This window comes from Streptomyces inusitatus (assembly GCF_014651115.1).
GTDB classification, from domain to species: domain Bacteria; phylum Actinomycetota; class Actinomycetes; order Streptomycetales; family Streptomycetaceae; genus Streptomyces; species Streptomyces amakusaensis.
On the sequence record NZ_BMWG01000026.1, the window covers coordinates 1 to 46,193 of the forward strand.

At 71.9% G+C, this 46,193-nt stretch carries 40 protein-coding genes and 2 tRNA genes; 19 read left to right on the forward strand and 23 right to left on the reverse strand.

The features are described from left to right. From IE247_RS29015 to ehuB, 5 genes are all read right to left on the reverse strand, one after another. The coding region (locus IE247_RS29015) for an IclR family transcriptional regulator (protein WP_190126289.1) at positions 1–679 on the reverse strand (679 nt) is incomplete at its 3' end. Positions 680–837: 158 nt separating this feature from the next. Further along, positions 838–1,590 (reverse strand): ectoine/hydroxyectoine ABC transporter ATP-binding protein EhuA, encoded by a 753-nt coding sequence (gene ehuA, locus IE247_RS29020; RefSeq protein ID WP_229869426.1) that lies wholly within the window; start codon positions 1,588–1,590, stop codon positions 838–840. An 88-nt stretch (positions 1,591–1,678) separates the two neighbouring features. Next, positions 1,679–2,329: an ectoine/hydroxyectoine ABC transporter permease subunit EhuD gene (ehuD, locus tag IE247_RS29025; RefSeq protein WP_190126291.1), complete on the reverse strand. Its 651-nt coding sequence runs from the start codon at positions 2,327–2,329 to the stop codon at positions 1,679–1,681. Beyond that, positions 2,326–3,081 (reverse strand): ectoine/hydroxyectoine ABC transporter permease subunit EhuC, encoded by a 756-nt coding sequence (gene ehuC / locus IE247_RS29030; protein ID WP_190126292.1) that lies wholly within the window; start codon positions 3,079–3,081, stop codon positions 2,326–2,328. The genes ehuD and ehuC overlap by 4 nt, the downstream gene beginning before the upstream one ends. After that, positions 3,078–3,992 (reverse strand): ectoine/hydroxyectoine ABC transporter substrate-binding protein EhuB, encoded by a 915-nt coding sequence (ehuB, locus tag IE247_RS29035; RefSeq protein WP_190126293.1) that lies wholly within the window; start codon positions 3,990–3,992, stop codon positions 3,078–3,080. Before ehuB ends, ehuC begins: the two co-directional genes overlap by 4 nt. Positions 3,993–4,405: 413 nt before the next feature. On the opposite strand from ehuB, the gene IE247_RS29040 reads away from it, so the two are divergent. The 3 genes from IE247_RS29040 to IE247_RS29050 all read left to right on the forward strand — a co-directional run bounded on the left by IE247_RS29040 (position 4,406) and on the right by IE247_RS29050 (position 8,696). Then, on the forward strand, positions 4,406–5,479 hold the full coding sequence (locus IE247_RS29040; RefSeq protein ID WP_190126294.1) for a hypothetical protein: 1,074 nt from the start codon (positions 4,406–4,408) through the stop codon (positions 5,477–5,479). Between the two features lie 378 nt (positions 5,480–5,857). Next, a complete protein-coding gene (locus IE247_RS29045; protein WP_190126295.1) occupies positions 5,858–6,931 on the forward strand; it encodes a hypothetical protein in 1,074 nt (357 codons plus the stop codon). Between the two features lies 1 nt (position 6,932). After that, positions 6,933–8,696, forward strand: a complete 1,764-nt coding sequence (locus IE247_RS29050; RefSeq protein WP_190126296.1) for a S9 family peptidase — start codon at positions 6,933–6,935, stop codon at positions 8,694–8,696. Between the two features lie 118 nt (positions 8,697–8,814). Here the strand turns inward: IE247_RS29050 and IE247_RS29055 are convergent, their stop codons facing one another. From IE247_RS29055 to IE247_RS29065, 3 genes are read right to left on the reverse strand one after another with little or no spacing between them, the layout of a single operon-like run. Further along, positions 8,815–9,498, reverse strand: coding sequence for an RraA family protein (locus IE247_RS29055; RefSeq protein WP_190126297.1), 684 nt, complete (start codon positions 9,496–9,498; stop codon positions 8,815–8,817). Between the two features lie 14 nt (positions 9,499–9,512). After that, complete coding sequence (locus tag IE247_RS29060; protein ID WP_190126298.1) at positions 9,513–9,824, reverse strand: AzlD domain-containing protein; 312 nt, start codon at positions 9,822–9,824, stop codon at positions 9,513–9,515. Further along, a complete protein-coding gene (locus tag IE247_RS29065; protein ID WP_190126299.1) occupies positions 9,824–10,444 on the reverse strand; it encodes an AzlC family ABC transporter permease in 621 nt (206 codons plus the stop codon). The genes IE247_RS29060 and IE247_RS29065 overlap by 1 nt, the downstream gene beginning before the upstream one ends. A gap of 143 nt (positions 10,445–10,587) precedes the next feature. On the opposite strand from IE247_RS29065, the gene IE247_RS29070 reads away from it, so the two are divergent. Continuing rightward, positions 10,588–11,169 carry a CGNR zinc finger domain-containing protein gene (locus IE247_RS29070; protein WP_190126300.1) on the forward strand — a complete coding sequence of 194 codons (582 nt, stop codon included), beginning with the start codon at positions 10,588–10,590 and terminating at the stop codon, positions 11,167–11,169. A 23-nt stretch (positions 11,170–11,192) separates the two neighbouring features. Here the strand turns inward: IE247_RS29070 and IE247_RS29075 are convergent, their stop codons facing one another. Continuing rightward, complete coding sequence (locus tag IE247_RS29075) at positions 11,193–12,449, reverse strand: amidase family protein (protein WP_190126301.1); 1,257 nt, start codon at positions 12,447–12,449, stop codon at positions 11,193–11,195. Positions 12,450–12,550: 101 nt separating this feature from the next. On the opposite strand from IE247_RS29075, the gene IE247_RS29080 reads away from it, so the two are divergent. From IE247_RS29080 to IE247_RS29090, 3 genes are all read left to right on the forward strand, one after another. Then, complete coding sequence (locus IE247_RS29080; protein ID WP_190126302.1) at positions 12,551–13,264, forward strand: aspartate racemase/maleate isomerase family protein; 714 nt, start codon at positions 12,551–12,553, stop codon at positions 13,262–13,264. Positions 13,265–13,450: 186 nt separating this feature from the next. Beyond that, complete coding sequence (locus IE247_RS29085; protein ID WP_190126303.1) at positions 13,451–14,563, forward strand: LLM class flavin-dependent oxidoreductase; 1,113 nt, start codon at positions 13,451–13,453, stop codon at positions 14,561–14,563. A 228-nt stretch (positions 14,564–14,791) separates the two neighbouring features. Further along, positions 14,792–16,510 (forward strand): glycosyl hydrolase family 18 protein, encoded by a 1,719-nt coding sequence (locus IE247_RS29090; RefSeq protein ID WP_190126304.1) that lies wholly within the window; start codon positions 14,792–14,794, stop codon positions 16,508–16,510. A 173-nt stretch (positions 16,511–16,683) separates the two neighbouring features. Here IE247_RS29090 and IE247_RS29095 read toward each other — a convergent pair whose 3' ends face one another. Continuing rightward, positions 16,684–18,486, reverse strand: a complete 1,803-nt coding sequence (locus IE247_RS29095; protein WP_190126305.1) for a putative bifunctional diguanylate cyclase/phosphodiesterase — start codon at positions 18,484–18,486, stop codon at positions 16,684–16,686. Between the two features lie 567 nt (positions 18,487–19,053). Between IE247_RS29095 and IE247_RS29100 the strand changes: the two genes are divergently transcribed. Then, on the forward strand, positions 19,054–20,244 hold the full coding sequence (locus tag IE247_RS29100; RefSeq protein ID WP_229869427.1) for a M6 family metalloprotease domain-containing protein: 1,191 nt from the start codon (positions 19,054–19,056) through the stop codon (positions 20,242–20,244). Positions 20,245–20,304: 60 nt separating this feature from the next. Here the strand turns inward: IE247_RS29100 and IE247_RS29105 are convergent. From IE247_RS29105 to IE247_RS29120, 4 genes are all read right to left on the reverse strand, one after another. Continuing rightward, positions 20,305–20,378: transfer RNA gene (locus IE247_RS29105), tRNA-Lys, on the reverse strand. Then, positions 20,369–21,004, reverse strand: coding sequence for a bifunctional DNA primase/polymerase (locus IE247_RS29110; protein ID WP_190126306.1), 636 nt, complete (start codon positions 21,002–21,004; stop codon positions 20,369–20,371). Before IE247_RS29110 ends, IE247_RS29105 begins: the two co-directional genes overlap by 10 nt. Positions 21,005–21,208: 204 nt before the next feature. Next, complete coding sequence (locus IE247_RS29115) at positions 21,209–21,550, reverse strand: DUF8844 domain-containing protein (protein WP_190126307.1); 342 nt, start codon at positions 21,548–21,550, stop codon at positions 21,209–21,211. A 154-nt stretch (positions 21,551–21,704) separates the two neighbouring features. Beyond that, positions 21,705–22,304 carry a histidine phosphatase family protein gene (locus tag IE247_RS29120; RefSeq protein WP_190126308.1) on the reverse strand — a complete coding sequence of 200 codons (600 nt, stop codon included), beginning with the start codon at positions 22,302–22,304 and terminating at the stop codon, positions 21,705–21,707. Between the two features lie 221 nt (positions 22,305–22,525). Between IE247_RS29120 and IE247_RS29125 the strand changes: the two genes are divergently transcribed. Genes IE247_RS29125 through IE247_RS29140 form a run of 4 tightly spaced genes read left to right on the forward strand, consistent with a single transcriptional unit; the run spans position 22,526 to position 27,480 of the window. Beyond that, the gene (locus IE247_RS29125; RefSeq protein ID WP_190126309.1) at positions 22,526–23,464 is read left to right on the forward strand and encodes a phosphatase PAP2 family protein; all 939 of its coding nucleotides are present in this window, start codon (positions 22,526–22,528) and stop codon (positions 23,462–23,464) included. Beyond that, positions 23,394–24,557 (forward strand): hypothetical protein, encoded by a 1,164-nt coding sequence (locus tag IE247_RS29130; protein WP_190126310.1) that lies wholly within the window; start codon positions 23,394–23,396, stop codon positions 24,555–24,557. The genes IE247_RS29125 and IE247_RS29130 overlap by 71 nt, the downstream gene beginning before the upstream one ends. Next, positions 24,548–26,134 (forward strand): hypothetical protein, encoded by a 1,587-nt coding sequence (locus IE247_RS29135; RefSeq protein ID WP_190126311.1) that lies wholly within the window; start codon positions 24,548–24,550, stop codon positions 26,132–26,134. Before IE247_RS29130 ends, IE247_RS29135 begins: the two co-directional genes overlap by 10 nt. Continuing rightward, complete coding sequence (locus IE247_RS29140; protein ID WP_190126312.1) at positions 26,131–27,480, forward strand: AAA domain-containing protein; 1,350 nt, start codon at positions 26,131–26,133, stop codon at positions 27,478–27,480. Before IE247_RS29135 ends, IE247_RS29140 begins: the two co-directional genes overlap by 4 nt. A 25-nt stretch (positions 27,481–27,505) precedes the next feature. Here IE247_RS29140 and IE247_RS29145 read toward each other — a convergent pair whose 3' ends face one another. Further along, entirely contained in the window at positions 27,506–29,029 is a 1,524-nt protein-coding gene (locus IE247_RS29145) for an FG-GAP-like repeat-containing protein (RefSeq protein WP_190126313.1), read from the reverse strand. A 171-nt stretch (positions 29,030–29,200) separates the two neighbouring features. Next, a complete protein-coding gene (locus tag IE247_RS29150; protein ID WP_190126314.1) occupies positions 29,201–30,727 on the reverse strand; it encodes an NsdA family TPR-like regulatory protein in 1,527 nt (508 codons plus the stop codon). Positions 30,728–30,969: 242 nt separating this feature from the next. Between IE247_RS29150 and IE247_RS29155 the strand changes: the two genes are divergently transcribed. Next, on the forward strand, positions 30,970–31,428 hold the full coding sequence (locus IE247_RS29155; protein WP_190126315.1) for a hypothetical protein: 459 nt from the start codon (positions 30,970–30,972) through the stop codon (positions 31,426–31,428). A 92-nt stretch (positions 31,429–31,520) separates the two neighbouring features. Then, positions 31,521–32,393 carry a spermidine synthase gene (locus IE247_RS29160; protein ID WP_190126316.1) on the forward strand — a complete coding sequence of 291 codons (873 nt, stop codon included), beginning with the start codon at positions 31,521–31,523 and terminating at the stop codon, positions 32,391–32,393. Between the two features lie 8 nt (positions 32,394–32,401). Here the strand turns inward: IE247_RS29160 and IE247_RS35090 are convergent, their stop codons facing one another. After that, on the reverse strand, positions 32,402–32,998 hold the full coding sequence (locus IE247_RS35090; protein WP_190126317.1) for a hypothetical protein: 597 nt from the start codon (positions 32,996–32,998) through the stop codon (positions 32,402–32,404). 108 nt (positions 32,999–33,106) lie between these two features. On the opposite strand from IE247_RS35090, the gene IE247_RS29170 reads away from it, so the two are divergent. The 3 genes from IE247_RS29170 to IE247_RS29180 all read left to right on the forward strand — a co-directional run bounded on the left by IE247_RS29170 (position 33,107) and on the right by IE247_RS29180 (position 36,727). Further along, complete coding sequence (locus IE247_RS29170; RefSeq protein ID WP_190126318.1) at positions 33,107–33,832, forward strand: response regulator transcription factor; 726 nt, start codon at positions 33,107–33,109, stop codon at positions 33,830–33,832. Continuing rightward, positions 33,829–35,241, forward strand: coding sequence for a HAMP domain-containing sensor histidine kinase (locus IE247_RS29175; protein WP_190126319.1), 1,413 nt, complete (start codon positions 33,829–33,831; stop codon positions 35,239–35,241). The genes IE247_RS29170 and IE247_RS29175 overlap by 4 nt, the downstream gene beginning before the upstream one ends. Before the next feature lie 421 nt (positions 35,242–35,662). Continuing rightward, positions 35,663–36,727, forward strand: a complete 1,065-nt coding sequence (locus IE247_RS29180; RefSeq protein WP_190126320.1) for a LacI family DNA-binding transcriptional regulator — start codon at positions 35,663–35,665, stop codon at positions 36,725–36,727. Positions 36,728–36,833: 106 nt separating this feature from the next. Here the strand turns inward: IE247_RS29180 and IE247_RS29185 are convergent. From IE247_RS29185 to IE247_RS29195, 3 genes are all read right to left on the reverse strand, one after another. Beyond that, a tRNA-His gene (locus tag IE247_RS29185) sits at positions 36,834–36,906 on the reverse strand. A 160-nt stretch (positions 36,907–37,066) separates the two neighbouring features. After that, positions 37,067–37,669: an oligoribonuclease gene (gene orn / locus IE247_RS29190; protein ID WP_190126321.1), complete on the reverse strand. Its 603-nt coding sequence runs from the start codon at positions 37,667–37,669 to the stop codon at positions 37,067–37,069. Between the two features lie 9 nt (positions 37,670–37,678). After that, positions 37,679–38,881 carry a GlxA family transcriptional regulator gene (locus IE247_RS29195; RefSeq protein ID WP_190126322.1) on the reverse strand — a complete coding sequence of 401 codons (1,203 nt, stop codon included), beginning with the start codon at positions 38,879–38,881 and terminating at the stop codon, positions 37,679–37,681. 1,463 nt (positions 38,882–40,344) lie between these two features. Between IE247_RS29195 and IE247_RS29200 the strand changes: the two genes are divergently transcribed. After that, on the forward strand, positions 40,345–40,866 hold the full coding sequence (locus IE247_RS29200) for a universal stress protein (protein ID WP_190126323.1): 522 nt from the start codon (positions 40,345–40,347) through the stop codon (positions 40,864–40,866). A gap of 317 nt (positions 40,867–41,183) precedes the next feature. Here the strand turns inward: IE247_RS29200 and glmS are convergent, their stop codons facing one another. From glmS to IE247_RS29215, 3 genes are all read right to left on the reverse strand, one after another. After that, on the reverse strand, positions 41,184–43,001 hold the full coding sequence (gene glmS / locus IE247_RS29205; RefSeq protein WP_190126324.1) for a glutamine--fructose-6-phosphate transaminase (isomerizing): 1,818 nt from the start codon (positions 42,999–43,001) through the stop codon (positions 41,184–41,186). Between the two features lie 110 nt (positions 43,002–43,111). After that, the gene (locus IE247_RS29210; RefSeq protein WP_190126325.1) at positions 43,112–43,414 is read right to left on the reverse strand and encodes a hypothetical protein; all 303 of its coding nucleotides are present in this window, start codon (positions 43,412–43,414) and stop codon (positions 43,112–43,114) included. Positions 43,415–43,481: 67 nt separating this feature from the next. Continuing rightward, the gene (locus IE247_RS29215; protein ID WP_190126326.1) at positions 43,482–44,366 is read right to left on the reverse strand and encodes a DUF4429 domain-containing protein; all 885 of its coding nucleotides are present in this window, start codon (positions 44,364–44,366) and stop codon (positions 43,482–43,484) included. 57 nt (positions 44,367–44,423) lie between these two features. On the opposite strand from IE247_RS29215, the gene IE247_RS29220 reads away from it, so the two are divergent. Then, a complete protein-coding gene (locus tag IE247_RS29220) occupies positions 44,424–46,037 on the forward strand; it encodes a beta-N-acetylhexosaminidase (protein WP_190126327.1) in 1,614 nt (537 codons plus the stop codon). Positions 46,038–46,193 lie beyond the last annotated feature (156 nt).

Below are 46,193 nucleotides of genomic sequence, written 5' to 3' on the forward strand. Positions count from 1 at the left end.
CGATCGGCAGTGAGAGCGCCAGGCATCCCACCGCCGCCCCGGCGGTCAGCGGGACGGCCGCGCAGACGGTGCCCACCGCGTACTCCTGGAGATCGAGGACCGGGACCGTGGGCGGCTGGCTGTCCAGCTTGGAGAAGAGCAGCTTCTCGCTGGTGATCGTCCGCGAGGTGAATCGGGTGATCTTGTGCCGGGCCAGATGGTCGCGGCGGCCGTTGGGGTCGAGCTGGGTCAGCAGGCACTTGCCGAGCGCGCTGGCGTGGGCCGCGAAGCGGAAGTCGACGTACTCATTGACCTTGGGGGTGCGCGGGCCGTCCGCGTACTGCGTGATCCTGACCTCGCCGTCCACATACCGGCTGAGGTAGACGGCGGCGCCCACCGAGTCGCGGATCTCCGCGAGGGTGTCCTGAAGCTTGATCTCCAGCGCCTGCTGCCGGCTGGCCCCGGAGCCCAGCAGCACCAGAGAGTCGCCGATCACATAGGCGCCGTCCGAGATCTGCTCGACATAGCCCTCGCGCAGCAGCATCTCCAGCAGCGGGGACAGATGCGCGGCGGGCAGCCCGCTCTCGCGGCCGATCTGCGCGTCGGTGACCCCGCCGGAGTGCCGGGAGACCGTCTCCAGAACGCGCAGGACGTACCGCACCGAGTGGAACGGCGCGGTCGGCTCCGGCTTCAGCGCCACGGTCTCCCCCTAGCAGGTCGTCGCCGCACGGCATCCGTACCACGATAGCGGCCAAGAGCATCCAAAGGGGGAGCTGTTGGCGAGAATACGGGGTGCGTCCCCGCGCGCTGCACGAGCTTATCTGGAAGGCATATGCCCGCGACATCCTCCTGTGAACCTCAGAGCACCGCGCTCAGAAACTCCCGGGTCCGCTCCTGCTCAGGATCGCCGAACATCTTCTCCGGGTGGCCGAATTCAATGACCTTCCCCTCGTCGAACATCATGACGCAGTCGGAGATGTCCCGGGCGAAGCTCATCTCGTGCGTCACGCAGAGCATGGTGATGTCCGTGGTGCGCGCGATGTCCCGGAGCAGATCCAGGACCCCGGCCACCAGCTCCGGGTCGAGCGCGGACGTCACCTCGTCCAGCAGCAGGACCTTGGGCCGCATCGCCAGCGCCCGCGCGATCGCCACCCGCTGCTGCTGCCCGCCGGAGAGCCGGCCCGGGTAGGTGTCGCTGCGGTCTTTGAGACCCACCATGTCCAGGAGTTCCAGGGCCCGTTCGGCGGCCTCGTCCCGGGACATTCCCAGTACCTGGACCGGGGCCTCGGTGATATTCCGCAACACGCTCATGTGCGGGAAAAGATTGAACTGCTGGAAGACCATTCCCATGTTCTTCCGCACCTCCCGGACATGTTTCTCGCCCGCCGGGACCAGCTTTCCGTTTCTCTCCTCGTGGGAGAGCGGGGTCCCGTCGACCGTGATCGTGCCCTCGTCCGGTTTCAGCAGGGTCATCAGCAGCCGCAGAATCGTGGTCTTCCCCGAACCGGAGGGCCCGATCAGTGTCACGTGCTTCTTGGGGAAGACCCGGAAGTCCAGCGAGTCCAGGACCGTGTTGGAGCCGAAACGTTTGGTCACCCGGTCGAATCGGATGAGTTCGTCCGCGGTCGTGCCCGTGCCGACGGTGGCGCGCCCCTGGGCGCGGCCCCCGGCATCGGTGTCGGTGTAGGCGTTGGCGGTGTCAGCGGGCAAGACGACGCTCCAGTGTGCGCATGAGGAAGGATGCCGGACAGGAGAGGAGAATGAAGGCGATGCCGACGACCGTGACCGCCTCGACCGTCAGAAAGGTCTCGGACGAGAACTGCCGCGCCTCACCGAGCATTTCCATCACTCCGACGACGAACAGCATCGGCGTGTCCTTCAGCATCGCGATGACGTAGTTGCCGAGCGCCGGGGCCACCCGGCGGATCGCCTGCGGCAGGATCACCACACCCCAGGTCCGGCCGCGCGAGAGGCTGAGCGCGGTCGCCGCCTCCCACTGGCCCCGGGGGACGCCCTCGATCCCCGCGCGATACACCTCGGCGGTGTACGTCGAGTAGTGCAGACCGAGCCCCACCACGCCGGTCACCATCGCGGACAGGGTCAGACCCCACTCGGGCAGGACGTAGTAGAGGAAGAAGAGCTGCACCAGCAGCGGTGTGTTCCGGATGAACTCGGTGAACACCGCCACCGGCCCGCGCACCAGGGCGGGCCCCGAGCGCTGGGCCACCGCCCACACCAGGCCGAGGCCGAAGGCCAGCAGCGCGCTCAGCGCCAGCGCCTGCGCGGTGACCAGCAGACCGTCCGCGAGGCGCGGCAGGAAGGCGTCCACGGCGGACCAGTCCCAGTTCACCGGCGCTCACCCCCGCTGCTCGCGGCGGCTGCTGCCGCCGCCCGGCGGCGCGGTGCGAACAGCCGGCGCGGCGAGAGCGCCGCCCGCCGCGGCGGCCCCTCGCCCGCCCCGGCCCTCGCCCGGCGCTCCAGCACCCGCATCCCCCGGGTCATCGCGAAGGCGATCACGAAGTACACCAGCAGGATCACCGTGTACACGGGCGCGCTCTGACCTGTGGCGTTGCGCACCAGCGCCGCGCCGAACGCGAGGTCGGACACTCCCATGACGGAGACCAGCGCCGTCCCCTTCAACAGCTCGATCAGCAGATTGTTGAAGGGCGGGATCATCTCCGGCCACGCCTGCGGCAGGACGATCCGCCACAGCCGCTGCCCGGGGGGCAGATTCAGGGCGACGCCCGCTTCGTGCTGCCCCCGCGGCACTGCGGCGACCGCGCCCCGCACCACCTCGGAGCCGTACGCCCCGTAGCTGAGCCCCAGCGCCAGCACGGCGGCCCACATCGGCTCCAGCTGCCAGCCGAGGCCCAGCGGCAGCACGAAGAAGAGCCAGAACATCAGGATCAGCGCCGACGTGCCCCGGAAGACCTCGAAGTAGACCCCGGCGGCGAACCGGACGATCCGGAGCCGGTTCAGCCGCGCCAGACCGGTGACGAAGGCGACCGCCGCAGCGAGGGCGGCGCTGAGGAAGGTCAGCTGGAGGGTGATCCAGACGCCGTCCAGCAGGATTTCCCACAGACCCGGAGTGATTTCGCTCATGACCGGCACTTCTCCTCGGCGGTGAGATCCGTCATCTGGTCCGCCGTGAAACCGAAGGGCCGCATGATCTCCAGCAGCTCACCGCTCTTCTTCAGCTTGCGCAGCTCACGGTTGAACGCGTCGCGGAGTGTGGTCTCAGGGGTCCGGAAGGCGAATCCGCCGGCGCTGACGACCGGTTTCCCGTCGACATGGGGAGTGACCTCGTCGATGACCTCCGCACGGGTGCTCTCGGTCTCCCGCACCACATTGCGCGCGGTGACCGCGGTGCCGACGAAGACATCGATACGTCCCTGTTCCACGGCGAGCAGCCCGGCCAGCTGATCGGGGAGGGTCGTGACCTTCCCGACCCCGGCCTCTCTCGCGTACTCGATCTGGGCATAGCCGATCCCGGTCGCCATCCTCGCGCCGGACTCGGCGATGTCCCGGTAGGTGCGCAGCTCTTTCGGGTTTCCCCGCGCCACGATGAAGGCGTCGAGCATCTGATATTCGGGATCCGCGAAGACGACCTGTTCGCAGCGGGTCGGATTGATGTACATACCGGCCGCCACCACATCGAACTGGAGCGAATTCAGACCGGCGATCAGCGAGCCGAACTCGGTGGGGAAGGGCTGGACGTCGGGCACGCCCAGCTCCTTGAAGATCCGCCGGGCGACGGCGGGCGCGGAGCCGGTCATCCTCCCGTCCTTGCCGATGTAGCCGTAGGGCTGCTCACCCGCCAGCCCCAGCCGTACGGTCCCCGTCGCGCGCAGCTGCTCCAGCAGCCGGCCGCCGTCGCCGTCGTTTCCCGTCGCGACCCTGGCGCAGCCGGCGCTCGCGCCCGTCGCGCCCAGGGCCGCGGCTCCCGCCAGCAGCGAGCGCCGCCGCAGGGCGGGACGGGCGGTCTGTCGTGTTCTCTCCGGTGGTCGGGCCATGCTCGCCCGGCTACCCCGGCGCCCCGCCGTTATGCGGACCGCTTCGGCCCCGCCCGCCCCGGCGGTGACGGCCCCCCAAGGCGCTGAATGTGACATGCGTCACTCTCGACTGCCGGGCAAGCCGACTTACTTCGCATAGTGGGGCATATATCGGTTTAGTAGTGTTGATCATGGCGAAACTTCGCCGTTCTGGCTATACAAATGATGCGTACTTGACAAACTCCGGTCGTGTGAAAATCGCGAGATGGTCACGGTGCGGTCGCGGATTCAATTCCTCCGCTTTCTGTTTCTCGCCGTTTAAACATCTTCTGATTCAGGCCGTATTTCCAGGTGGCATTGCGTGTCCCGTGTCGAGTGATGTTGTATATGCCGTGCAGCGATCAACTAAGGACTGTTGAGGGGAAAGACTGGTTATGGCGACGATCAAGATCAATCCCGCTCGGTACAGTCAGTTCGGGTCGGCGGAGGGGAGTGTTTTCTGCCTGATCACGAACCGCGAGATCGAGAACGAGCTGGAGATCGTCAAGGAAGCGCCATATACGGAATACCGGACCATCCTCATCGGGCAGGGCGATGACTTTGAGGCGATGCTCGCCGCAGGAACGATTCCTCAGCAGTCGCATTCCTTGGTCATCTCGCCGTACCGGTTCTTTGAGTCCCCCTCGGAAGAGGCCCTCGGCCCGAATCGCAAGCTGATGGGGATGGCCTGCAACTCGACGCCGGCCGATCTCGACATCATCCGGCACTTCATCGGAGTCATCGAGAAGACCTCGGCCAAGGAGCAGGGCGAGTTCAGCGACCGCTTCTTCCAGCTCGCCGAGTCCACCGATCACCTGCTCTACGTCGACGAGCGCCACGGCACCCGCGCCGTACTCGACCACCTCGCCGACGGCCTGATCTGGAACCAGCAGGCCGGCCCCCTCGAATGGGGAGAGCAGCAGATCGTTCCCTCCGGAGAGATCAGCGTCCTGCCGATGCAGATCGTCGAATTCGACGAGAACCTGCACCTTCCACTCGAAGGAAGCATCGCGTTCCGCGGATTCCCCATCCTGCACAGCGGTACACCGTCGTTCATCCGCAAGGACCAGGCCCGCCTCTCCGGCAAGCTCGCCGGCCTGGAGCACGAGGCGGTGGTCTGCGACGTCACCAAGGGAACGATCACTTCACTGCGCCCCTTCCGCAAGGAGGGCGCGGCGGTCGCCAAGGTCTTCGAGACCATGTTCGAGATCGACTCGCGCTATGCGCTGGTCTGGGAGATCGGACATGCCCTCAATACCAGCCTGGACATTCTGCCGGGCAACCATGCCATGAACGAGGTGTACGGCGGTGAGCGGGGCTGCCTCCACTGGGGGCTGGGCCTCACTCCCTTCACTCAATACCACCTCGACATCATCTCGCCCGACACCACCGTCTACACCGAAAGCGGTGGCGTGGTCCTGGGCGACAAAGGCGGCGCTTCCAGCGTTCGCATGGCCGCTGTCGTCTGACCGGCCATGAGCGAATCGCGCGAGCGCGAATCCATGACGGAAGGGAGGTGTCGGCCATGAAGAAGACCATCAAGGTTCGCAAGAACAGCAACTACCTGGGCACCCTGCTGGGCTGAGCCCGGCAGCAGGACCGGATCTCAGGTCCTGCCGCCTGCCGGATCGAGTAACGGTGGGGAGGTGTTCGCCATGAAGAAGACCATCAAGGTTCGCAAGAACAGCAACTACCTCGGCACGCTCCTCGGCTGAGCCGGGTAATTGGCCGCCACGCGCGAAACGCTTGAGAAGAATCGCGCCGGGTGTGCCGTAAGTGAGGCGGGCCGAGGTGATAGCTCGGCCCGCCTCACTGACACATTGGCACAATGCTCTGGGAGCGTCACAGTGATTATCGTCAATCCTGAGGCCTACCGCCAGTACCCGGCAGGCCACAATCGGTTCGTACTCGTCCTGGAACAGCGATTCTCCGACTCTTTCCAGATCGAGCCCCCGAGCCGTTACGAAGCATGGGACACGGTCACGGCCGAGGAGGGGCAGTCCCTGACCGACGTACTGCGCTCCGGCGTCCCGCAGGACAGCGATGTCCTCGTCGTGGCCCATGACGACCGGCTGCTGACAGCTCCCGCAGTCGAGGTGGGGCCGCGCCGTACCGTCGCCGCCCTGCGCGCGGGCACCGGCCCTCTCGCCCTCGACCAACTGCGCGGCCTCCTGGCATCACTGGAGAAGGCCGAGCCCGAGGCCATCGGCCCGACCGGTACCGCGCTCGGCGACGCCCTGGCGGCGGCCGGCGGCCTGATCCTCGAAGACGCTCTGACCGAGTCCGTGGCCAAGGTGACCTTCGGCGCGCCGACATGGTCCCGGGCGGACACCGGCGCCTTCCTGCCCGGCGCCGTGCAGAGCGCGCCCACGGGCCTGCGGAGGCTGGACCTCACAGGCGCCGGCACCACCGTCACCGGGCAGATCGCCGTGAAGGGCTGGTCCGTCGTGCGCACCCGCGCCACGGGAACGGCCCACTGCCACGAGCTGTTCGAGAAGCTCTCCGGGCTTTCCCACTACCCGCTCGTGCTCACCGTCGAGGACGGGACGGTGACCGACATGAAGGCGACCGAGACGGGATCCGCGACCGCGGCCGCCGCCCTGACACAGCTCTTCACCGCCGACCCGGGCCATTCCCAGGTCGCCGGAGTCGAGTTCGGCATCAACCCGGCCGCCCCTCAGCTGCCCTTCAACTCCGAGTCCAACGCCGTCGCCACAGGCAGGGCCGCGGCCTCCGTTCATCTGCTGCTCGGCTCGCTGCCGCTGACCGAGTTCCAGATCGTTCTCGAATGCGCCACCAGCTCCCTCACCGCGCTCGGCGGCACCGAGCCCCTGGCGGGAGCGGGCACCACCGCCGCCACCGGGCCGAGCCCCCGCCGCCGGATGAACCGCGTCACCGCGGCCAGCTGCGGCTGCCACTGACATGACCGACCAGAACACACCGCTGTGGGAACAGCGCTTCCGCACCCCGCGCTACACGCTCCCGGCCTGGGCCAAAAGCTCCGCGGAGCGCTGCGTGTTCGTCAGCGACCGCTCCGGCAACGCACAGGTCTACTGCTGGGACCGCACGGCCGGCACACTGCGGCAGGTCACCGATCGCCCCTCCGGCGCCCAGCACTGCGCCATCGAGGCGTCCGGCGAGGCCGTGTGGTGGTTCGCCGACACGGACGGCGACGAGCGCGGCCAGTGGATGCGGCAGCCGTTCGGCGGAGGCCCCGACGAGCCGGCCGTACGCGACATGGATCCGTACTGGCCCGCGGGACTCGCCATCGGCCTGCGCGGACACGCCCTGCTCGGCCACACCACCGAGCAGGGCACCGACATCTCCCTCGTGCTGCCCGGCGGAGGGTCCCGCCGTCTCTACCGGCACGAGGAACCCGCGTACGCCGTCGATCTCTCCCGCGACCTCACCCTCGCCGTCATCGCGCACAGCGAGCGCGGCGACCTGTGGGAGCCGGGCGTACGCGTCCTGACCACGGACGGCGTCGCCGTCGCCGACCTCGACGGCGAGGCCGTCGGCTTCTCCCCGGTCCCCGGTGACAACCGGCTGCTCGTCCTGGAGCCGCGCGAGGACCGCTGGGAGCCCGTCATCCACGAGCCGCTCACGGGCGAGCGCGTCAGCCTCGACCTCAAGCTGCCCGGCGAGACCTCCGTCGAATGGTCCCAGGACGCCGCCTCCCTGCTGGTCGTCCACGACCATCAGGCGCGCTCCGAGGCATTCGGCTATGACCTGGCCACCCGTGAGCTGACCCGGCTGGAGATCCCCGACGGCACCGTCGAGCACGCCCGTACCCGGCCCGGCGGCGATGTGTGGTTCCAATGGTCCGACTCCGCGCACCCTCCCGTCTTCCGGGCCCTCAAGAGCGACCCGCGGTTCCCCGTCACCGGCGGCCCGCCGCAGACCGCGCTCGTCCGCGACGAGTGGGTCGACGGCCCCGGCGGCCGCGTCCACGCCCTGCTGAGCCTGCCCCGGACCGGTACCGGGCCGCACCCCGCGGTGTTCCTGCTCCACGGCGGGCCCGACGAACACGACCGGGACGCCTTCGACCCCGAGGCCGCGGCCTGGACGGACGAGGGATTCGCCGTCGTACGCGTCAACTACCGCGGCTCGACAGGCTATGGACGGGCCTGGACGGAAGCCCTGAGGCGCCGCGTCGGCCACACCGAGGTCGAGGACATCACCGCGGTACGCCAGTGGGCCGTCGACCACCGGATCGTCGACCCCGACCGCCTCGTCCTGGCCGGCTGGTCCTGGGGCGGCTATCTGACCCTGCTGGCCCTCGGCACCCGGCCGGACGACTGGACCGTCGGCCTGGCCGGTGCCCCGGTCGCCGACTGCGCCGCCGCCCACCGGCAGGCCATGGACGACATCAAGGCGCTCGACCGCAGTCTCTTCGGCGGCACACCCGAGGAAGTCCCCGAGGTCTACCGTGACGCCTCGCCCGCGACCTACGCCGACGCCGTCCGCGCACCGGTCTTCATCTGCGCAGGCGTCAACGACGCGCGCTGCCCCATCGACCAGGCCCGCACCTACGCCGACCATCTCGAAGCCCGCGGCCTGCCCGTCGAGTTCCACGCGGTGGACGCGGGCCACAGCCTGACGTCGGTGGAGGAACGCGTCACGGTCTTCCGCCGCCAGATCGAGTTCACCCGTACGCACATCCACGCCGCGAGGAGGCTCCCATGATCTGCCTGTGCGCCCCGGGGGACACACGCCGCCGACAGGAGATCGTCGTCCATCGCCCGCAGCGCCGCCGCGACCTCCTGCTGCGCTGGCACACTCCCGCCTGAAACGGGCCCGGTTCCTACTCCAGCGCCCCGCCCACCCGGGACAGATGCGCACGGAAGGTGTACGACGGGTCTTCCCGCCGGTGCTTCTTGAACTCCGCCCAGCGCAGCTGCTCGCGCAGGCTCACTCCGCCAAGCGCCTTCTCGGCCTGGAGCTGCTCGGCCTTCACGATGGCCCGGGCGACATCCACCACCTCCGAGTGCATCCCGGCGGGGACGACGACCAGGCCGTCGGAGTCGCCCACCGCGACATCGCCCGACTCGAACGGGAAGGGCCGCCCCGCGTCGACGCCGCCGACCGGGCGCGGCGTGGGCGACGACGGGCACGGCCCCAGGCTGAACACCGGCAGTCCGATGACGGCCAGCTCGTCGGTGTCCCGGTGACACCCCCACACCACCAGGCCCGCCATTCCCGCCAGCCGCGCCTCGATCGCGACCAGGTCGCCCACGCACGCCTCGTCCGTGCGCCCCTCGTTGTCGATGAACAGCACATCCCCCTCGCGCGCCTCGTCCAGGCCCTCCAGGATCGAGGCGACGCCCTCGGTGTGCCGGATCCGGAGCAGCGGGCCGGTGAGCCTCATCCCCGACGCCGCCGGTCGCAGGGGCAGTGGCGGCAGTACGAGCCGGTGGCCCAGCCGGATGCCCGCGTCCCACAATGCCGCCGTCGGCCAGATCTGCCCGCCGGCCGGATCCGCGCTCATATGTTCCGTTCCTCTCATCCCGTGATCAGCCGGGTGATCGCCGCCGCCGCGGTGCCCAGGACCACCACGAGCAAGGTGGGCCAGTTCCGCCAGACTCCGAACGCGCCCACGACCAGACCCACCACGCGGGCGTCCACCGTCAGCGACTGGCCGCTGGCGAATATCTGAGTCGAGATCAGCGCCGCCAGCAGCGTCGGCGCCATCAGGGCCACCACCCGCTGCATGCGGTCCGGCAGCTCCTGCCCGCCCAGCAGCACCGGTCCGGCGGCCTTCAGCGCCATCGACACGGCGCCCACGAGGAGCACCGCCAGCCATACTCCGCTCATCATTTCCTCAATCCCAGAAGGCAGACGACGGTGGACGCGATCAACGGGACGCCCGGTGAGGCGAACGGTGTCAGCGACAGCGCGACGGCGACGCCGAGGAGCGCGCACACGAGGGCGCGCCGATCGCTGATCTGCCCCTTGAGCAGGGCGAGGAAGAGGACGGGCGAGACCACGTCCAGCCCGAAGCGCAGCGGGTCGCCGACATACTGCGCCCCCAGCACGCCGACGGCCGTGCCGCCCACCCAGGCGCAGTAGACCACGACACCCGCGCCCAGCAGCCGCCCGCGCGAATAGCGGCCCCCGCCCAGATGCCCCACGGCCCAGGACTCGTCCACCACCAGCTGTGCGGAGAGGAAACGCTTGACGGCGTTGCCCGTCATGGCCGGAGCGACGCTGATCCCGATCGGCAGATAACGGGAGTTGAGCAGAACGGCGGCCACGATGGCCGCGGCGATGCCCCCGCCCGTGCCGACCACCGAAGCGGCCGCGAACTGGGCCGATCCGGCGAAGGTCGTCAAGGACATGGCTATGGGCGCGACGATTCCCATGTCGGCGGCCCTGGCCACCACGCCGAAGGAAACGGCGAACCCGAACACGGCGATCGCCAGCGGGATCGCCATGCGCATTCCGCGCAGCAGCTCTTCCCTGAAACCGACCGGGGGAGAATACCCTTCAGGCGTGGTGGCGGGAGGGGGTAAAGCCTCTTGGGAGTCCATCGACGCTCCATTTCGAGACGAACCATTGCGGCAGATGATACGGAGCCATGGTGAGATTTACTAGTTACTCCGAGGGTCCGGCGACATGGGCCGAGGACCTGGTCAACACCTACAACGTGGTCCGTGAGACGGAGAAGATGCCCGATCCGGCGGCGCTGGCGGAGCTGCTCGTCGCCCACGGGGTCCGGATCAGGGGCGTGCCCACCCGCAAGGACCTCGACCGGGCCCGCGCCCTGAGGACGGCCCTGCGCGAAGTCTTCGGCGCTCCCGACGAGGAGACCGCCATCGCGCTCCTCAACCGCATCCTCGCCGACCACCGCGCACTGCCGCATTACACCAACCACGACGGTGAACCCTGGCACCTCCATGTCGCCGACCCGCAGGCCCCACCCGTCGACCAGTACGCCGTGAACGCCGCCATGGGCCTCCTCGGAGTCATCACCACCACCGGAATGAGCCGCCTGCACATCTGTGACGGCAACCGCTGCGAAGAGGCGTTCGTCGACATCTCCCGCAACCAGTCACGCCGTTACTGCAGTCCGCAGATCTGCGGCAACCGGGCGAGCGCCGCGGCCCACCGCGCCCGGCGGAGAGGCGCCGCCGCCGACCGCCGCGGCTCGCCCCCGTGAACACCGCGCGACCCCGCCCCGTCTCAGCTCCGGGCCGGGGCCGCCGTCGCCCCCGCCTCGTACAGCGCGTGCGCCGCCCTCAGCACCAGCGCGTCCGCGTGCCGCGCGGCGATCAGCTGCACCCCGATCGGCAGCCCGTCCGCGTCCACCCCGCACGGCACGCTCGCGGCGGGCTGCCGGGTCATGTTGAAGGGGTACGCGAACGGCGGCCACCCGGCACGGCCGCGCGGGCCCGGGGCCGCCCCGGCGGCGGTGACCGGCACGGTGGGGGTGATCAGCAGGTCGTACGAGGTGTGGAAGAGGTCCATTCGCCGCTCCAGCCCGGCCCGCGCCTCCTCGGCGGCCAGATACTCCACCGCGCTGATCCGCGCCCCCGCCGCCGCGGTCTCCAGCAGCGCCGGGTCCAGCGAGCGCCGCCGCCCGGGGCCGAGCCGGTGCGCCAGCCGGGCCGCCGAGGCCGACCACAGTGTCCGGAACGCGTCCACCGGGTCGGCCATGTCCGGGTCCGCCTCCGTTATGTACGCGCCGAGGCCCGCGAGCGCGGTCACCGCCCCCCGTACCGCCGAGGCCACCGAGGGGTCCACCGCGACCTGGCCGCCGAAAGAGGGCGAGTAGGCGATCCGCAGCCCCTTGACGCCGTCCTCGACGCCGCCCTCCGCCTCTTGCCGTATCCGGTCCGGCCCGCTGATCACATCGAGCATCAGCGCCGCGTCGGCGGCGTCCCGCGCCGTCGGTCCGACATGCGCGAGCACCCCGAACGGGCCCGCGGGGAAGTGCGGCACCCGCCCGTAGGTGGGTTTGAGCCCGAAGACGCCGCTGAAGGAGGCCGCGACGCGGATCGCGCCGCCGCCGTCGGTCCCCAGCGAGAGCGGGCCCGCGCCCAGGGCCACGGCCGAGGTGCGGGCGGAGCCGGGCGGGCCGGGCTCCCGGGCCGGGGTCCGGCCCACGAGGACCGCGCCGTGCTCCCGCAGCAGCGCCGCCGAGGGGGCCTCCGTCCCGCCGGTCCCCTCGTACGGCGACAGCGACTCCTCCACGGTCACCGGGACCCCGTCGAGCAGTCCCCGGGGCTCGCCGCGCTCCCAGCGCGCCGCCGATGCCTCGGCCCGGGCGAGCGCGGCCGACGCGTCCGGCCGGGGTGACGCGCCGGGCTCCGGCCGCACGCTCCCGATCCGGTCCAGTCGGTCCAGTGCGGCGCGGACCGCGTCCACGGGGGTGAAGTCCCCGGCGGCGAAGCCGGAGAGGAGTCGGCGGGCGGTCAGCTCGGTCAGCGGGGCAGTCATGCCGGGGACGTACCCACGTTTCCCGCCGACCACGTTCGGGAACGGCTTTTCCGGCCACCCCGGGGACGCTCGGGACACCCCGACGAACAGGAAGGCTGGACATGACCACGGTCGGACTTCTCCACCCCGGGCACTGGGCCGAGGACGACTATCCGAGGCTGGAGGTGCTGCTGGACAGCGACATCAGGCTCGTCGTCGTCGACGCGGAGCCCCCCGACGGCTCCGAGGCCTCCGGGGCGGCCGGGGGCGACGGCCGGCTCGCGGCAGGCGTCGAGGAGCTGCGGCTCGCGGGGGCCGAGTCAGTGGTGTGGACCGGTGTCGGCGGCAGCCCGCTCCAGAGCCCGGAGGAGGCGCACCGGCAGATCAGAGGCCTGGCCCGGGCGGCCGGGCTGCCCGCTTCGAGCACCTCGTTCGGCTTCGTCCACGCGGTACGGAGGCTGGGCGCGGCCAGAGTCGCGGTGGCCGCCGCGCACTCGGGGGAGGCCACCGCCCACTTCACCGAGTTCCTCAGGGCCTCGGGCGTCGAGGTGGCCACCCCGCCCCCGAGCGGCGGCCCCCGGGCGGACGAGTACAGCTCCTGGGGCCGCGCGGAGCTCCTGGAGCTGGCGAGGGCGGCGGACCGCCCCGGCGCGGACGTCCTGCTGATCCCGGACCCGGCGCTGCACACGGTGGCCCATCTGCCGGAGCTGGAGGAAGCCGTCGGCAAACCGGTCCTCACCGCCCACCAGGTCACCGTCTGGGAGGGGCTCCGCCTCGCCGACCACCGCGCCTGGGCCCTGCGCCTCGGCGCGCTCTTCGCCAAACCGGAATCCTGACCCGCCGTGCAGCCGGAATCCCCATCCGGGGCCTGCCGCAAGGCCGTTCGCCGCGACGGCCCTTCCCGCCGGAACATCCGCCGGAACATCCGCCGGAACATCCGCCGGAATACCGGCCGGGAATAAACGGAGACTCCCTCCTGTCACTCCTGCTATACGTTGCCCATTCGCAGGAGGACAGAGCCCGTGCACCCGACAGCCCCCGGCGACACCCCCGACACCGTCGGCGGAGCGGCCCTCGGCACCGCCCCCACCCCCCTCTCCGTGCTCGACCTGGTCACCGTGGGCGCGGGCACCACCTCCACCGAGGCGCTGCGCACCAGCGTCCGCATCGCCCGCCTCGCCGAGTCGCGCGGCTTCCACCGCCACTGGGTGGCCGAGCACCACTCCATGCCGGGTGTCGCCTCCTCCTCGCCGGCCGTGATCCTGGCCCATCTCGCCGCCCACACCCGGCGCATCCGGCTGGGCTCCGGCGGGGTGATGCTCCCCAACCACGCGCCGCTGGCGATCGCCGAGCAGTTCGGCACCCTTCAGGCGCTGGCCCCGGGCCGGATCGACCTCGGGCTCGGCCGCGCCCCCGGCACCGACGGCGGGACCGCCGCCGCGCTGCGCCGGGGCGGCCAGGCGGACCCGGGCGCGGACGACTTCCCGCAGCAGCTCGCCGAGCTGACCCGCTTCCTGGACGACGACTTCCCCGACGGCCATCCGTACGCCCGTATCCACGCCGTCCCCGGGCCGGTGCAGGGCCCGGCCGCCCGGCCGCCGCTGTGGCTGCTCGGCTCCTCCGGCTACAGCGCCCGCCTCGCCGGGGTGCTGGGGCTGCCCTTCGCCTTCGCCCACCACTTCTCGGCGCGCAACACCGTGCCCGCGCTGGATCTGTACCGGCAGTCCTTCCGGCCCTCGGCCGCGCTCTCGGCCCCGTACGCCCTGATCGGCGTCTCCGCGCTGGCGGCCGAGGACGAGCGGTCGGCCCGGCGGCAGGTGCTCGCGTCCTCGCTGTCGATGCTGCGGCTGCGGTCCGGCAGGCCCAGTCTGATCCCCTCCCCGGAAGAGGCCGAGGCGTATCCCTTCACGGCGGCGGAGCGCGAGTTCTCCCAGAGCTGGATGGCCGATGTCGTCCACGGCACGCCGGACGCCGTGCGCGACGGGCTCGACCGTCTCCGGAAGCGCACGGGCGCGGACGAGCTGATGCTGACCGCCCCGGCGCACGGCGGGGAGGAGCGGCTGCGTTCCTACGAACTGATCGCCGATGCCTACGAGTTGCCCCGAGAGGCGGCTTCCGAGGTGATTCATTCCTGAACGGTTCCTATGGCTTGTTCAACACACCCTTAACCGGTCCTTAAGCCGCTTGTCATGGAGATGGCAAGCGGCTTTTCTTATGCCTGAACGGCGTTGACGAGCGATTTCTCGCCGAGATTGGTCTAGTCCTTCATTGGTCGAGACCAATCACGACGGCCATCCGGTCGCCGGCCGTCTCCCCCCAACTCCTGTTTCAGGAGCCCCGTTTCCCCCACACGGAGGCTGCTCGTGAGCTCCCGCAGACCCTTGATCGCGGCCCTGACGACGGCGGCACTCGCCGCCGGCACGCTGGCCGGGTTCGCCGCCACCAGCACGGCGAGCGAGTCCGCCACCGCGACCGCGGCGGCCACCGCCCCCGCGACCGGCGGCGTGAAGATCGCGTACTACGACCAGTGGAGCGTGTACGGCAACGCCTTCTACCCGAAGCACCTGGACACCCGCGGCATGGCGGGCAAGCTGGACATCATCAACTACTCGTTCGGCAATATCCACCCCACGGATCTGACCTGCTTCCAGGCGAACAAGGCCGCGGGCGACGACAACAACCCGAACGCCGGTGACGGCGCGGGCGACTCGTACGCCGACTACCAGCGCACCTTCTCCGCCGCCGACAGCGTCGACGGGGTCGCCGACCGCTGGGACCAGCCGATCGCGGGCGTCTTCAACCAGTTCAAGAAGCTGAAGGCCAAGCACCCCAAGCTGAAGATCAACATCTCGCTCGGCGGCTGGACCTTCTCCAAGTACTTCCACGACGCCGCGAAGACCGACGCCAGCCGCAAGAAGCTGGTGGCCTCCTGTATCAAGCAGTACCTCACCGGCGATCTGCCGGTCGCCGACGGCTACGGAGGCCCGGGCACCGCCGCCGGGATCTTCGACGGCATCGACATCGACTGGGAGTACCCGGGCTCGAACGGCGGCCACCTCGGCAACCACTACGGCCCCGAGGACAAGGCCAACTTCACCCTGCTGCTCGCCGAGTTCCGCAAGCAGCTCGACGCCTACGGCGCGGCCAACGGCGGTAAGAAGTACCTGCTGACGGCGGCCATGCCGGCCGGCCAGGACAAGATCAAGCACATCGAGACGGACAAGGTGGGCGCGTACCTCGACTACGCGAACATCATGACGTACGACATGCACGGATCCTGGCGCTCCCAGGGCCCGACGTACCACCAGTCGCCCCTGTACTCCCCGGCCTCCGACCCGACCGACCCGATCGCGCCGGGCAACGAGAAGTACTCGATCGACAACGCGATCGACGCCTGGATCGACGGCAAGCCCGCCTACGGCATCGCGGGCGGCTTCCCGGCGAAGAAGCTCACCCTCGGGTACGAGATGTACTACCGGGGCTGGAAGAACGTCCCGGCCGGGACCAAGAACGGCCTCGGCGGCTCCGCGAACGGCGGCAGCGCCCCGCGTCCGCTCAGCCAGCAGCCGGGCATCGCCAACTACAAGGAGCTCGGCGGCATCGTCGACAACCCGGCGACGACCTTCTGGGACGACGAGGCGAAGGCCGCGTACTTCTACAAGGACGGCGAGTTCTTCACCGGTCTGGACAAGCGGGCGATCCAGGCCCGCGCCGACTACGGTCACCAGCGCGGTCTGGGCGGAGCGATGCTCTACTCCCTGATCGGCCTGGACAACCAGACCACCCTGCTCAACGACATCGTCGCGGCGGTCGGCGCCTCCCCGGGCACCCCGGACCCGTCGCCGAGCAACCCCAACCCCTCGCCGAGCAACCCGAACCCGTCGCCCAGCAACCCCAATCCGTCTCCCTCGCAGCCGCTGCCCGGCTGCACGGCGCCGGCCTGGACCGCGAGCGGCACGTACAACACCAACGGGCTGGTCTCGCACAAGGGCCGCACCTGGAAGGCCGGCTGGTGGACGACGGGCGAAGAGCCCGGCACCACGGGCCAGTGGGGCGTCTGGCGCGACCAGGGTCCCTGCTGAGAATGAGCTGACACCCGGCCCGTGAAGGTCCCCGCCGGACGGCCCCACCCGGCCGGCGGGGACCGGGCCGCACCGGACTGCCGAGTCCCCCCACACTGCCGCCCCCGCCCGGAAGCCCACCACTTCCGGCCGGGGGCGGTATCCATTTCTCCCGCCCGTCCTCCGCGCGCGCCTCAGGCGGACAGGGGCGCACCGAGCAGCTCACCGATCCGGGCCGGGGGCACGGCCCGCGAGTACAGCCAGCCCTGTCCGGTGTCACAGCCGATCCGGCGCAGCCGGTCCGCCTGCCCGGCCGTCTCCACGCACTCGGCGGTGACGGTGAGCCCCAGCCGGTGGGCGAGCTGGACCATGGCCTCCACGATCGTCTCGTCGGCCGGGTTGGGATGCGCCTCGTCCTGGAAGCCCCGGACGAACGAGCCGTCCAGCTTCAGCACCGACACCGGAAGCCGGCTGAGGTAGGCCAGATTCGAATAACCGGTCCCGAAGTCGTCGATGGCGATCCGCACCCCCATGTCGCTGAGGGCCTGGAGCGCCTGGAGCGGCCGGCCCGCCGAGCCCATCACCGCCGACTCGGTCAGCTCCAGCTGGAGCAGCCCGGCCTCCAGTTCGGTCTCCGCCAGGATCTCGGCCACGTCCGCCACCAGGTCCGAGTCCCAGACCTGCCGTACGGCGACATTGACGCTCATGAACAGCGGCGGCGACTTCGGATGGTCCCGCTGCCACTGCCGCGCCTGCCGGCAGGCCGTGCGCAGCACCCACCGGCCGAGCTGGACGATCGAGCCGTCCTCCTCGGCGATCCCGACGAACCGATTCGGCGCGAGAGTCCCGAACTGCGGGTGCTCCCAGCGCACCAGGGCCTCCACGCCGAGCATCGTCCCGTCGGCGAGCCCCACCAGCGGCTGGTACTCCAGGGCGAACTCGCCGCGCTCCACGGCGGGCCGCAGGGTGGAGGCGAGCGCCTGGCGGGTCACCCGGTGGGCGTTGCGCTCCGGGTCGAAGAGGGTCCAGCGGGCCTTGCCGTCCTCCTTCGCCCAGTAGAGCGTGGTGTCCGCGGCCTGCATCAGCGCGGTGGCGGTGGTCCCGGCGACCGTGCGCTCGACCACGCCGATCGAGGCCGAGACCGAGAGCCGCTGCCCGTCGAGGTCGAAGGGCCGCTGGAGCGCCTCCAGCACGGACCGGGCGACATCGGCGAGCTGTTCCGTACCGGTGGAGTCCTCCACCAGCACCGCGAACTCGTCGCCGCCGAGCCGGGCCACCAGATGGCCGCCGTCGGCCTCGCGGTCGCCCCCGGCGCACTCCGAGAGCCGCCCGGCGACCGCGGCGAGCAGCCGGTCCCCGACCCGGTGGCCGAGGGTGTCGTTGATCGCCTTGAAGCCGTCCAGATCGAGGTAGCAGAGCCCGATCCGGCCGGTGGAGCCCTCGTCGTAGGCGGAGGACTCCAGCGCCGCTGTGAGCCGTTCGAAGAACAGCGTCCGATTGGGCAGCCGGGTCACCGCGTCGTGCATCTGGAGATGGCGCAGCCGGGCCCTCAGCGCGCGCCGGTCGCCGACGTCCGCGACACAGAGCAGCACACCGCCGCTCTCGGGCAGCGGGGCGAGGGTGACCTCGGCCCAGAGCGTGCGCCCGTCGGGGTGTTTGAGCCGGCGGGTACAGCGGAAGCGGGAGCGCCGGCCGCGCAGCACCTCGCGGTACGCGTGCCAGATGCGGCGGTCCGAGGCGAGATCGATCAGCTCGGCCGCCGGCCGGCCGCAGAGCACCGCCGGAGCGGTGCCCAGCAGCGCGCCGAGCGCCGGGTTGGCGCTGAGGATCTGGCCCTTGTTGTCGACCAGGGCCATGGCGACATGGGCCGCGGCGAACGCGGCACGGTAGTCGCGCAGTTCGGAGATGGAACAGCCGTTACGCTCCGTGATCCGCTGCCGGGTCCGGCCGGGGGCTGCGACTCCCGTGGGCCCTGTTCCTTCGGAGGTTGCGCTCACCGCTCACTCCCGTAGTGCAGTTGTGTCGTGCAGGGGCGTACAGATGTGGTCGGGAAAGGTCGGGTACTTGGGCAAAGAGGTCGGGAAAGTGTGCCGATCATAGGGGCTGCTCCCAGCGCCGTACCAGCTCCGCCACATGGGTGGTGCCCGCTCAGGGGCCCGGTCGATCGTTTCTGCGCGGGTCTTTATCGAGGTCGGTGTCAGAGCGACCGGATGTGACATTCCGTGACCTCTCGGAGTGTCGGTGTATCTCGGCCGGATGACGGACTGGTCTCGGGAAGGTCACTCGACTGGGGCACCGGAACAGGACGTACACCAGGAAAACACCACAAGGTGGTCGAGGTGTCTCCCATTCCGCAGCCGGAGGTCTACGTGGAGGGTCAGCAGTCACCCGCGGGAACACCCGAGGGAGTGGAGCCTGTGGCTCCGGATGCCGGCGACACGCCGGACCCGTACGCCCCGTACGACCCCGCCGACCCGCCCGGCGCTCCGGGCGCGCCGCCCCCACCGGGCGCTCCCGGCCCCGGCGCGTCAGGCGGGGACGGCGGCGGCGGCGAGCGCGGCCGGCTGCGCAGCGCGGCGGCGGCCCTGACCTCGCTGATGGCGATCGCCGCCACCTCCCTGGTCGCCGGACCGGCGGTGGCGAAGGCCTCCACCGCCCCCTGTCTGCTGTCGCGGACCGAGGCCCATCACTCCCTGGGCCTGGACACCTGGAACGCCGCCTATCCGCGCCCGCTCCGCGAGCTGGACGCGGTCATGATCTTCCTGTCCTTCCCGGACGCCGCCCCGAACCACTCCCCGGAGCTGCTGGCCGCCGACCACTTCCCCGCCACCAGCGAATTCTTCGAGCGCGCCTCCTACGGGAAGTTCCGGCTGCGCGCGCATCCGCAGCCCGACTGGGTGCGGATGCCGAAGGAGTCCACGGAGTACGGGATAAGCCGCGACTGGGAGCCCGGGCGGCGGGGCGCGTACCTCAGGGACGCGTTCGCCGCCGCCGACCGGCAGGTCGACTTCTCCCGTTACGACATCGTCTATCTGGTCGCCGACCCGGACGCGCCCGGAGTGGACTCCGACGCCACCAAGGTCGTCAACTTCGACCGGCCGCTGCGCGCGGACGGCGTCCCGATCAAGAGGGTGGTCACGGTCTTCGAGCGGCATCCGCCCGATCGCAATGTCCTCGCCCATGAGACCGGGCACGTCTTCGACCTGCCGGATCTCTATCACCGGCCGACGGACGGCAAGGGCGACTGGGACACCTATGTCGGCGACTGGGACGTGATGGGCAGCCAGTTCGGGATGGCCCCCGATCTCTTCGGCTGGCACAAGTGGAAGCTGGGCTGGCTGGACGGGCGGGCCGTGCGCTGTGTGACGGGACCGGAGCTGATCACCCTGGAGCCGATCTCCGCGCCCGCGCCGGGCGGCGGTCTCGGCACCCGGCTGGCGGTGGTGCGCACCGGGGAGGGGACCGCGATCGCCATCGAGGCGCGCGGCGCGTCGGGCAACGACGAGTCGCTCTGCACCGAGGGGGTGCTGCTGTACCGGGTGCAGTCGGACACCGCGTCCGGCGGCGGGCCCATCGAGGTGATCGACACCCATCCGGAGAGTGAGGCGTGCTGGGACCAGTCGGTCTATCCGGAGCTGGCGGACGCGCCGCTGGGGGTGGGGGAGACCTTCACCCTGCCCGAGGAGCGGACCCGGGTGGAGGTCTCCGAGCGCACCGGGTCGGGGTCCTGGACGGTCAAGATCACCACGGCGTAGCAGGGGCGCAAGGGGACACGAAAGAGCCCCTCGGCAATGCCGAGGGGCTCTTTCCGTCTGTGCGCCGCCAGGGACTCGAACCCCGGACCCGCTGATTAAGAGTCAGCTGCTCTAACCAACTGAGCTAGCGGCGCCTGCTGACGTCGTAGACCTTAGCACCCTGGTCGGGACGGTGAAAAATCGATATGCGCACATCCGGGGCGGCGAGGGCCCTGGCCGCCCGGACACAGGCCCAGAGCAGCACCTCGGGCCCCGGCAGCCAGGGGTGCCGGGCCCCCGGGGCCACCACCCAGCGCGAGCCGGACCCGGCCCCGCCGCTCTCCTCCAGGGGCGGCACGGTCACCGCGTCGCCGGTGCCGTGACAGAGCAGCGGCGGCACCGCGCCGCCCCACTCCTCCCAGCGCAGCAGCGCGGGCAGCCGGCCCGCCGAGCCCGGTGTGGCGAAGATCAGCATCCGCCCCCGGTGGGCGGCGACGGGGCCGGAGCCCGGGCCCTCCTCCCGGAGCCGGTCCAGCAGCTGCCGGCCGAAGACCGCCGGCACATTGACGACGTCGAAGACCGAGCCGCAGGGCAGCACGGCGGGCTCGGTCGGTCTGGCCTCCCAGAGGGCCAGCACCGAGCGCGGGTACGCCCCGGCCGAGGCGAGCCAGTCGGCCCCCGGGCCGCAGACCCGGGAGACCTCCCGCTCGATCGTGTCGTCGGCCGGGGTTCGGAGGTCGGTCCGGCGGTCCTCTTCGGTGTCGCGCAGCCATCCGCTCATGCCTCAGGTCTACCCGGAGTGACAGAGCGGTCGCCGAGTGTCGGCGAAAACGGGGACAGGGGCGAGTACGGGGGAGTATCGTGCGCCCCGCATATGCCAGGTGCCTCGGTCCGGTCAGCTGATCGGACCGTCGGCCCGACCGTCGGCCGGTCCGCCGACCGGGTCACCCATCGGGTCGCCGACCGGTCCGTCGGCCCGGCCGGTCTACTGGTTCGTCCCGTCCCTGAGCAGGCTCCGGCCGAACTCGATCATCTTCCGGGCGTAGTCCTCGGTCCACCCGGCGCGGTCGGCCACATCCCCCGGGGTGAGCCGGTCGAACCGCCGCGGATCGGCGAGCTGCGCGGCGGCCATCGCCTGGAACTCCACCGCCCGGTCGGCGGCGGCGCGGAAGGCGAGCGCCAGCTCGGTCGAGCGGGCGAGCAGCTCACGCGGGTCGGCCATCGACTCCAGGTCGAAGAAGTGCTCCGGATCGGCGACGGCCTCCGAAGGCTCGAAGAGCAGGGGCGCGGGCCGCGTCCTGCGAGCCGGCTGCTGGGGTTCCGCCATGTGCTGCTTCCTCCTCGCACGGGGAGCCGGGTGATCCGGACCGCCCTCCATTGTCCAGGGCGGCGCAAGAGGGCGGAGCCGGACGAAGGGGCCCCGGGGCCCGCCCCGGCCCCGCCTGTCCCGCCCCGCCCCGGACCGGCCCCCGCCCCTCCGGTCAGCCCTCCAGATGCCCCGCGTCGTTCCAGCGGTCCACCGCCGGAGCGCCGTACGCCCACCCCAGGACCGACAGCGAGGCAGGATCCAGCTTCAGCCGGGCCGCGAACGCCGGGTCCAGCCCGAGCCACCGGGACGCCAGCACCCGCAGGATGTGACCGTGCGCGAAGACCAGCACATCCCGGTCGGCGGAGCGCGCCCACTCCACGACCTCGTCCGCCCGCGCCGAGACCTCGGCGAGCGCCTCACCGCCGCGCACCCCGTCCCGCCAGATGACCCAGTCCGGGCCCGCGATCTCACGGATCTGCGGCGGGGTCAGCCCCTCGTACGCCCCGTAGTCCCACTCCATCAGTGCGTCCCAGTCGCTCGCCCGGTCGCCGAACCCGGCCAGCTCACAGGTCTCCGAAGCGCGCACCAGCGGAGAGGTGCGCACCTCCACCCCCTCCAGCGAGGACCAGGGAGAGTGCCGCAGCCGCTCTCCCAGCAGCTTCGCCCCGCTCCGGCCCTCCTCCAGCAGGGGAAGATCGGTCCGACCGGTGTGGCGGCCGGACAGGGACCATTCGGTCTGACCATGCCGGACGAGCAGGATCCGCGGTGCCATATCACGGCCTCCGTAGGTAATAAGCGCTGGTGATGGCGTTCCATCATCGCTCAAACATCATCGAGGCAACCTTCGGGGCGATCTTCGCGTCTCTGGGGAGGCCCGGCCCCGCACCCGGCCCCGCACCCGGCCCCGCGACTCGACACCGTACGGTTGTCCGATGCCCGCCGACTTGACGGAACGCCGGGCCATCGGAGACCACACAGGGAGAGAACGCTCGGATGCCGTACCTCGGACCCGGCCATCGGCCCCGTTGGTGGACCGAACTGACGCTGATAGCGGTCGTCTACCTCGCCTATTCGGCGGGCCGGCTGCTGGCCCGGGGGGACGTGAGCACCGCCGTCGACAACGGCCTCGCGATACTCCGGGCCGAGAAGGCACTCTTCCTCGACGCCGAGACCCCGCTGAACAAGCTCTTCACCGAGGTCCCCGCGATCGGCATCCCCGCGGACTTCCTCTACGCCTCGCTCCACTACCTCGTCACCCCCGCCGTCCTCGTCTGGCTCTTCCGCCGCCGCCCCGCCCGCTACCGGGTGGCCCGCACCTGGCTGATGCTCTCCACCCTGCTCGGCCTCGTCGGTTTCGTCCTCATGCCGACCTGCCCCCCGAGGCTCCTCGACGCCGCCCACGGCTTCGTCGACACCATGGCCCAGTACAGCTCCTACGGCTGGTGGGGCGCGGAGGCCAGCGCGCCGCGCGGCATGGGCGGACTGACCAACCAGTACGCGGCGATGCCGAGCCTCCACGTCGGCTGGGCCGTGTGGTGCGGAGTGATGCTCTGGCGGTACGGCCGGAAGACACCGCTGCTGCGGACGCTCGCCGTCGGCTACCCCGTGATCACCGTGATCGTGGTCATGGGCACCGCCAACCACTACCTCCTCGACGCCGTCGCGGGAGTCGCCGTCATGGCCGCCGGAGCACTCCTCGCCCGGCCCGCGACCCGCCTCGCCGACCGGGTGCTCGCACGGCTCTCCCCGGCCGCCGCGACGGCCCCGGCCCCGGCTTCCGCCACCAGCGCCACCACCCCCTCACCGGCCTCTTCGAGCGGTCGCCCCCCGATTGTCAGTGGCGGATGCCACACTTCCCCGGGTGAGCGAATCCCTGGACAGCGGACCACCTCCGCAGGCGCCGACGACACCACCGCGGCAGCGGCTCGCTGAGCTGAGAGGCCCCGACGCCCGCCCGCGTCCGCTCGACGCCCGGGCGCTGGCCGCCCTCGCCGCCAACCCCGGCTGCGACCGCCGCGCCCTGCTCGACGGCGCGGGGGTCGACAAGGCCGCGCTCGCCACCGCCCTCGGATCGCCCGCCCCCTTCGGCCAGTCCCAGTTCGCCTTCATGCGGGGCAACGCCTTCGAGGCCAGAGTCACCTCCGACGGCGGCGCGGAGCTGATGCGCCTCCTCGGCGCGGAGGGCCCCACCGGATTCGCCCTCCCCGACCTCGCCGCCGCGGGCCCCGAGGGCCGCACCGCGCGGACCGCGCTGGCACTGCGACAGGCCACCGCCGACGGAGTCTGGACCCTGCTGCGCCACCCCCTGCTCGCCCTGGAGGTCGCGGGCGCCCCCGCCTATCTGGAGCCCGACGCCGTCGTGGTCCACCCCGACGGCCGCTGGACCGTCGTCGAGATCAAGTCCTTCCCCATGATCGATGCCTCCGCCGACGCCGCGAAGGTCGGGGCCGCCGCCCGCCAGGCCGCCGTCTACGTCCTGGCGCTGGAGCGGATCGCCGCCCACACCGGCGGCGCGAGCGTCGCCGAGAGCGTGCTGCTGGTCTGCCCCAAGGACTTCTCCAACCTCCCCACCGCCTCCGTCGTCGACGTCCGCAAACAGCTCTCCGTCACCCGCCGCCAGCTCGCCCGGCTCACCCGCGTCGAGGACATCGCCACCGCGCTCCCCGCCGGTGTCACCTTCGACCCCGAGCGCCCCGCCGACGAGCTCCGGGCCGCCGTGGCAGCCGTCCCCGCGGCCTACGCCCCCGGCTGCCTCGCCGCCTGCGAGCTGGCCTTCCACTGCCGGGACCGGGCCCGCCGGGCCGGCGCGGTCGAGACCCTCGGCCGCTCCGTCCGCGGCGAGCTGGGCGGCCTGCGCACCGTCGGCGACGTCCTCGCCGCCGCCCGGGGCACCGCCGGAGACCCCGACGACCCGGCCGTCGCCGCGCTGCGCCGGGCCGCCGCCCTGCGCGCCGAGGCCCTGGCCGCACTCCCCGCCGCCCGCACCGCCCCCGAGGAGCTGCCGGAGGCCGCCGGATGTCACTGATCTCCACCCTCGCCCGGCTGGAGGCCGTCGAGTCCGGCCGCGCCCGCCCCCTGACCACCGTCCGCCACCGCCATCTGAGCGAACACCCCCTGGTCCTCGTCCCGCTCACCACCGCGGGCGAGGCCGGGGCCCCGCTGGGCGCGCTCGTCGGCACCGACCCCGAGCGGCCCCGGCTGCTCACCGTCGCCCAGCCCCGCGACCGCGAGCTGCGCTTCGCCTTCCTCGCCGAGCTGGCCGAAGCCGTCCTGCCCCATCTCGACGGCTACGCCGACGACATCGAGCTGGTCGAGCGCAATGAGACCGACCCGGCCACCGGCAAACGGGTCAAGGCCCAGGCCGAGCTGTGCGCCGACGCCCCCCAGCTGATCGTCCCCGGCCGCGCCGCCATCGACTTCGTCCGCCTCCTCGGCCGCTCCATGCGCTTCCGCCGCACCTCCGAGCAGGACCCCGAGACGCCCTACCCCGCCCCGCCCCACGTACCGCTGCTCGGCCGCTGGCTCACCCACTACGGCGAGCGCGCCCGCGTCCCCGGATCCTCCCTGCTGCTCGCCGCGACCGACCTCCTCAACCGCCACTGGGCGACCGGCCAGTCCTCCCTGGAGGACCAGCACCTCGGCGCGCTGCTCGCCTGGATCGACCCGCCCGACGGCGGCTCGGGGGCCGAGGCCGCGCTCCGCGCCGAGCTGGGCCGCGACGCCCGGGGACAGCTGCTGGTCCCCCCGGCGGGCCCGGCCACCGACCCCGCCTTCGACAACCGGCTGCTCGCCCCCGCCGTGGAGGCGTACGACCGGGTGCGCCTGGCGCTCGCCGCCGCGGGCGAGGGGGCCGAGGCGGACGGCTGGCTGGGTCAGCTCTCCCTCGCCGAGCGGGAGATCCGCAGGCTGCTGCGCACCCAGCTGGAGCCCACCTGGCACGCGGTGTGGCGCTCCCTGGAGCTGCTGAACGAACTGCCCGAGGGCCCCAGGGCCACCGAGCGCTGGACCCGCGACCGCTGGTCCTTCACCGCCCACCGCGACCGGGTGCGGGCCGGCGAGCCGCCCCAGCCCCGCCGCGACGACGCGGTGACCGCCGCCCGCAAGCTCGCCGCCCGCGAGAGCGCCCAGACCCAGCTGGACGCCCAGGAGGCGCTGGACGACCCGCTGGTGCTGGCCGGGCGCAGACTCTCGGGCGAGGCGTTCACCGGCGAGGTCATCGAGGTGACGATGGCCTGGTCCGAGTCGAAGCGGCCCGCCCCGCGCCCGCTGCTCGTCCTGCGCACCGACGACCGCCCCCACCTCGGCGAGGGCGTCAAGGTGTACCGCTCGCTCGACGGCAGGCCCCAGACCGCCGAGTTCGTCCGCCACGAGGCCGACGACCTCCTCGTGCTGCGGCTCACCGACCGGATGGGCCGCGCCAAGGATCCGGCCGAGGGGACGGTGCCGGTCAAGGGCGACCGGCTCGCCTGGACCCTCTTCGAACACGACCAGAGGGGCGGGCCCAGGCTCCCGGAGCCGGAGGAGACGCCGTGGACGCACGGCGGCCCGCCCGGCACCGACGCCGAGGCCCCTGACCCGGTGACCCCGGAGGACATCCTGTGACCGTCTTCGACCCCGCGACCGCCGCCGACCCCGCCGTCGCCGCGGCGGCCGCCACCGAACGCATCCTCGCCGACACCCTGCACGGCACCGACCGGGGCGTGGTCGTGGACTCCCCGCCCGGCGCGGGGAAATCCACCCTGGTGGTCCGCGCCGCCCGCGAACTGGCCGCGGCGGGCCACCCCCTGATGGTGATCGCCCAGACCAACGCCCAGGTGGACGATCTCGTCCTCCGTCTCGCCGAGAAGGACCCCGAGCTGCCGGTGGGGCGGCTGCACAGCAATGACCCCGATCCCTACGACAAGGCCCTCGACGCGCTGGCGAACGTCCGCAAGTCCGCCAAGGCCGCCGATCTCGCCGGCCTCGACGTGGTGATCTCCACGGCGGCGAAGTGGGCACACGTCCAGGGCGTGGGCCCCTGGTCGCACGCGATCGTCGACGAGGCCTACCAAATGCGCTCGGACGCGCTGCTGGCGGTCGCCGGCCTCTTCGACCGGGCCCTGTTCGTCGGGGACCCCGGCCAGCTCGACCCCTTCTCGGTGGTGGGCGCGGACCAGTGGGCGGGGCTCTCGTACGACCCCTCCGCCAGCGCGGTCTCCACCCTGCTCGCCCACAACCCCGAGCTGCCCCAGCACCGGCTGCCCGTCTCCTGGCGGCTGCCCGCCTCGGCCGCGCCGCTGGTGTCCGCCGCGTTCTACCCGTACACCCCCTTCCGCAGCGGCACCGGCCACGGCGACCGCAAGCTCTCCTTCGGCGCCGCCTCCGACGGCTCGGCCCACGACCGAGTGCTCGACGAGGCCGCCGAGTCGGGCTGGGGCCTGCTCGAACTGCCCGCCAGACACACCCCGCGCACCGACCCCGAGGCGGTCCGCGCGGTGGCCCGGGTGGTCCGCCGGATACTGGACCGGGGCGGTGTCGCGACCAGCACCGCCGACGCCGACCCGGCCCCGGTCACCGCCGACCGCGTCGCGGTCGGCACCGCCCACCGCGACCAGGCCGCCGCCGTCCGGGCGGCCCTGGCCGAACTGGGCGTCTCCGAGGTGACGGTCGACACCGCCAACCGCCTCCAGGGCCGCGAGTTCGACATCACCGTGATCCTCCACCCGCTCTCGGGCCGCCCCGACGCCACCGCCTTCCACCTGGAGACGGGCCGCCTCTGCGTCCTGACCTCCCGTCACCGCCACGCCTGCGTCGTGGTCTGCCGCGCCGGAGTCGGCGAACTGCTCGACGAACACCCCTCCACCGAACCGGTCCAGCTCGGCGTCGCGGTGAAGTTCCCTGATGGGTGGGAGGCGAACCACGCGGTGTTGGCGCGGTTGGCCGAGCATCGGGTGAGCCTGACGCCGTGAGCGCCGTGAGCGACCGGCAGACGGGTCAGTTGTTGTAGGTGAAGCCCAGCTCGCTGATGTCGGGGCGCTGACCCAGGGACTTGGGGCCGAAGACGACGGACTTCTTCGCCGTGATCCCGGTGGCGGTGGGCTGGAAGATCCAGACCGATCCCTCGTACTTGTTCTCGCGCGGCGCACTGGCGAACAGCTCGGCCCGGCCGTCCGCGTTGGTGTCGGCGAGCTTGACGGCCAGACCGAACTGGTCGTACTCCTCCGCCGAGCCCGGCACATCAGCCGTGTTCTGGGTGAGGACGCGCGCCGTTTCGCCCATCGGCCCGTTCGAGCCGCCGCGCATGGTGACGACCGCTCCCGCGCTGCCCTGCCGCACGCCGAGGGACTCCACGGGGACACCGATCGCGAGGTCCTCGTACTCGTCGCCGTCGATGTCGGCGATCGAGATCGACTGACCGAAGCGGTCGCCCGACTCGGCCTCCCCCGGAACCCCGTGGCTGTCCTGGTTGACGGCGGTCACCGAGGCGGAGTCCAGGCCCTTCGCGGACCCGGGGACATAGGTGATCATCCCGCCCTTGGCGATCGCCAGCTCGTCGATGTTGTCGTCGTACTCCTCGGTGCGGCCGACGACGAGATCCTCGAACCCGTCCCGGTTGATGTCGCCGATGTCGAGGGCGTCCCCGCTCAGCGGCTGCCCGGCGACACCGGTCACCTCGACGGGATCGGCCGGCCCCTGGGCGGTCCCCTTCCAGACCACGGTGTGCCCCGAGTAGCTCCAGGGGCCGCTTCTGGTGGTGTACCAGTCGCGCACCGTCGCGACGACATCGGTCTTCCCGTCGCCGTCCACATCGCCCGAGGAGATGCCCTTGGTGTCGCCCCACGGCAGTTTCCCGTGGTCCGTGACGCCGGTGGGGACGCCGTCGCGGCTGAAGGGCCCGGCGAAGACCCGCAGCCCGGGGCTGTTGGTGTCCGCGAGGTCGGTGTCGCCGTCGCCGTCGAAGTCCCCGGTCACGAAGAAATCGCCGCCGGAGGCGTGCGCCCCGGAGCCGTCCCGGAGGATCGCCGAGCCGGAGAGGCCCGACTTCCCGCCCCAGACCACCGACAGATTGCCCCGCTCCTTGCCCGCCGCGGTGTCCTCGTACCGTGCGCCGACGATCAGATCGGTGTAGCCGTCGTGGTCCAGATCCCCGGTGGCCAGGTCCCGGCCGTACTGGTCGCCGTTCTCGGCCTTGTCCGGGATCCCGGGGGAGTCCTGGTGGAGGATCTGCTTATTGGCCGTCGGAGTCTTGCTCTTCGAGCCGTACATCACGGTGACGTACCCCGCGCGCCGCTCCCCGCTGATGTACGCCATGGGCGCGGAGAGGGCTATGTCCTGGTAACCGTCGCCGTTGAAGTCGTCCGGCAGGGCGACCGGCTTCGCCGCCGCCTTCTTCTGTACGGCCGGGGCCCGGTCGGGCCGTTCGGGGGCGGCGATCGCGGTGGAGGCGGTCAGCGAGCCGACGAGGGCCGTGGCCGCCGCGAGCCCCAGCGTACGGAACGTGCTGCTGCGTGACGTCATGAAACGTCCCCCCAAGGGTTGAATGAGTGTCGAGGCGGCGAAAGGGAATCTTCGGTGGAAGATCCCGTGCCGTCACTTGACCCCCGAGCCCGCGCGAAGGTTGCGCGCGCGACGCCCGGTTCACCCGGTGATAACCCCTGGCGGGACGTTCGACCGCGCCCGGGCGGCGGCCTACACCCCGCGCACCGCCTCCCCGCGCACCGCCTCCCCGTGCCGGGCGAGGAACTCCGGCACCCCCGGCGCGGTCCGGTACGGGCCGAGCGCCGTCGCGGTCGTCCGCAGCAGCGCCAGGACCCGGGAGGACTGGACGCCGCCCAGCAGATCCAGCACCCGGTGCCCGGCCGCCGCGGCCTCGTCGGGGACGCCGCCGTGCGCCAGATCCACGGCCAGCTCCGCCCGGTAGAGCGCCAGATTGCGGGTGAAGCCCCGGCCCTGGAGCGCCGCCGCCCGGCGGGCGTGGCGGGCCGCGCGGGCCCACTCGCCCAGCGCCGCCCAGCACTGCGCCTCCAGCGCCTCCAGCTCCGGCAGCCCGAAGAAGGACATCCACTCGGGGTCCGCGTCCGAGGCCCCCCGGCCGAAGTGCCCGTGCGCCCGGGTCAGGGCGCGTTCGCACTCGGCGCGGTCGCCGAGGCCCGCCCAGCCCCCGGCCTCCCGCAGCGACAGCAGGGAGAGCAGCCGCCAGGAGCCCAGGTCACGGGCGGCCAGCAGACCGGCCTGGGCCGAGCGGACCGCCTCCCGGTGGCGGCCCGCGTCCCGCGCCAGGAAGGAGGTGTTGGAGAAGGCGTGGGCCTCCAGGGCCGGATCGCCCGCCACCCGCGCCGTCGCCAGCGCCTCCGCGTAGTGCGAGCGGGCGTCGTCGAAGCGGGCCGAGTCATGCGCCAGCCACCCCACCGACAGGGCCAGTTCGCCCGCGCCCGAGTGCAGCCGGTCCACCGCCCCGCGCCGGGCCGAGACACCCGAGTCGAGCAGCGCGTACGCCGCCCGCAGCGGCCGGGCGGCCCGCCGGTAGAGGCCGTCCGCGCCGTGCCGGTCGTCCAGCAGCCGGATCCTTCGCACCGCCTCCTCGACGGCGCTCACCTCCGGCTCGCCGAACCGCCGCTGCCCGGGCAGGACGCCGGGCAGGGCCGGCGGGCCCTCCGGCCGGGGCGCGGACCCCGGGCCGGGCCCGGCGCCCGCCCCGGAGCCCAGCCCGAGGGACACGGCCGCCACCGCGGCGGATCCGTTCGTCATAAATACGCGTCGCAGCACATCGGTCTCCTTCTCGCCGTGGCCGACGCCCGCCGAGGTGGCCCCCCGGCCGACGGGCTCCCGTACGGGCCCCTTCGCGCCCGCCCCGGCCTGCTCCTCGGCGAAATCGGCGAGGGAGCCACCCGGGGCGGGTCCGGCGGACGGAGCCGGTTCGGCGGGCGGGCGGCGTGCCCGACGCCCGCCCCGTACCGTCTCGCGCGCCGTGAATCCCAGATCCGCGAGCGTCAGACCGGGGTACATATGAAGGAATACCCGTTCGTACGCGTAGTTGGGGCAGCGGATCTCACCGGCCTCGACCCGCCCCACATAACGGGCGTCGCACGACACCTGCTCGCCGATCTGCCGGGCCGCCTTGCGGACGGCCGCCGCGAACTCCCCCGGCGACAGCCGTCCGCGCAGCCGCCGGAAGGCGGCGTTGGGAACCGCCCCCGCGTGTGCCGATGTCCCCATGGCCCAGCCCTCTCTCCCGGGTGGCCGCCGCTCCCGGCGGGCGGGCCGGGACCGTGTCGCTGTGACGGCCTCTCCCTGGAGTTTGGCCGCAAAAGGGATGTCTCCGCCGCGATCTGCCATGAACTGCCACCCTTTGGGCGGTGTGGTGCCGTAGCCCTTGACACCCTCGGGCGTTGAACACCCCGGAGACGCGGTCCGTGTCTCCAGTCGAGCGAGGAGGGATCCCCGTGATGGAGGCCGGCATGGAGACCAGCGCTCTCGGCGGTGTCCGTACGCCCGCGACACCCGCCCCGACCGCCCCCGCCCGCCGGGCGGACCGTCCCGACGGCGGCACACCCCCCGACGGCCTCCCCCAGGGCGGCTGCGACCTGGTGACCGTCCCCGCCCGCCAGGGCCTGGAAGCCGTCGACATCCTGCGCCGCACCGCCGCGCCCGCCGTCGGCCCCGTCCTTCACGACCGCAGCTGCGACACCCTCGGCTTCCTGGTCCCGCCCGGCACCGCCGACGGCTGGGACCTGCCGGGCAGCGCCTGTACGCGGACCTCGCCCCGCGGCGGGCGGACCCCCGCCGAGCCCCCGGTCCGGGGCACCGGCTGGCTGCTGCCCCCCAGCGACCCGGCCCAGGTCACCGACCCCGCCGCACTCCGCAGAGCGCTGGGCGAGGCCGCCCGTCTCATCGAGGCCGCCGACAGCCGCCGCTGACCGGGCCCGACCGACCGGGCCGGTCGAGGGACCCGACCGAGGGCCCCGGGACCCGCCGGGCAGCCGCCCCCGCCCGCGTCGATAATGGACGGATGGCGAAAAGCAAGCGACGGCGCACGGACGGGCCCGGCAGACCCGAAGCCGTCGTCGCCCAGGTCGACGGCGGCACCGCGGAGCTGATACCCGACCCGGACCGGCCGCGCGGCTGGACGCTGCTCATCGACCGCGCGCCCCAGTCACACGTCGACCTCGACGACCCGGCCCGGCTCACCTTCGCGTACCAGCGCAGAATCGGCCACGCCGTGGACCTCGCCGCCCCGGCCGGACGGCCCCTCCAGGCCGTGCATCTCGGCGGCGGGGCCTTCACCCTCGCCCGCTACACGGCCGCGACCCGCCCCCGCTCCACCCAGCAGATAATCGAGCTGGACGCGGCCCTGGTCCAGCTCGTCCGCGACCGGCTCCCCCTCGACCCGAACGCCCGCATACGGGTCCGCTCCACCGACGCCCGCGCCGGGCTCGGCAAAATCCCCGACGGCTGGGCCGATCTCGTCATAGCCGATGTGTTCGGCGGCGCACGCACCCCCGCCCACCTCACCAGCGCCGAATTCCTCGCCGAGGTACGCCGGGTACTGCGCCCCGGCGGCCACTACATCGCCAACCTCGCCGACGGCCCGCCGCTCGCCCATCTGCGCGCCCAGGTCGCCACCGCCGCGACCGTCTTCCCCGAACTGGCGCTCGCCGCCGACCCCGCCGTACTGCGCGGCCGACGCTTCGGCAACGCCGTACTCCTCGCCTCCGACATCCCTCTGCCGATCGCCGAGTTCACCCGCCGGGTGGCGAGCGACCCGCACCCCGGCAGGGTCGAGCACGGCAAGGACCTCATCGACTTCACCGGCGGCGCCCGTGCCGTCACCGACACCGACGCCAGACCCTCGCCCGCGCCCCCGCCCGACGCCTTCGCCTGAGACCCGGCTCAGCGGTCGTCGAAGACCACCGTCGGCTTGGTCTCGTGCCAGGTGCAGTACGCCGACACCTCACGGCCGTCCTTGGTGAAGGTCACCCGGATGTAGAACTCCTGCTTCCACACCTGCATCTGCCAGCCCGCGTTCGGCGTCGCCGACACCAGCTCCGCCGACTTCTCGCCGAGATCGAGCACCACCCGGCCGCCGGCCACCGTGTACGACTTCACATCGCCCGCGCTCGCGGGCTTGGCGGGCGAGGACGAACTCCCCGCCATGGGCGTCTTCTCCCCGGAGGCCGCGGCGTTCGAGGAGGGCTTCACCGGCGAACCGGTCGGCGCCGGAGTCCTGTTCACGCTCTCCTGGCCGGTCGGAAGCCGCTGCGCGCCGATCGGCGCCGAAGGACTCGGCGGCCGCTTGGTCGACGAGCCCTGTTCCTTCTTCGGCTGCCTGGTCGTCTCGGATTCCGTGTCGATCGCCACCGCCATGGGACGGTCGTACGCGGTACCGGACATGACCGTGTGAACGCCCCACCACGTCAGCGTCACCGCCGCCCCCGTGGCCATCGACCACGCGATGGCATGTACAAGTCCTCTACGCATCAGCCCCATACTGCACCACCTTCCTCAACTCTGTCCCCGGCGGGATCGACCAATTCCGGCTGCCCGGCCCAACTCCCCCCGCGACCGGTCCACTCCGCATGGCGTACGGTGCCGCCCATGGCAAGTGTGCTCGTCGTCGAGGACGATCAGTTCGTACGCTCCGCCCTCATCCGGCATCTGACCGAGGCATCCCATACGGTGCGGAGCGTCGGCACGGCCCTGGAGGCGCTGCGTGAGGTTGCCCATTTCCGTTTCGACGTGGTCATTCTCGACCTCGGGCTGCCCGATCTGGACGGTTCCGAGGCGCTGAAGATGCTGCGGGGCATCACCGACGTACCCGTGATCATCGCGACCGCGCGGGACGACGAGACGGAGATCGTACGGCTGCTCAACGACGGAGCCGACGACTACCTCACCAAACCCTTCTCGGTGGAGCATCTCTCCGCGCGGATGGCCGCGGTGCTGCGCCGCTCCCGGTCATCGGCCGGGGAGGCCCCGCCCTCCCGGCTGATCCAGGTCGGCGGGCTCTCCATCGACCCGCTGCGCAGGCAGGCCCAACTCGACGGGATCGGACTCGATCTGACCCGGCGGGAGTTCGACCTGCTGACCTTTCTCGCCGGGCGTCCCGGTGTCGTCGTCCCCCGCAAGGAGCTGCTCGCCGAGGTCTGGCAGCAGAGCTACGGCGACGACCAGACCATCGACGTCCATCTGAGCTGGCTGCGGCGCAAGCTCGGCGAGACCGCCGCCCGCCCGCGCTATCTGCACACCCTCCGGGGCGTCGGAGTGAAACTCGAACCGCCGGACGGTTCCCCACCAGGACACCAGCAAGGACGTCAAAGATGAGATGGGCTCTGGTCAAGGTCTCCCTGGCCGTCACCGTGATGGTGGTGGTGGCCTTCGCCGTACCGCTCGGTCTGGTCATCAAGGAGATGGCCCGGGACCGGGCCTTCACCAACGCCGAGCGCCAGGCCTCCTATCTCACCCCCACCCTCTCCATCACCGATGACCGGGTTCCGCTGGAGAAGGCGGTCAAATCCACCCAGGCGGGCTCCGCCAAGCGCATGGCGGTGCACATACCCGCCTCCGCCGAGACCGGCGGCGTCTCCATCGAGATCGGCACCCGCCGGGCCGCCCAGGCGGATCTGGCCACCGTCAAGAGTCTCGGCCGGACCTCCATCACCGAGGTGCCGCACGGCTGGGCGCTGCTCCAGCCCACCGCCATCAACTCCGGCATCGCCCTGGTCGAGGTCTTCATCCCCGACGACGAGGTCACCAAGGGCGTCACCACCGCCTGGCTGATGCTCGCCGGTGTCGGCATCGCCCTGATCGTGGGCTCGGTCGCGGTCGCCGACCGGCTCGGGATCCGGATGGTGCAGCCCGCCCAGCGGCTCGCGGGCGCGGCCCACGACCTGGGCGAGGGCAGGCTCGGCGCCCGCGTCCCCGAGGAGGGGCCGCCCGAGCTGCGCTCCGCCGCGATCGCCTTCAACGCGATGGCCGACCAGGTCGTCCAACTGCTCGCCAATGAGCGGGAGCTGGCCGCCGACCTCTCCCACCGGCTCCGCACCCCGCTCACCGTGCTGCGGCTGAACGCCGCCTCGCTGGGTGAGGGGCCCGCCGCCGACCAGACCAGGTCCGCCGTGGAGCAGCTGGAGCGCGAGGTCGACACGATCATCCGCACCGCCCGGGAGGCCAAGCCGCAGACCACGGCGATCGGCCCCGGCGCGGGCTGTGACGTCTCCGAGGTGGTCCGGGAGCGGATGGACTTCTGGTCGGCGCTCGCCGAGGACGAGGGCCGCAAGGTCAGGGTCGCCGGGGTCGACCGTCCGGTGCGCATCCCGGTGGCCCGCCCGGAGCTGGTCGCCGCCCTCGACGCGCTGCTCGGCAATGTCTTCCGGCACACCCCGGAGGGCACGGCGCTCTCCGTCGACGTCCACAACGGCGAGGACGCGGTCATCGTGCTGGTCTCCGACGCGGGCCCGGGGATCGCCGACCCCGCCGCCGCGATGGCCCGGGGCAACAGCAACGGCAAGGACGGCTCCACCGGTCTGGGTCTGGACATCGTCCGCCGGGTCGCCGAGTCGACGGGCGGCGACGTCCGCATCGGCAGCTCCGTCCTCGGCGGCACCGAGGTGCGGATCTGGATCGGTCTCGGCCCCCACGGCACGGCCCCCGGCGAGCGCCGCCGCGGCCACCGGATCTCGGACCGCAAGCGCCCCCGTTCCCTGATCCGCTCCCGGGGCTCCGGCTCCTGAGCGGTCTCCCGGCCGGCTCCCGGAGCGGCTCATTCGGCCCGCTGGGTTAAATGGCTCTGATGCTGTCCTTAAGCGCGCCCTAAGAACTCCGCTCTACGCGCGAAATGCTCCCTTTGCCGGTTCGGGGTCCGCTAACTTGCTCTTGTACACGGCTTCCGCCGGGCTTCTCTCTCCGTGCATCCACACCCCCCACGGCGGGGAGAGAAGCCCGCGCGGGCGAGCCCACCGCATGGACGCACTCTCCGCATCACCCTTGAGCGATTCCTGCCCCCCACCCGCGCGTCCCGGTCGGTCCCCCAATCCGACCGGGACGCGCCGTTTCCGGCTGCCGGTCGAAGGGCCTGGGAAGCTGACGAATCGTCAAATCTCCCTGGGCGTACTGTTCTTCCGGAATCTCGCAGCCAGGGGAAGGGCGGTCACGGTGTCTGGGACGATCCGTACGGAGAGCGGGGGGCGGAGTACCGGGAGACCCACTCTCGAAGAGGTCGCGGTCCTCGCGGGGGTGGGGCGCGGCACGGTCTCCCGGGTGATCAATGGTTCGCCCCGGGTGCGGGACGCGACCCGGGAGGCGGTACGGGCGGCTGTGGCCGAGTTGGGGTATGTGCCCAATCGGGCGGCGCGCGCTCTGGCGGCCAATCGCACGGACGCGATCGCGCTGGTGGTTCCGGAGCCGGAGGACCGGTTTTTCGCCGAGCCGTACTTCTCGGACATGGTCCGGGGGGTGGGGGCGGCTCTGGCGGACACCGAGATGCAGTTGTTGCTGACGCTGGCGGGCGGTGACCGGGAGCGCCGCAGGCTCGCCCAGTATCTGGCCGCGCATCGGGTGGACGGGGTGTTGCTGGTCTCGGTGCACGCGGACGATCCGATCCCGGATCTGCTGGCGGAGCTGTCGGTGCCGCTGGTGATCAGCGGGCGGCGTTCGGGCGACGAGACGCTCGCCGTGGTCGACGCGGACAATTTCGCCGGGGCCCGGGCGGCGGTGGCCCATCTGGTGTCCCGTGGCCGCCGCCGGATCGCGACGATCACCGGGCTGCTCGATGTGTACGGTTCACGGCTGCGGGTGGCGGGTTATTCGGCGGCGCTGGCGGATGCGGGGATCGCGGAGGATCCGGCTCTGACGGCTCGTGGTGATTTCACCGAGGAGGGCGGCCGGCGGGCGATGCGGGAGTTGCTGGCGCGCAGGCCGGGGCTGGACGCGGTCTTCGCGGCGTCCGATGTGATGGCGGGCGGCGCCCGGCAGGTGCTGCGGGAGGCGGGCCGTCGGGTGCCGGAGGATGTGGCGCTGGTGGGCTTCGACGATTCGGTGACGGCCCGGTTGATGGATCCGCCGCTCACCAGTGTCCGTCAGCCCATCGAGGAGATGGGCCGCACGATGGTGGAGGTGCTGTTGGGGGAGATCGGCGCCGGGCCCGGCGGGCGGGGGGAGCGGCGGGCGCGGCCTCAGGTTGTGCTGCCGACGGAGCTGGTGGTGCGGGACTCTTCGTAGATCTTTTCGTGTGGTGGGTCCCGGGGGCTGGTCTCCGGGGCCCGGCGCGGGGTGTACGCATACGCCAAGGGCCCCGATCTTTCGATCGGGGCCCTTGGTCCTTCAGGGTGAGTGACGGGACTCGAACCCGCGGCATCCTGGACCACAACCAGGTGCTCTACCAACTGAGCTACACCCACCGCGTCCGGTCTTTTTTCTGACCGGCCGAGAAAAAGTGTACAGGGTTCTGAGGGGTGCTCGCGCCAGGGTTGATACCGGGGGTGAAACCGGGGTTCGACCAGGGCGGGGCCAGGGGTGGGAAGCCTCCTTGAGCGGAGGCTGTCCGCACCTCTGCCACCCTCATTCCGCGGACAGCACGTGCCTGGCCGCGATCTTCTTCGCCGTCTCCGAGTCGGGCCCGGGCTGCGGCACGAAGACCGCCTCCCGGTAGTAGCGCAGCTCCGCGATGGATTCGCGGATGTCCGCCAGTGCCCGGTGGTTCCCGCTCTTGTCCGGGCTGTTGAAGTACGCCCGCGGGTACCAGCGGCGTGCCAGCTCCTTGATGGAGGAGACGTCCACGATCCGGTAGTGGAGGTGGTTCTCCAGGGTGGGCATGTCACGGAGGAGGAATCCTCGGTCGGTGCCCACCGAGTTCCCGCAGAGCGGGGCCTTGCGGGGTTCCTTCACATGCTCGCGGATGTAGGTCAGGACCTGCTCCTCGGCGTCGGCGAGCGTGGTGCCGCCCGCCAGCTCGCCGAGCAGGCCCGAGGCGGTGTGCATCTGCCGCACCACCTCGGGCATGGTCTCCAGGGCCGCGTCCGGGGGGCGGACGACGACGTCCACCCCTTCTCCGAGCACGTTCAGTTCCGAGTCGGTGACCAGTGCGGCCACCTCGATGAGTGCGTCGTCCGCCAACGAGAGCCCGGTCATCTCGCAGTCGATCCACACCATGCGGTCGTTCATGCGACTACCTTATGGCGCGCTCCGCTGGCCGGGCAGGCTGGGACGGCCGTGGCCGGACGCGTATGCGCCGGTCGGCGGCTTCCCCAGCTCCGGGGGGAGGGTCGAGGACGCGGTGTGGCCGGTGATGCCCGCCGCGGCGGTGCGTCTGGCCTGTACCGGTACGACTGACTCCGCCATCGACGCCGGTGCGGGCTCCCCCTGGGGGCGCCGTACCCGGTAGGCGGCCCGGTAGGCGGCCGGGGACGAGCCGAGCTGCCGGCGGAAGTGGCCGCGCAGGGCCACCGGCGAGCGGAAGCCGCAGCGCCCGGCCACCTCGTCCACGGAGTAGTCCGAGGTTTCGAGGAGCCGCTGTGCCTGGAGCACCCGCTGGGTGATCAGCCACTGGAGCGGTGCGCTGCCGGTGAGGGATCGGAATCGCCGGTCGAAGGTCCGTCGGCTCATGTACGCCCTGGCCGCCAGTGTCTCCACGTCGAACTGCTCGTGGAGGTGTTCCAGCGCCCAGGAGACGACCTCGGCCAACGGGTCCGACCCGATCTCCTCGGGCAGGGATCTGTCCAGATAGCGTTCCTGTCCGCCGCTGCGCCTCGGCGGCACGACCAGCCTGCGGGCGAGTGCCCCGGCCGCCTCGGTGCCGTGGTCGGTGCGCACGATGTGCAGGCAGAGATCGATTCCGGCCGCGGTGCCCGCGGAGGTGAGCACATCGCCGTCGTCGACGAACAGCTCTCTCGGATCCACATGGACCGATGGGTACCGCTTCGCCAGTGTCGGCGCGTACATCCAGTGCGTGGTCGCCGGACGGCCGTCCAGCAGTCCGGCTGCGGCGAGCACGAACGCGCCCGTGCACAGTCCTACTATCCGTGCTCCCTCCTCGTGCGCCCGGCGCAGCGCGTCGAGCGCTTCCGGCGGCGGCGGTGATGTGATCGACCGCCAGGCCGGTACTACCACGGTGCCCGCCCTGCCGATGGCCTCAAGGCCGTACGGCGCGGTCAGCTCAAGACCGCCGGTGGTCCGGAGCGGTCCCTCCTCGCCCGCGCAGACAAGCAGTCGGTAGCGAGGAACTCCGGCGTCCTGACGGTCAATTCCGAACACCGAGAGCGGGATGGAACTCTCAAAGATGGGGCCGCCGCTGAAGAGCAGTACGGCGACGACTTCCCGGCGCCTGCGCCCCGAGAGTTTTCGAGCAACCTCCGGTGCGGCGGAGTCCTGACTCATGACGCTAAGCCCCCCTCGGTATTCGCGTCTCCCCGTTCGTTTCGGGCCTTTCGCTCCTGCACGTTTCCCCTCGGTTTTGCACGAGTTACGAGCCTTCGATACTCAAGATCGAATCTACTGCGTCCTGTGACGCCGCCGTGACAAGTTCGGCATGCCCCGCTATGTCTGCTCAGCAACTTGGCGCGAAGCATTCGATCACGAAGCGTTCCACTCGCGGGCTCCGCAGGGAAGTGCGCCGAACGCGCATGGCCCGTCCCCATAGGGTTCGTTGGACGCGAATAGCCCTTTCCTGCCAGGTGGCAAGGGGGTAGGCAGGCCATTTCCCCAAGGGATGGGTACCGGCACGAAGTTGGCTGAAACTATACGGGTGCGGGTGTGCGAACGGGTCAGCCCCCGTGGCCGCGCCCTCCGCCGTGGCGGCCGCCGCGACGCGATCCGGGAGCGGGCCGTCCCCGCCGTCCCCGCCTCGCGCCCGCCGGGCCCGGACGCCGTCCCGCCCGGCCGGGACGGCCGCCCGCGTGGGCCCCGGCCGCGCCGCGCTCCGAGCGCCGCAGCAGCAGCCGGCAGGCGGTCGTCACGGCGGCGAGACCGAGGGCTGCCGCCGCCGCCCCGCCCACGGATGCCCCGTACACGACAAGGACAACGGGTACCAGAAGGCAGCTGAACGCCGCCCACCGGACCACATCGGTCACCGAGTCCGACGGCGCGGCGCGGCCGGCGGACCGGTGACCGGGGGCGGGACGGGCCGCCGGGCCGTCGGGGGGCCCGGAGCCGGGTACGGATCCGGCCGGGCGGCCGGCGGCCGGCGCGCGGGTGCGGGCTCGGGGGCGGGGGGACGGGCGTGCGGGCACGGAAGCTCCCTCGGGCTGCGGGGTGACCGAGGGACCAACGAGGAGCAGAGCCTTCCGGTCACTGCGGTACGGCCCTCCTCGGCCGGGTGGCGGACGTCCGGCCACGGCCCGAAGCGGTGGCGCGACCTCGCCGGCCGCCGTGCGCGGGGGCGCGCCCGGGCCCCGGCCGCGGCCCTGCCCCCGCCGGAGTGTGCGGCTTTGCCACAGTGATCGTTCCGCCGGGCCGGGCCGGACGGCCGGAGCGCCCCCGCGGCCTGGCCACGCGCCCCGTGAACGCGCCCCCGCGCCCTTCCTCGCACGCCCCTCGGCGGGCTTCCGCGCCCCACTGGGGCCCCGGCCGCCCCACGGACCCCCTCGGGGGCCGCCGGGGCGCGCGCGGCCCCCGACGGGCCGCTGTGCGCGTCCGGACAGCTGTAGACGCCAAGCGGCATTGCCATCCGGGACGGCCTCAGGCATGCTCCCTGGAACGCCTGATTGGGCCGACCGGCCCTGGGCAGAAGAAGAGTGTCGCCGTACCCTTACGGGTATGGGCAGGGAAGATGCTTCCCGCCGGACACCGCATCCTTCGCCATGTCGTTTCCTCCACTGAGGACTTCCTTCGCCGAGACATCGATGGCAGGTCACGAGATCCCCGAACCCGCGGACCGCAAGCAGGTGGCCGACCCCACGTCGGACCTGCGAGCGGCGGAAGAGTCACGCCATTCCTGCGACCCCGCGTTCCGCCACGGAGTCGTCGTCGGTTTCGACGGATCGACCTCCAGCGAGCGGGCGCTCGCCTATGCCATCGGCATGGCCCGGCGCTCCGGCTCCGGTCTGATCATCGTGCATGTCGCCAACCGGCTGCCCACCACCGTCTGGGCGGGCTGCGAGCCCCCGGTCTTCGTGGACGTCCCCGACCACCGCACCGAAGTCCTCGGGCTGGAGCTGGCCTGCGCGGACTATCTGACCGAAGTGCCGTGGATCCTGGTCGAACGCGGCGGCGACATCTGCCACGAACTGGAAGAGGTCGGCCGGGAGTACTCCGCCGACGCGATCGTGGTCGGCTCCACCCACGGCATCGTCGGCCGCATCTTCGGCTCGGTGGCCGGCCGCCTCGCCCGCCGGGCCCAGCGCCCCGTCGTCGTCATCCCGTGACCCCGTGACCCCGTAGCCCTCGCGCGCGCCGCCGGCCGGGCGGATCCCATCGCCCCGCGCAGGTGCGCCGCGCGCTCCGGACGGGTACATACCGGCCAACGGCCCGCTGCCGTGACTCGTACTCCCGTGCGGACAGCGGGCGTTGGGGCGAGGATCACGAGAAGGCGCGCGCGACCGGCCGGGGAGTGACGGCCACCGGCGAAGTGCCGCGCGGCGCCGGCGCGCACTGGGCCGCGCGCCGGCCGGACGGCCCCCGCACACCGCCGGTCGGCGGCGTGCGGGGGACCGCGAGAGCGGGGACGCCGGGGCCCGGGCGGCTACTCGACGGTGACCGACTTCGCCAGGTTGCGCGGCTTGTCGATGTCCCGGCCCATCGCCAGGGCCGTGTGGTAGGCGAAGAGCTGGAGCGGGATGCCCATCAGGATGGGGTCCAGCTCGTTCTCGTTCTTCGGCACGACGATGGTGTGGTCGGCCTTCTCCTGCTCGCGGTGGGCCACCGCGAGGATCCGCCCGCTGCGGGCCTTGATCTCCTCCAGCGCCGCCCGGTTCTTCTCCAGCAGCTCGTCGTCGGGCACGATCGCCACCGTCGGCAGCGCGGGCTCGATCAGCGCGAGCGGCCCGTGCTTCAGCTCGGAGGCCGGATACGCCTCGGCGTGGATGTAGGAGATCTCCTTCAGCTTCAGCGAGGCCTCCAGGGCCACCGGATAGCCGCGCACCCGGCCGATGAACATCATCGACTGGGCCCCGGCGTACTCCTCCGCCAGCTTCTTGATGTCGGACTCCGCCTCCAGGATCTCGGTGATCTGCTCCGGGAGCCTGCGCAGCCCCTCGATGATCCGCCTGCCCTCGGAGACCGAGAGATCGCGGATCCGGCCCAGATGCAGCGCGAGCAGCGCGAAGGCGACCACGGTGTTGGTGAAGCACTTGGTGGAGACCACACAGACCTCGGGCCCCGCGTGCACATAGGTGCCGCCGTCCGCCTCGCGGGCGATCGCGGACCCCACCACATTCACCACGCCCAGCACCCGCGCGCCCTTGCGCTTCAGCTCCTGGACGGCGGCGAGGACGTCATAGGTCTCACCCGACTGGGAGACCGCCACATAGAGGGTGTCGGGGTCCACCACCGGATTGCGGTAGCGGAACTCGGACGCGGGCTCGGCGTCCGCCGGGATCCTGGCCAGCGACTCGATGAGGCCCGCGCCGATCAGACCCGCGTGGTACGAGGTGCCGCAGCCGAGGATCTTCACCCGGCGGATGCCCCGGGCCTCGCGCGGGTCCAGATTCAGCCCGCCGAGGTGCACGGTGGCGAACCGGTCGTCGATCCGGCCGCGCAGCACCCGGTCCACGGCGTCCGCCTGCTCGGAGATCTCCTTGTGCATGTACGTGTCGTGGCCGCCCATGTCGTACGACTCGGCCTCCCACTCCACCGTGGTCGGCGTGGCCGTCGTGGTCGAGCCCTCGGTGGTGTACGTACGGAAGTCGTCGGCCTTGATGGTGGCCATCTCGCCGTCGTCGAGGGTGACGATCTGGCGGGTGTGGGCGATCAGCGCGGCGACGTCGGAGGCGACGAACATCTCCTTCTCGCCGATGCCGAGGACGACCGGGGAGCCGTTACGGGCGACGACGATGCGGTCGCCGAAGTCGGCGTGCATCACGGCGATGCCGTAGGTGCCCTCGATCAGCTTCAGCGACTGGCGGACCTTCTCCTCCAGGGTGTCGGCGGGGGAGCGGGCGATGAGATGGGTGAGCACCTCGGTGTCGGTCTCGGAGGCGAAGACGACGCCGTCCGCCTCCAGCCGTACGCGCAGTTCGTCGGCGTTGTCGATGATGCCGTTGTGGACGAGCGCGAGGCGGCCGTCGGGGGAGAGGTGGGGGTGGGCGTTCTCGTCGCTCGGCGCGCCGTGGGTGGCCCAGCGGGTGTGGGCGATCCCGGTGGTGCCGGTGAACCGCTTGGGGACCCGGGCCTCCAGATCGCGGACCCGGCCCTTGGCCTTGACCAGCTTGAGCCCGGCGGCCTTCGGGCCGGTGATCACGATGCCGGCGGAGTCGTACCCCCGGTACTCCAGCCGCTGAAGCCCCTCCAGCAGCAGCGGTGCCACATCACGCCGGCCGATGTATCCGACAATTCCGCACATGAGGTTCTGCCCCTCCGTAGGTCATCCGTGGGTGTTTCGAGGGTCGGACGGTCGCTCCTCGCCCGGCCGGGCGGCCCCGCACAGGCCGTCCCCTTGAGCCGGGCCGCCGGTCAGCCGTAGACGATGCGGCGAAGCTGGCGGAGCGAGAGCTCGGGCGGAGTCACGGCGCGGTGCGGCAGCTCGGCCGCGATCCGCTCGAAGATCTCCGTGTTCGCCAGGCCGCCGGACTGGAGCTCCCGGTGGCGGCGGCGGACGTACTCCTCGGTCTTCTCGTCGAAGTACGCCAGCACATCGAGCACCACCCGGGCCGCCTCGCCGCGCCGGAGCGCGGTACTGCGGACCAGGTGGTCTATGAGGTCGTCGTGCGAGGCCTCCGAGGCCGGCGGACGACCAGTCCGATGATGTTCAAGCACCTGTAGATATTGAGGGGGTAATCGCTGCTATTGCAAGAATTCTGCCCGATTCCGGGCAGGGAAGTGTCTAAAGCTGCCTCAGGATCGCCTGTTTGGCGGTGCTGAACTCCTCCTCCGTGAGGATTCCGCTCTGCCGCAGCTCTCCCAGCTCCCTCAGCCGGCGCAGCAGCGCGTCCTGGTCGCCCCCGCCGGAGGGCGGGCTTCCGGGAGCGGCGGCGGCGGCCGGGGCGGCCGGGGGCGGTGCGGCCTGGGCGTACGGATGGGGCATCCGGGCCACCACGGCCGCGGCGACCAGCGCCATCAGCGGGTCCTTGCGGAAGCCCCACAGCTCCACGGAGTACGGGTCGTACTTGGCCGGGGCCTTCGTCGGCGTCCTGGTCAGGCCGAACCGCAGCGCGCCGTTCTCCAGGCCCGAGGAGGGCAGCCACTCGACCGCCTCCACATCGGCCAGGGCGAAGGTGCGCTCCCCGCCCGAGGCCTTGGACTCCTCGGTCTTCCAGTTCCACGACAGCCGGATCCGCTCGCCGTCGAAGGCGGCCGTGCCGTCGCCCGCGCTGGCGGTGACCGGCAGCGCGGGGCCCGGCATCAGATAGCGGTCGATCCGCCCGGCGGGGATCTGCTCCAGCAGCAGGGCGTTGCGCACGGCGTCCACGAAGTACTCGGCGACGCCGGTGCGGTCGTTCTCCACGGTCAGCCGGTACGGGTCGGAGCTCTCGTCCAGCTTGTCGCGGGTGATCTGGAGCAGCGGGTCGGCCCCCTCGCGCAGTCTCAGCCGCAGCCGTCCCGACTTCCTGCCCGGCTCGTAGGAGATCCCGGCGAGCGCGGCCAGCGGCACGGCCAGCTCGCCGAGGGATCTGCGCAGCGCGCCCACGCTCTTGTCGGAGCCCGGCACCACGCGCACGGTCTCGCCGTCGAAGGTCCAGGTTCCGTCCTTCTGGATGATTTCCGCCATGCGGCGATTCTTTCACCCGGTGTTTCACCCGGGAGAGTGAGACAGCCGACGTCCGGGATGCCCCCGAATGGTCTATACCTTCAGGCGGAACGGGGGCACCATGGTCACGACGGGCGTCCTCCGACGTGGCGCCCGGTGAAGGGACATCAGCCTGTGAGTCTGCCCGGAAACCTTTCCCGCCCCCTCGGCGCGCTCGGCCGGGTCATTCCCGCCCCGGCCTCCGTACAGCCCGCGGACGGTGTGTACACCCTCACCGCCGCCACCCCGATCCGGGTGGACGGATCCGACGGGGCGCGTACGGCCGGCGAGTACCTCGCCGGGCTGCTGCGCCCGGCCACCGGCCACCCGCTGCCCGTCACCGCCGAGGACGGCGCGGACGGCGTCCGGCTGCGGCTGGACGCGGGGGAGGGCGGCCTCGGCGACGAGGGGTACCGGCTGGAGGCGGCCGAGGGCGCGCTGACACTCACCGCCCGTGAGCCGGCCGGGCTCTTCCACGCGGTGCAGACGCTGCGGCAGCTCCTGCCGCCCGCCCTGGAGGAGACCACCGAGCAGCCGGGCCCCTGGACCGTGCCGCAGGGCGTCATCACCGACGTCCCGAAGTACGCCTACCGGGGCGGGATGCTCGACGTGGCCCGGCACTTCTTCACCGTCGCCCAGGTCAAGCGGTACATCGACCATCTGGCCCGCTACAAGTTCAACAAGCTGCATCTGCATCTCACCGACGACCAGGGCTGGCGGATCGCCATCGACTCCTGGCCCGAGCTGACGGTGGCCGGCGCGGCCACGGCCGTCGGCGGCGGCCCGGGCGGCCACTACACCAAGGCCGAGTACACCGAGATCGTCGAGTACGCGGCCGCCCGCCATCTGGAGGTCATCCCCGAGATCGACGTCCCCGGGCACACCTCCGCCGCGCTCGCCTCCTACCCCGAGCTGAACCCCGACGGCGTCGCGCCCGAGGTGCACACCGGGATGAAGGTCGGCTTCAGCTCGCTCACCGTGAACAAGGAGGTCACCTACGACTTCCTGGACGATGTGATCCGCGAGATCGCCGAGATCACCCCGGGCCCCTATCTCCACATCGGCGGCGACGAGGCCGACGCCACCAGCGCGGAGGACTACGCGGCCTTCATGGACCGGGCGCAGGCGCTGGTCGTCAAGCACGGCAAGACCGTGATCGCCTGGCATCAGCTCGCGGGCGCGCGCCCGGTCCCGGGCGCTCTCGCGCAGTACTGGGGCTTCGACGGCACCTCGGCCGAGGAGCGGGCCGGGGTGCGCGCGCTGGCGGAGCGGGGGGTGCGGCTGATCCTCTCCCCGGCGGACCACATCTATCTCGACCACAAGTACACCGGCGACGACGAGCTGGGCCTTCAGTGGGCGGGGCTGGTGGAGGTGGACCGGTCCTACGACTGGGACCCCGCCTCCTATCTGGAGGGGCTGCCCGAGGACGCGGTGCTGGGCGTGGAGACCGCGCTGTGGACCGAGACCGTGGAGACCGAGGAGCAGTTGGAGTATCTGGTCTTCCCCCGGCTGCTGAGCGCCGCCGAGCGCGCCTGGTCCTCCTCGGGCGACTGGGACGACTTCAAGTTCCGGCTGGCGGCGCAGGCCCCGCGCTGGGACGCGCTGGGGATCAACTACCACAAGTCGCCGACGGTGCCGTGGGGCGAGGTCTGACCGAGCACTACTGGGGTCCGGGGCCGTCCCCCTGAGACGGCCCCGGACCCGACGGGCCGCCGCCCCCCCCCCCCCCCGGCGGGGGGGGGGGGGGCGGTCCCCCGGCGCGCGGCCGTGGGGCCCCCCCCCTCCGGGGGCCTCGCTTTCTTCGTCCCG

Excerpts from the sequence above, each read along its gene's own strand:
- IE247_RS29120 (WP_190126308.1), bottom strand. The coding sequence starts at position 22,304 with ATGGCACCGCGGATCCTGCTCGTCCGGCATGGTCAGACCGAATGGTCC.
- IE247_RS29055 (WP_190126297.1), bottom strand. The coding sequence starts at position 9,498 with ATGAGCGCGGATCCGGCCGGCGGGCAGATCTGGCCGACGGCGGCATTG.
- IE247_RS29170 (WP_190126318.1), top strand. The coding sequence starts at position 33,107 with ATGGCAAGTGTGCTCGTCGTCGAGGACGATCAGTTCGTACGCTCCGCC.
- IE247_RS29115 (WP_190126307.1), bottom strand. The coding sequence starts at position 21,550 with ATGGCGGAACCCCAGCAGCCGGCTCGCAGGACGCGGCCCGCGCCCCTG.
- IE247_RS29175 (WP_190126319.1), top strand. The coding sequence starts at position 33,829 with ATGAGATGGGCTCTGGTCAAGGTCTCCCTGGCCGTCACCGTGATGGTG.
- IE247_RS29080 (WP_190126302.1), top strand. The coding sequence starts at position 12,551 with ATGACCACGGTCGGACTTCTCCACCCCGGGCACTGGGCCGAGGACGAC.
- IE247_RS29145 (WP_190126313.1), bottom strand. The coding sequence starts at position 29,029 with ATGACGTCACGCAGCAGCACGTTCCGTACGCTGGGGCTCGCGGCGGCC.
- IE247_RS29110 (WP_190126306.1), bottom strand. The coding sequence starts at position 21,004 with ATGAGCGGATGGCTGCGCGACACCGAAGAGGACCGCCGGACCGACCTC.
- IE247_RS29195 (WP_190126322.1), bottom strand. The coding sequence starts at position 38,881 with ATGAGTCAGGACTCCGCCGCACCGGAGGTTGCTCGAAAACTCTCGGGG.
- IE247_RS35090 (WP_190126317.1), bottom strand. The coding sequence starts at position 32,998 with ATGGGGCTGATGCGTAGAGGACTTGTACATGCCATCGCGTGGTCGATG.
- IE247_RS29150 (WP_190126314.1), bottom strand. The coding sequence starts at position 30,727 with ATGGGGACATCGGCACACGCGGGGGCGGTTCCCAACGCCGCCTTCCGG.
- IE247_RS29155 (WP_190126315.1), top strand. The coding sequence starts at position 30,970 with ATGGAGACCAGCGCTCTCGGCGGTGTCCGTACGCCCGCGACACCCGCC.
- IE247_RS29070 (WP_190126300.1), top strand. The coding sequence starts at position 10,588 with ATGGTGAGATTTACTAGTTACTCCGAGGGTCCGGCGACATGGGCCGAG.
- IE247_RS29075 (WP_190126301.1), bottom strand. The coding sequence starts at position 12,449 with ATGACTGCCCCGCTGACCGAGCTGACCGCCCGCCGACTCCTCTCCGGC.
- ehuC (WP_190126292.1), bottom strand. The coding sequence starts at position 3,081 with ATGAGCGAAATCACTCCGGGTCTGTGGGAAATCCTGCTGGACGGCGTC.
- IE247_RS29060 (WP_190126298.1), bottom strand. The coding sequence starts at position 9,824 with ATGAGCGGAGTATGGCTGGCGGTGCTCCTCGTGGGCGCCGTGTCGATG.
- IE247_RS29215 (WP_190126326.1), bottom strand. The coding sequence starts at position 44,366 with ATGGCGGAAATCATCCAGAAGGACGGAACCTGGACCTTCGACGGCGAG.
- ehuB (WP_190126293.1), bottom strand. The coding sequence starts at position 3,992 with ATGGCCCGACCACCGGAGAGAACACGACAGACCGCCCGTCCCGCCCTG.
- glmS (WP_190126324.1), bottom strand. The coding sequence starts at position 43,001 with ATGTGCGGAATTGTCGGATACATCGGCCGGCGTGATGTGGCACCGCTG.
- IE247_RS29135 (WP_190126311.1), top strand. The coding sequence starts at position 24,548 with ATGTCACTGATCTCCACCCTCGCCCGGCTGGAGGCCGTCGAGTCCGGC.
- IE247_RS29040 (WP_190126294.1), top strand. The coding sequence starts at position 4,406 with ATGGCGACGATCAAGATCAATCCCGCTCGGTACAGTCAGTTCGGGTCG.
- IE247_RS29200 (WP_190126323.1), top strand. The coding sequence starts at position 40,345 with ATGGCAGGTCACGAGATCCCCGAACCCGCGGACCGCAAGCAGGTGGCC.
- IE247_RS29065 (WP_190126299.1), bottom strand. The coding sequence starts at position 10,444 with ATGGCGATCCCGCTGGCGATCGCCGTGTTCGGGTTCGCCGTTTCCTTC.
- IE247_RS29050 (WP_190126296.1), top strand. The coding sequence starts at position 6,933 with ATGACCGACCAGAACACACCGCTGTGGGAACAGCGCTTCCGCACCCCG.
- IE247_RS29160 (WP_190126316.1), top strand. The coding sequence starts at position 31,521 with ATGGCGAAAAGCAAGCGACGGCGCACGGACGGGCCCGGCAGACCCGAA.
- IE247_RS29220 (WP_190126327.1), top strand. The coding sequence starts at position 44,424 with ATGCCCCCGAATGGTCTATACCTTCAGGCGGAACGGGGGCACCATGGT.
- IE247_RS29125 (WP_190126309.1), top strand. The coding sequence starts at position 22,526 with ATGCCGTACCTCGGACCCGGCCATCGGCCCCGTTGGTGGACCGAACTG.
- orn (WP_190126321.1), bottom strand. The coding sequence starts at position 37,669 with ATGAACGACCGCATGGTGTGGATCGACTGCGAGATGACCGGGCTCTCG.